This is a genomic window from Serratia sp. ME47 (genome assembly GCF_903970925.1).
GTDB lineage: Bacteria > Pseudomonadota > Gammaproteobacteria > Enterobacterales > Enterobacteriaceae > Serratia > Serratia ureilytica.
Map to the genome: position 1 here is coordinate 114,509 of NZ_CAJCKE010000005.1, position 55,023 is coordinate 169,531.

Sequence of the window (55,023 nt, forward strand, 5' to 3'; positions counted from 1 at the left end):
AGCACCGAACCACTCATCAGCAGCGGTAAGTTACACCAGCCCCATCCCCACCACGCCGGTCAGTGCGCCGCACAGCGCCACCAGCGCCGCCGTCAGGCACAGCGCCCGGGCGGAGAAGGCTTTGTTGAGCATCAGCAGCGAAGGCAGACTGACCGCCGGCAGGGTCATCAGCAGCGCCAGCGCCGGGCCTGCGCCCATGCCCGCCAGCATCATGGTCTGCACGATCGGGATTTCCGCCGCGGTGGGGATAACAAACAGGCAGCCGACGATCGCCAGCGCGATGATCCACAGCAGGCTATTGTCGACGGCGCCGTCGGCGTGCGGGAACAGCCAGACCCGCGCCGCGCCCAGCGCCAGCACCGCCAACACGTAGATCGGGATGGTCGACCAAAACAGCGCCCACAGCGCTTTGCCCCAGCGGGCAAGGAACGGCTGCTCATCGCTCTGCGCCGTCAGCACCAAAGGCTGCGGCGCGGCGGGCTGCGGGTCGTTAGCGGTCACGCGCTGCACCAGCCAGGCGATGCCCAGCACCATCACCACACCTGCCACCAGGCGGATGGCGGCGAACGGCCAGCCGAGCACAAACCCCATGAACACCAGCGTCGCCGGGTTCAATACCGGGTTGGCGAGCCAAAAGGCCAGCGCGGCGCCGCTGGATACCGACTGGCGGCGCATGCCGGCGGCAACCGGTGCGGCGCAGCAGGTGCACATCATGCCCGGCAGCGCGATCAGCGCCCCCAGCACGGTGCCGGAAAAACGCCGGTGGCCAAGCGTGCGCGCCAGCCAGTCGCGCGGGATCAGCACCTGCACCAGCGAACCTAACAGCACCCCGAGCAGCGCCGCCTTCCACACCGCGGTGAAGTAGACCAGCGCGTACTGCCAGGCCGCCAGCCAGGGGCTCGCGGCGCCGTCGGCCAGGATCGATTTGCCGATCGAGTGGCTGTCCGCCGCCACGAAGGCCTTGCCGTAGTAAGGCTGCCATTTGACGTAGTAGAGGCCGACGGCCACCACCAGCAGAAACAGGATCGGTTTCCACAGCGGCCAGGCGCGTGGGGCGTGTTCAGGGGCATTCAGAGATTGCGGCATGGTAGCGGCCAGAGTCAGTCAACAAAGGCGCCAGCATAGCGCGCCGGCGCCGCCCGTGCACGCCTGGGCTGTCCTAAATAGTTCATCTGTTCGCCACCGACGCGTAACGCGATTGTCATCTGCGCCCGTCACCATGATGCCAACGTGAAAACCACAGGGTAGACGCCCGATGAAACGCACCGCTTCCGCCTTCATCGCACCGCCATCGGCATGACGAGGTTTTTATTATGATGGAGTTATCTAGACATCCGACCACTTACCCCACCCGCTATCAGCAGATCGCCGCGCAGCTGGAACAGGAGCTGCGCACGCAATACCGCTGCGGCGACTACCTGCCTTCGGAACAGCAGCTGGCCGAACGTTATCAGGTCAATCGCCACACCCTGCGCCGCGCGGTGGATCAGCTGGTGGAGCGCGGCTGGCTGCAGCGCCGCCACGGCGTCGGCATTCTGGTGCTGATGCGGCCTTATGACTACCCGCTGCACGCCAACACCCGCTTCAGCCAGAACCTGTTCGAGCAGGGCAGCCACCCCACCAGTGAGCGCTTACTCGCTGTCTTGCGCCCGTGCAATGGGCATGTCGCCAGCGCACTCTCGCGTGAAGAAGGCGAAATGGTGATCCACCTGCGCACCCTGCGCCGGGTCAACGGCGTGCCGATGAGCGTGATCGACCATTATCTGCCCGATCTGGAGTGGTGGCCGGCGCTGCAGCAGTTCCACAGCGGTTCGCTGCACCAGTTTATCGAACAGCACCTCCAGCAGCCGCTGACCCGCCGCCAGACGCGCATCAGCGCGCGCCGCGCGCAGGCCAAAGAGAGCCGGCTGCTGGAGATCGCCACCCACGCGCCGCTGCTGTGCGTGCGCACCCTTAACGTCCGCAGCGGCGGCGAAGACGTGGCGGAATACTCCGTCAGCCTGGCCCGTGCCGACATGATTGAACTGACGATGGAGCACTGAATGCACGCCTTAGAGTCGAGACAACGCTGGATGTCAGTGCTGGCGCACAGCCGGCCCGAGCAGCTGCGCAGCCACTGGCAGGCGCTGAACCTCAGCCCGGGTTACCGCAGCATCCGCGCGCCGGAGATCGGCCTGGCCCAGCTGCAGGGGCGCATGGGCGCTACCGGCCGCCGCTTCGTGCTGGGGGACATGACGGTCACCCGCGCGGTGGTGCAGCTGGACAACGGCGGCTACGGCTACAGCTATATCGCCGGGCGCGACAAGGCGCACGCCGAGCTGTGCGCGCTGGCCGATGCGCTGCTGCAACAGCCGGAACACGGCGAACGCCTGCAACAACAGCTGATCGCGCCGCTGGCCGCGCTGCAGCACGAACAGCGCCAGCTGCGCGCCCGGGCGATCGCCGCCAGCCGGGTGGACTTCTTTACGCTGGTGCGAGGGGATTAAGCCATGAGTTTATTGACCGGTTTTGAACAACCGATAGACCAATCGCAGCACGCTTTCCGTTTGATTCTTAAAGCCTTGAGCGAACCGGGCCACCGGGTGACGCTGCCGGCCGGCCCGGCCTGGGCGCCGCTGAACGCCGCCAGCACCGCCGCGCTGCTGACGCTGGCCGATCAGGAAACGCCGCTGCAGCTGTACGCTGCGCTTAAAAGTGAGCAAGTGCTAACAAACATTCGCTTTCACAGCGGCGCGCCGCTGGCCGCCACGGCGCAGGAGGTCTGTTTTGCCCTGTTCGATGAGCAGCTGCAGGCCGCCGATCTGCAGGCGTTGCCGCACGGCACGGAAATCTCGCCGGAATGCGGCGCCACGGTGGTGGTGCAGCTTGCTGAGCTGGAGAACGGCGCCGCGCTGCGCCTGACCGGCCCCGGCATCGAGAGCCAACGCCTGATTGCGCCGCGCCTGCCGCCGGCGCTGCTGGATTATCTGGTCAACCGCCCGCAGCGCTTCCCGCTGGGGCTGGATATTTTGCTGACCTGCGGCGATCGCCTGCTGGCGATCCCGCGGACCACCCGCGTGGAGGTGTGCTGATGTACGTAGCGGTAAAAGGGGGCGAAAAAGCCATTGAGGCCGCCCACCAGCTGCAGGAACAGCTGCGGCGCGGCGACGAGGCGCTGCCGGCGATCGGCGCGGAACAAATCGAACAGCAGCTGGGGCTGGCGGTGGATCGGGTGATGACCGAAGGCGGCATCTACGATCGCGAGCTGGCGGCGCTGGCCATCAAACAGGCCAGCGGCGATCTGGTGGAGGCGATCTTCCTGCTGCGCGCCTATCGCACCACCCTGCCGCGCCTGGCGGTCAGTGAGCCGCTGGCCAGCGAAAACATGCGGCTGGAGCGGCGCATCTCGGCGGTTTACAAGGACTTGCCCGGCGGCCAGGTGCTGGGGCCGACCTATGACTACACCCACCGGCTGCTGGATTTCGCGCTGCTGGCGGAAGGCGAGGCGCCGCGTGCGCCGCAGGCCGACGAACCGCTGCCGGACAACTGCGGCCACGTGTTCGATCTATTGTGCCGCCAGCAGCTGGCGCGGGAGGAACAGGACGACGGCAGCGCGCCGGACGACATCACCCGCAACCCGCCGGTCTACCCCTGCTCGCGCTCGGCGCGCCTGCAGCAGCTGGTGCGCGGCGACGAAGGTTTTCTGCTGGCGCTCGGCTACGCCACCCAGCGCGGCTACGGCCGCAACCACCCGTTCGCCGGCGAGATCCGCACCGGCCACGTTTCGGTGGAGATCGTGCCTGAAGAGCTCGGTTTCGCCATCGATATCGGCGAAATCCTGCTGACCGAGTGCGAAATGGTCAATGGCTTCGTCGATCCCAAGGACCACCCGCCGCACTTCACCCGCGGTTACGGGTTGGTGTTCGGCCGCGCCGAACGCAAGGCGATGGCGATGGCGTTGGTGGACCGCGCATTGCAAAGCCCGGACTACGGCGAAGGCGTCGCCGGCCCGGCGCAGGACGAAGAGTTCGTGCTGGCCCACGCCGACAACGTCGAGGCCGCCGGCTTCGTCTCCCATCTCAAGCTGCCGCACTACGTCGACTTCCAGGCTGAACTGGAGCTGCTCAAGCGGCTGCGGCAGGAATACAGCGAGCGTCAGGAGGCCCGCGATGAGTGAAGTATTGACCGGCTATAACCTCGGTTATCTGGACGAGCAGACCAAGCGCATGATCCGCCGCGCCATCCTGAAGGCGGTGGCGATCCCCGGTTACCAGGTGCCGTTCGGCGGCCGCGAGATGCCGATGCCCTACGGCTGGGGCACCGGCGGCATTCAGCTCACCGCCAGCGTCATCGGCCGCGCCGACGTGCTGAAGGTGATAGACCAAGGGGCCGACGACACCACCAACGCGGTGTCGATCCGCCGCTTCTTCCAGCGCGTCGCCGGGGTGGCCACCACCGAGCGCACGCCGGAGGCCACGCTGATCCAGACCCGTCACCGCATTCCGGAAACCGCGCTGCGCGAAGACCAGATCCTGATCTATCAGGTGCCGATCCCGGAGCCGCTGCGCTTTATCGAACCGCGCGAAACCGAGACCCGCAAGATGCACGCGCTGGAGGAGTACGGCGTGATGCAGGTGAAGCTGTATGAGGACATCGCGCGCTACGGCCATATCGCCACCACCTACGCCTATCCGGTGAAGGTCAACGATCGCTACGTGATGGATCCGTCGCCGATCCCGAAATTCGACAACCCGAAAATGCACATGATGCCGGCGCTGCAGCTGTTCGGCGCCGGGCGCGAGAAACGCATCTACGCCCTGCCGCCGTTCACCAAAGTGGAGAGCCTGGACTTCGACGACCATCCGTTCAGCGTGCAGCAGTGGGACGAACCCTGCGCGCTGTGCGGTTCGCGCCACAGCTATCTCGACGAGCTGGTGCTCGACGATCGGGGCAACCGCATGTTCGTCTGTTCGGACACCGACTACTGCCGGCAGCAGCTGGCGCAATCTTCGCAAGAGGCGCAGCACTGATGACTTCCACCCCTTTGAGCACCACCCCGCTGCTGTCGGTGAACCGGCTCACCCACCTGTACGCCCCCGGCAAGGGCTTCAGCGACGTGTCGTTCGACATCTACCCCGGTGAAGTGCTGGGCATCGTCGGCGAATCCGGCTCCGGCAAAACCACGCTGCTGAAGTCGATCTCGGCGCGGCTGGCGCCGCAGCGCGGGCAGATCCTTTACCGCCCGCAGGCGGACCAGGAACACGACCTGTACGCCATGGCGGAGAGCGATCGCCGCCGCCTGCTGCGCACCGACTGGGGCGTGGTGCACCAGCACCCGCTCGACGGGCTGCGGCCGCAGGTCTCCGCCGGCGGCAACATCGGCGAGCGGCTGATGGCCATCGGCCAGCGCCACTATGGCGACATTCGCCGCCAGGCCGGCCAGTGGCTGGAAGACGTCGAAATCCCGCTGTCGCGCCTCGACGATCTGCCGACCACCTTCTCCGGCGGCATGCAGCAGCGGCTGCAAATCGCCCGCAATCTGGTCACCCACCCCAGGCTGGTGTTTATGGATGAGCCGACCGGCGGGCTGGACGTGTCGGTGCAGGCGCGCCTGCTCGATCTGCTGCGCAACCTGGTGGTGGAGATGCAGCTGGCGGCGGTGATCGTCACTCACGATCTCGGCGTGGCGCGGCTGCTGGCCCACCGCCTGCTGGTGATGAAACAGGGCGAAGTGGTGGAGAGCGGCCTGACCGATCGGGTGCTCGACGATCCGCACCATCCTTACACCCAGCTGCTGGTTTCTTCGGTGCTGTCGTAACCCAAGGCGATAACAGATGACTATGCAAATCCGAGTTGAACATCTCAGTAAAACCTTTGTGCTGCATCAGCAGTACGGCACCCGGCTGCCGGTGCTGCACGACGCCAACCTGACGGTCCACGGCGGCGAATGCGTGGTGCTGCACGGCCACTCCGGCAGCGGCAAGTCCACCCTGCTGCGCTCGCTGTACGCCAACTATCTGCCGGACAGCGGCCATATCTGGATCAACCACCAGGGCGACTGGCTGGACATGGTCAGCGCCGATGCGCGCCAAATTCTGGCGGTGCGCCGCCATACGCTGGGCTGGGTCAGCCAGTTCCTGCGGGTGATCCCTCGCATCAGCGCGCTGGAGGTGGTGATGCAGCCGCTGCTGGAACAGGGCGTCGAGCGCGCCGAATGCCGTGACCGCGCCGAAGCGCTGCTCGCCGCGCTCAACGTGCCGCAGCGCCTGTGGCCGCTGGCGCCGTCCACCTTCTCAGGCGGCGAGCAGCAGCGGGTAAACATCGCGCGCGGCTTTATCGTCGACTACCCGATCCTGTTGCTGGACGAACCGACCGCCTCGCTCGACAGCCGCAACAGCGCGGCGGTGGTGCAGCTTATCGAACGCGCCAAGGCGCGCGGCGCGGCGATCGTCGGCATTTTCCATGATGAAGGCGTCCGCCAACAGGTCGCCGACCGGCTTTATGACATGCAGGCGCCACAGGCGCTGGAGGCCCTCTGATGATCGTCAATAACGTTAAGCTGGTGCTGGATGACCAGGTGGTGCAAGGCTCGCTGGAGATGCAGGACGGCGTGATCCGCAGCTTCGCCGACGGCCCGAGCCGGCTGCCGCAGGCGCTGGACGGCGACGGCGGCTGGCTGCTGCCGGGGCTGATCGAGCTGCATACCGACAACCTGGATAAGTTCTTTACCCCGCGCCCGAACGTCGACTGGCCGGCCCATTCGGCGATGAGCAGCCACGACGCGCTGATGGTGGCCAACGGCATCACCACGGTGCTGGACGCGGTGGCGATCGGCGACGTGCGCGACGGCGGCCACCGGCTGGAAAACCTGCAGAAGATGATCGACGCGGTGATCCACAGCCAGCGCGCCGGGGTGAACCGCGCCGAGCACCGGCTGCACCTGCGCTGCGAGCTGCCGCACGAGAGCACGCTGCCGCTGTTCGAACAGCTGATGGACAAGCCGGGCGTGTCGCTGGTGTCGCTGATGGACCACTCGCCGGGCCAGCGCCAGTTCGCCTCGCGCGAAAAGTACCGCGAATATTATCAGGGCAAATACCACCTCAACGATCAGCAGATGAGCGAGTACGAGGCGCAGCAGGTCGCCCTGTCCGCCCGCTGGGCCGCGCCGAACCGCGAGGCGATCGCCGCCCACTGCCGCGCGCGCCGCATCTCGCTGGCCAGCCATGACGACGCCACCGCCGCGCACGTGGCCGAATCCTGCGCGCTCGGCAGCGCCATTGCCGAGTTCCCCACCACCGAGGCGGCCGCCCGCGCTTCGCACCAGCAGGGCCTGCAGGTGCTGATGGGCGCGCCGAACATCGTGCGCGGCGGCTCCCACTCCGGCAACGTGGCGGCGCACCACCTGGCGGCGCTGGGCGTGCTGGACATTCTCTCTTCCGATTATTACCCGGCCAGCCTGCTGGACGCGGCGTTTCGCCTCGCGGCGGACGAGCGCAACGCCTACGATCTGCCCCAGGCGGTGCGCATGATCACCCGCAACCCGGCGCGGGCGCTGGATCTGCAGGATCGCGGCACCATCGCCGAAGGATTGCGGGCGGATCTGGTGCTGGCGCGGCCGCACGGCGAGCACGTTTACGTGCAGAACGTGTGGCGCCAGGGCCGGCAGGTGTTCTGATGGCGCGGCTCATCTATCTGATGGGGCCTTCCGGCGCAGGCAAGGACAGCCTGCTGGCCGCGCTGCGGGCCGACGCCGACCGCGCGCCGCTGGTGGCGCACCGTTACATCACCCGGCCGGCGGACGCCGGCTGCGAGAATCACATCGCGCTGAGCGAACCCGAATTTCTGCGCCGCCGCGCCAAGGGGCTGTTCGCGCTCGACTGGCAGGCGCACCAGCAGCGCTACGCGTTCGGGATCGAAGTGGATCTTTGGCTGCTGCAGGGGATCGACGTGGCGGTCAACGGTTCGCGCGCCCACCTGCCGCAGGCGCAGCAGCGCTACGGTACGCAGCTGCTGCCGGTATGCCTGCAGGTCAACGCCGCGATCCTGCGCCGGCGCCTGCAAGATCGCGGACGGGAAAGCGCTGAACAGATCGAGCAGCGGCTGGCGCGGGCGGCGGAATATCAGCAGAGTCTGCCCGCCGGCTGCCGGGTGCTGCACAACGACGGCCCACTCGACGATACCCTGGCGGCGCTGTTGGCGCTGCTGCCTACCGCCACCCGACAAGCTCAGGATGCAACGCCATGAACGACTTTGCCCAGCCGAAAATCGGCGACAACGTGACCCTTAACCGCACCCGGCTCGGCCAGTATGTGCATCTGGCCGACGATGCGATCCTGGAAGAGGTGGAGATGGGGGACTACTCCTACACCGCCGGGCACAACCAGATCTTTTACGCCACAATCGGCAAGTTCGTCTCCATCGCCTCCTATGCGCGCATCAATCCCGGCAACCACCCGACCTACCAGCGCATTGCGCAGCACCACTTCACCTATCGCGCTTCCGAATACGGGCTGGGGGAAGACGACGCGGCGTTCTTCGACTGGCGGCGCGAGCACCACGTCACCGTCGGCCACGACGTGTGGATCGGCCATAACGCCATCCTGATGCCGGGCGTCAGCGTCGGCAACGGCGCGGTGATCGGCAGCGCAGCGGTGGTCACCAAGGACGTGGAGCCTTACAGCATCGTCGCCGGCGTGGCGGCCAAGAAGATCGGCATGCGCTTCGACGATGCGCTGATAGAGCGTATCGAACGCAGCCAGTGGTGGCACTGGGATCACGCCACGCTGCAGGCGCGGCTGGCGGATTTTCGCGACATCAACCGCTTTGCGCAGAAGTACCTTTAACGGAGGGGGAGCGATGCAACTGACCTTTCTCGGCACCGGCGGCGCGCAGCAGGTGCCGGTGTTCGGCTGCGACTGCCTGATCTGCCAACGGGCGCGGCGCGAGCCGGCATTTCGGCGGCGCGCGTGCAGCGCCATGCTTAACTATCAGGGGGAAACGACCTTATTGGATGCGGGATTGCCGGCTTTGGAGCGGCGATTTTCGGCGGGGCAAATTCAACGTTTTTTACTGACACATTACCACATGGATCACGTTCAGGGGTTATTTCCTTTGCGTTGGGGGTGCGGAAATTCCATTCCGGTGTATGGCCCACCGGATGAACAGGGCTGCGACGACCTGTTCAAACACCCGGGCATTCTGGCGTTTCAGCCGCCGCTGGCGCCCTTCGCCACCGTCGAACTGGGCGGCATGCGCATCACCCCGCTGCCGCTGCAACACTCCAAACTGACCCACGGCTATCTGATCCAGGCGGCGGGCGCTGCGCTGGCCTACCTGACCGACACCGTCGGCCTGCCGCCGGCCACCGCCGACTATTTGCAGAACGTGGCGCTGGATCTGCTGGTGCTCGATTGCAGCCTGCCGCCTCAGCCGCAGGCGCCGCGCAACCACAACGACCTGACCCGCGCGCAGGAGACGCAGCGGTTGCTGCAGCCCAAACGCACGCTGCTGACGCACATCAGCCATCATCTCGATCTGTGGCTGCTGGACAATGAACTGCCCGCCGGGCTGGAGCTGGCGTTCGACCACCTCAGCGTCAGCCTCGGTAGCAGTGCAGCCGATCCGACTCCAGCATCCTGACCCCTTCGCCCGGCGTGAACGCCTGCTGCAGCAGCGTTTGCGCCACGTCTTTGGCGGCGACGGCGCGCCATTTGCCGGGCAGCAGCCTGAACAACGGCAGCGTGAGGCGCTCCATCAGGCGCGGCGCAGGGCGATCCCCCACCAGCATGGAGGGCCGCACCAGCGTCAGGCGCGGCCAGCGCTGTTCGCGCAGCGCCTGCTCCATCTCGCCTTTGGTGCGGTTATACAGGAAGGTGGAATCCGCGTTGGCGCCCAACGCGCTCACCACCAGACAGTGCTGCGCCCCCAACCGGCGGCCGGTCAGCGCGCTCTCCACCACCAGTTGGTAATCGACGTAGCGGAAGGCATCGGCGCTGCCCGCCGCCTGGCGGGTGGTGCCCAGGCAGCAGAACACCAGATCGACCGGCTGCTGCAGGCCGCTCAGCAGCTCGAACAGCGCATCGCCGACCGGATTGGTCAGCTTGCCGTGCGGCTGCAGGGGCGTGCGCGTCGGCGCCACAATGGCCGTTACCTGCGGATCGCTTTGTAACAACTGCAGCAACTCGCGCCCCACCAGCCCGGTTGCGCCGACTAACAGTGCTCGCGCCATGCGATCTCCCGTTGTAATCAATAGGTCGACTTAAAGTATAGACCGCGCCCAATGCAGCTTCTTGCCGAAGCCGAGGGTGTTGTCGGTCATCTTCACCTCGTGCAGATCCAGCCGCCATACCGAGGCCTTCATCGCCCTGGCGATCGGGAAGCGCTTGCAGTAACGCGCGCGCGCCGCCTCGGCCTCTTCGCCGCTCAGCAGCACCGCCTCGGCGCGGTACTGCACGCCGCGGATCAGCGCGATGCTTTTCGGTTTCGGCGCGATGGTGCCGACCACCCGGCCGTTGTTCAGCATCAGCCCGCCGTGGCGGGTGTGCGGTTCGGTCATCAGCCACAGCGCCATCGTCGCGGCGTCGAACACGTAAAAACAGTTGGCGCACCACATGTCGAGGCCGTCGCCGGCGCACAGCGTCAAGACATGTTGCTTGCCGATGAAATCCGCAATCTGTTGCCGTTGTTCTGGGGTATTCAAGGTTACTCGCCTCCCGGTTCACTCACTTCATCTTACCCTGCGTTGTTGAAGCGAGTCACAAATAACGATAATCACCAAAAATCCCATTCGAATATAAAATCACAATATCTGTATTTTTACTCATTTCAGCATCGAGCGGGTTTATAACATAAAAAAAACAAACCGGATTTATTTGATCGTTAGGCAACCGATTAATTGCGCCATTCTTTTATTCCCATCCTGACGGCACGCAAATTTAGCGCGTCTGCCCGGCGCCGATTAGCAATTTATTTACATGCTCATTTGTCTGCCTGGCCGCAGTTTATGCAACCCACTGCATAATCAATGAATAGTTATTTATAAACACCGGCATTTATGTGATGAAAATCACGATTTTCTGCCCATCTTGCGTTAAAATAGCGCCATCTTTTCACTCAGCAAGGTGGATTAGAAAATGGAAAACAATAACCGAAAAATGGCGCACATCAGGCGCACAACCCATATTATGATGATGGCTCATCGCAGCTGCTTTAGTTTCGCATTCTTCAACTACAGATAACCCTCACCCCCTCGCTCTTACGCCGTTGTTAAGAGTGTCTTTGCGTTTCACTTTATTCTCCGCACTCCGGTGATAATGTCTTTCCCCCGCAAACCGGGAAGGGCGCGCAATACATTTTTAATACCGTAAAAGAGCCTCCAAGAAAAATAAAACCAAGAACACAGTTAATGTCTTAGGGCATCGCTGGGTTCTCGTACACCTTTATTTTCGTGAAGGCGTTAGCGGCAAATGGAATTATTTGCCGACGGCGCGCCTTTGCCTGAAGAATGAGAAAAATGAAAAAATTAAAAATTGCCGCCAACACCCACACCCTCGGCTGCTTTGAAACTGAACGCGACATCGTCGATGTGCACCACAGCGATTTTAATGACGTCGCCGCCATCGTGCTGTCGGTAGACGACGTCGCGCAAGGCATGGTGGCGCGCATCGAAGAGCACGGCCTGAACATTCCGCTGTTCGTCGCCGTCTGCTGCGAAGAAGAGCTGGATAACGCCGTATTGCCGGCGCTGCACGGTGTGTTTGAGCTGTGCGGCAAGAATACCCAGTTCTACGGCAAACAGCTGGAGGCCGCCGCCGCCAAGTATGAGAGCGAGCTGCTGCCGCCGTTCTTCAATACGCTGACGCAGTACGTGGAAATGGGCAACGCCACCTTCGCCTGCCCCGGCCACCAGGGCGGCGAGTTCTTCCGCAAACATCCGGCGGGCCGCCAGTTCTTCGACTTCTACGGCGAAACGCTTTTCCGCTCCGACATGTGCAACGCCGACGTCAAACTGGGCGATCTGTTGATCCACGAAGGCGCGCCTTGCGCGGCGCAGCAGCACGCCGCCAAGGTGTTCAACGCCGACAAGACCTACTTCGTGCTCAACGGCACCTCGGCCTCGAACAAGGTGGCGACCAACGCCCTGCTGACGCGCGGCGATCTGGTGCTGTTTGACCGCAACAACCATAAATCCAACCACCACGGCGCATTGATCCAGGCCGGCGCCACGCCGGTTTATCTGGAAACCGCGCGCAACCCGTTCGGCTTTATCGGCGGCATCGACGCGCACTGCTTCGACGAGCGCTACCTGCGCCAGCAGATCCGTGAAGTGGCGCCGGAACGCGCCAACGAAGCCCGCCCGTTCCGCCTCGCGATCATCCAGCTCGGCACCTACGACGGCACTATCTACAACGCCCGTCAGGTGGTCGACAAGATTGGCCACCTGTGCGATTACATCCTGTTCGACTCCGCTTGGGTGGGCTATGAGCAGTTCATTCCGATGATGAAAGACTGCTCGCCGCTGCTACTGGAGCTGAACGAGAACGATCCCGGCATCATCGTCACCCAGTCGGTGCACAAACAGCAGGCCGGCTTCTCGCAAACCTCGCAGATCCACAAAAAAGACAAGCATATCAAGGGGCAGAGCCGCTACTGCAACCACAAGCGCTTCAACAACGCCTTTATGCTGCACGCCTCCACCAGCCCGTTCTATCCGCTGTTCGCCGCGCTGGACGTCAACGCCAAGATGCACGAGGGCAAGAGCGGCCAGCGCCTGTGGCAAGAATGTGTGCGCGTGGGCATCGAAGCGCGCAAAATGCTGCTGGATACCTGCACGATGATCAAACCGTTCGTGCCGGATCAGATCGACGGCAAGCCGTGGCAAGCCTATGACACCGCGGCGATGGCCAACGATCTGCGCTTCTTCAACTTCGTGCCCGGCGAAAAATGGCACGCTTTTGAGGGCTATGCCGAATCGCAGTACTTCGTCGATCCGTGCAAACTGCTGCTCACCACGCCGGGCATCGATACCGCGACCGGCAGCTACAGCGAGTTCGGCATCCCGGCGACCATTCTGGCCAACTACCTGCGCGAAAACGGCATCGTGCCGGAAAAATGCGATCTCAACTCGATCCTGTTCCTGCTGACGCCGGCGGAAGACATCGCCAAGATGCAACACCTGGTGGCCCTGATCGCCCGCTTCGAGAAGCACATCGAGCAAAACTCCCTGCTCAGCGAGGTGCTGCCTGCGGTCTATAAAAACCACCAGCAGCGCTACAAAAACTACACCATCCGCCAGCTGTGCCAGGAAATGCACGACCTTTACGTCAGCTATGACGTTAAAGAACTGCAAAAAGAGATGTTCCGCAAAAGTTATTTCCCGCGCGTAGTGATGAATCCGCAGGACGCCAATACCGAGTTTGTACGCGGCAACGTGGAATTGGTCTCGCTGGCCAAGGCCGAGGGGCGCATCGCCGCCGAAGGCGCCCTGCCTTATCCTCCTGGCGTGCTGTGCGTCGTGCCCGGTGAAATTTGGGGCGGCGCCGCGCAGCGTTATTTCCTGGCATTGGAAGAAGGCATCAACTTATTGCCGGGATTCGCGCCAGAATTGCAGGGCGTTTATATCCAACAGGATGAGGACGGCTGGAACCGCGCTTACGGCTACGTCATGAAAAATTAATCACCTTACGGGGCGGCGATTATTCTCGCCGCCCGGATCGCATCCTAAAAGAGAAAATGATCATGAGTAAGTCCAACAATAAAATGGGGGTCGTGCAATTAACGATCCTGACCGCCGTGAATATGATGGGTTCCGGCATAATTATGCTGCCGACCAAGCTGGCCGAAGTGGGCACGATTTCGATCGTTTCCTGGCTGGTGACCGCCGTCGGCTCGATGGCGCTGGCCTACGCGTTCGCCAAATGCGGCATGTTCAGCCGTAAATCCGGCGGCATGGGCGGCTACGCCGAATACGCCTTCGGTAAATCAGGCAACTTCATGGCGAACTACACCTACGGCGTTTCGCTGCTGATCGCCAATATCGCCATCGCCATTTCCGCCGTCGGTTACGGCACCGAGCTGTTCGACACCACGCTCAGCCCGCTCGGTATCTGTATCGCCACCATCGGCGTGCTGTGGCTGGCGACCGTCGCTAACTTCGGCGGCGCGCGCATCACCGGCAAAATCAGCGGCATCACCGTCTGGGGCGTGATCATTCCGGTGGTGGGCATCTCGGTCATCGGCTGGTACTGGTTCAGCGGCAGCGCCTACGTCGCCGCCTGGAACCCGCATCAGGTGCCGACCTTCGAAGCCATTGGCGCCTCGATCTCAATGACCCTGTGGGCGTTCCTGGGGCTGGAATCCGCTTGCGCCAACACCGACGTGGTGGAAAATCCGGAGCGCAACGTGCCGATCGCCGTACTGGGCGGCACACTCAGCGCGGCGGTGATCTATATCGTTTCGACCAACGTGATCGCCGGCATCGTGCCGAACATGGATCTGGCCAACTCCACCGCCCCGTTCGGGCTGGCGTTCTCCCACATGTTCAATCCGACGGTCGGCAAGATCATCATGGCGTTGATGGTGATGTCCTGCGTCGGCTCGCTGCTCGGCTGGCAGTTCACCATCGCCCAGGTATTCAAATCCTCCGCCGACAGTGGCTTCTTCCCGAAAATCTTCTCCAAGCTGAGCAAGGCCGACGCGCCGGTTAAAGGCATGCTGACCATCGTCGTCATCCAGAGCGGTTTGTCTCTGATGACCATCAGCCCGTCGCTGAACAAGCAGTTCAACGTGCTGGTGAACCTGGCGGTGGTGACCAACATCATCCCTTACATCCTGTCGATGGCGGCGCTGGTCATTATTCAGAAAGTGGCGAAGGTGCCGGACAACAAGGCGCGCATCGCCAATATCATCGCCGGCATCGGCGCGCTGTACAGCTTCTATGCGCTTTACAGCTCCGGTGAGGAAGCGATGATGTGGGGCGCCATCGCCACCTTCCTCGGCTGGACGCTGTACGGCATCGTCTCGCCGCGCTTCGAGCTGGCGGGAAAAAAGGGGTAAAGCGGTAAGGCTCCGGCGGCCGGGGATGGGATTGTGACGGCGAACATGCCATCATACGCCGACCCTGGCCACCGAAACGGCGTACGATGACCGACACTACCCCCACTCCCTGGCACCTCTACATGCTGCGTTTACCGAGCGGCATGCTGTATACCGGCATCACCACCGACGTGGCGCGCCGCCTGGCGCAACATCAGGCCGGCAAAGGCGCCAAGGCGCTGCGCGGTAAAGGGGAGCTGACGCTGGCGTTTCACTGCCAGGTGGGGGATCGCTCAACGGCGCTGAAGCTGGAATACCGCGTCAAACAGCTGAGCAAAATACAAAAAGAGCGGCTGGTGAATCACCCGCCGCTGTCGTTGGCGTATCTATTGCCGGTCGTTAAAAGCGATTAAACGGCGCCGAAAAAACCACTTCGCCGCTGACGCCATTCAGGGCGTCTTGCGCCAGCGAATACACCTGAAACGCGCTTTCCGTGTCCGGCCAGCGACAATTCAGGCCATAGGCGGCGGCCGGTTTGAAACCGAAGCGGCCGTAATAGGCCGGATCGCCCAGCACCACCACCGCGGCGTAGCTGAATTCGTTCAGCGAATCCAACCCCTCGTACACCAGCTTTTCAGCCAGCCCCTGACGGCGCAGGCTTTCATCTACCGCCAGCGGCGCCAGCGCCACCCATTGGCGATCTTCGCCGGCCACATCCACCGGGCTGAACGCGGCATAACCCACTACGCCGCCTTCGTCGTCAGTGGCGACCACGCCCAGCGTCAGCAGGCCGTCTTCGCGCAGCTGCTGCACCAGGTCGGCTTCATCGTCGCGGCCAAAGGCGCGGCGCAGCAAGGCATCGATACCCGCCGCGTCTACCGGTATCTCTACGCGGATCAGCATGATGCCGCCACACGGGAAGCCGACGCCGTGCCCTCCTGCAGCCCTGCTTCGACAAAATCAGCCAACTGCAACAGCCCCATACGCAGCGGCGCAGGCATGCTTTCCAGCTCAATGGCGTCCATCAAATTTTTCACATACAGGCCCAATTCGGTATCCCCTTCAATCTGCAGCCGACGCTGAAAGAACAGCGTATCCGGATCTTGCTTACGCGCCGCGATCAGGATCAGATCGTTGGCGTCGCCGCTGAAGCTGACGTCCGCTTCGGCGTGCTGGCTGACCACCAGTTTGTCGTTTTCTACCGTCATAAACCATTGTAGCGCCAGATCGCGAACTTCGATCTTTAACCAGCGCGATTCGAGAAATTCCAGATCGCCATCCGCCAACGCCTGGCGGAACTGCCAGCTCAGCACCTGTTGCAGCAGTTGGCGCTGCAGAGCGAACGGCGTGAATTTCAGCGGGATGCGCAGCAGCGACGGCCCCTGGCGCACAAGACGTGCTCGTAGTTGTTCCAACACGGTCATCCACTCCTTTTAATACGGACTACCGCTATTTTGCCACACTGACGCGCGGCTTCAGCGGTCTATATCAACAAATAGTGCATTTCACCGCCATGTTTATCAATACGCCATAAGCTGCCTCAAATCAAAACCCGTGCGCGCCCCTTTGCCTAAAATGGCCTCCCCGATTCGTGTTTGCCGGCGGAACACCGTCGTCGGCAACCTTTAAAGACAGCGTGCGCCCGGCCGGGCGTACGGCTAAGCCAGGATAAATCTATGGAGCTGCTTTGTCCCGCCGGCAACCTGCCGGCCCTGAAGGCCGCGGTGGATAACGGCGCCGATGCCGTTTACATCGGGCTGAAAGACGATACCAACGCGCGCCACTTCGCCGGCCTCAACTTCACCGAGAAAAAGCTGCAGGAAGCGGTCGATTACGTGCATCGCCACGGCCGCAAACTGCATATCGCCATCAACACCTTCGCCCATCCCGACGGCTACGCCCGCTGGCAGCGTGCGGTGGATATGGCCGCCCAACTGGGCGCCGACGCGTTGATTCTGGCGGATCTGGCGATGCTGGAATACGCCGCCCAGCGCTACCCGCAGCTGGAGCGCCACGTTTCGGTGCAGGCTTCCGCCACCAATGAGGAGGCGATCCGTTTCTACCAACGCAACTTCGAGGTCGGCCGGGTGGTGCTGCCGCGGGTGCTGTCGATGCACCAGGTGAAACAGCTGGCGCGTACCAGCCCGGTGCCGCTGGAAGTGTTCGCTTTCGGCAGCCTATGCATCATGGCCGAGGGGCGCTGCTACCTCTCCTCCTACCTGACCGGCGAGTCGCCGAACACCGTCGGCGCCTGTTCGCCGGCGCGATTCGTGCGCTGGCAGCAAACCGCACAGGGCATGGAGTCGCGCCTGAACGACGTGCTGATCGACCGCTATCAGGACCACGAAAACGCCGGTTACCCGACGCTGTGCAAGGGCCGCTATCTGGTGGACGACGTGCGCTACCACGCGCTGGAAGAGCCCACCAGCCTCAATACCCTGGAGCTGCTGCCGGAGCTGCTGGCCGCCAACATCGCTTCGGTGAAGATCGAAGGCCGCCAGCGCAGCCCGGCTTACGTCAGCCAGGTGGCGCGCGTCTGGCGCCAGGCGATCGACCGTTGCCAGGCCGATCCAGCCGCCTATCGCGCCGACGCCGCCTGGATGGAGACGCTGGGCGCGATGTCCGAAGGCACCCAAACCACGTTGGGCGCCTATCACCGCAAATGGCAGTAGCCGGAGGAAACATGAAATACGCACTCGGGCCGGTACTCTACTACTGGCCGAAAAACGACATCGCAACGTTCTATCAACAGGCGGCGGACAGCAGCGCCGACATCATTTACCTCGGCGAGAGCGTCTGCACCAAGCGGCGCGAGATGAAGGTCGGTGACTGGCTGGCGCTGGCGCGCGAAATCGCCCGCAGCGGTAAACAGGTGGTGATCTCCACGCTGGCGCTGCTGCAGGCGCCGTCCGAACTGAATGAGCTGAAACGCTATGTGGAAAACGGCGAGTTCCTGTTTGAAGCCAACGATCTGGGCGCGGTGAACATGGCGGCGGAGCGCGGCCTGCCGTTCGTCACCGGCCATGCGCTGAACTGCTACAACGCCTATACCCTGCGCCTGCTGCGCCGCCAGGGCATGATCCGCTGGTGCATGCCGGTCGAGCTGTCGCGCGACTGGCTGGCCAATCTGCTGACGCAGTGCGATGAGCTGGGCTTCCGCCACGACTTCGAGGTGGAGGTGCTGAGCTACGGCCACCTGCCGCTGGCCTATTCGGCGCGCTGCTTCACCGCCCGCTCGGAAAACCGCGGCAAGGACGAGTGCGAAACCTGCTGCATCAAGTACCCGCAGGGCCGCATGATGCGTTCGCAGGAACAACAGCAGGTGTTCGTACTCAACGGCATCCAGACAATGAGCGGTTACTGCTATAACCTCGGCAACGAGCTGCCGAACATGCAGGGGCTGGTGGACATCGTGCGGCTGTCGCCGCAGGGCGCCGAGACGCTGGCGCAGATCGATGCCTTCCGCGCCAACGAGCGCGGCGAGCAGCCGCTGGCCTTGACCGACCACGCCGACTGCAACGGCTACTGGCGCCGCGTGGCCGGGTTGGCGTTGGTGGGGTGATGGAGGCCGGCGCCGGGCTTTCCCTCGCCTGAGGGGCCTTTCAACGCCATTATTCGGCTGGCCGCCCGCGAGGAGAATGCGCCCGAAACCACACATCGGGCGCATTCAGCCAGAACAACGGCAGGCGATTACCCTTTCAACGCAATTCGCTTTAATGACTGCCACAGGCGTTCTTTATCGCCAACTTTCAGGTGGGTTTGTTCCAGGGATTTCATAAAAACAAACCTGTCATTAAAGCGCTCGCCTTTCTTCAATTTATTGCTGACGCTGGTCAAAATCTGGGTATTCAGCCGGCTGATTTTCGCTCTCACACTGTCCAGCGATTCAGGCTGCCAGCCGTTTTCCGGCGCCGAAAGCCAGTCTGCCCGGTAGCGATACTGAATCGCTTTGGCCGCATCCATTTGCGCCTGTATAAAAGGAGCCACCGACTTGCCATCCAATCCCAATGCTTCCGCCTCGCGGACTGAGTTGGCCAATACGTTGGCCTCCTGAGGCAAATCCTCAATGGCCAGATGGTTGTTTGCCTTATACCCGGCAACGTCTTTCATGTAAGACAATCGCTGGTTAATCAATGAGGCGGTCTCGTCGGTTTGAATAGGCTTTGCCACCGCCGTGATAGAGAAAAATAATCCAGCCAAAAGCAGCAACCCTCTCGTCACTTTAAAATCCATTTAACCTCTCCTGTCACAGCCCTGTTGGCAGTGGTTTTTGGCTCGCAACGAAATTCGCTATGCGTGCATAATCTTTTGCCACCGCCGGATGTTTGCGCCCGGGAAGAAACTCGAAGCTGCAGCGCTCGCCGTCTTTCACTAACTGCGACGCCAGATTCCTGACCTTCAACCTTGGGTTATCCCCTATGCGCTGGAAGATCTCTTTCTCAAGATCGGTACTGTCCGGCTCCGCCCGCTCCTCGCGGCTGCCTAAGAGCAGCGATAACCAATCAATGCTTGCGGCAAGCTTAACGTCGCCTTCGGGCAGCACTGCGCCATTCGCCCACCAGAGCGCGGGACTGGCGGCAACATAGCGCTGAAAAGCCGTTTGATGATGAAACGCCACGTATAAGGTGAAATGCCCGCCAAACGAATGCCCCGCCAGCGTTTGCATTTGCTTATTGACCTTAAAACGACATTCGACCCACGGTTTGACGACATCCTGAATAAATCGATAAAATTGCTCCGCTCCGCCCCCGTCTTTAAAGCGCTCGCTGCCATCGCTCACAGTATAGTCGAATGTGCGAGCCGCCTTAATATCGACCCCCTCCTGATAACCGATTCCAATATAAAGCACAGGGGATACATCATCACCGTGATAACCCGCCTTAATTAGGGTCTCAAAGTGTCTGTTGGCATCTAAAAAATACAACGGATTTAATTCGTTGCACCCAACATGCCGTTTATCGCATGCCAGGAAGACCTTATATTTTTGTCCATGATATTCAAACAGAACCGTTTGAACGCTTAACTTACCCGTCATACATCATGCTCCTTCATATTTATTACATAACGGCACCTATCTGAAACATCCCGTTTACAGACCAATCTCATGACTATGAGCGAGCAATCCATTTAATTACCCTACAATTAATGATTTCCGCACGCTAAGATCGTAAATCCCGAGGAGTTCATCACACACATCAACAATTAAGAAAATCTAATCATTTTGAGCGAAATAGAAATATAACAATTAAAATTGGATAAGCAATGTTCTATCCCGGCAAATATCACTTTTGGCTAAATAGTCGAAGGGTTATTTTTTAGGGATGATAAGGTTGAAAGAATTAGGAATAGCCTTATCAAAAAGAGAACATAACACTGCAACACAAACAGGCGTGATTGAAGGCGTGCGTGATTGTCGGCGGGCCAGACCGAATTTCAAGAAGGGGTTGCTGCGTGCCGTTAGCGAGGAGAGTTTATGCGCGGCCGAAACCCGATTGCCGGGTTGTGGTCGCTTTGCGTTATCCCCGCCGGCCGCGGGAATAACGCAATAACCCATTGGATTAATTATCTTTTGACGTCACCGGGAAAGGCATCAATGCCTCCCCTTACGCCCGCCGCTTCCTGAACATCCCGCGCAGCGCCACGCTGTTGCGCAAGAAGGCCACGCCGAAGCCCAGCAGGGTGTAGACCACGCCGAGTATCAGCATCATCACCACGTCGCCCCACACTTCATTCAGCGACAGCCCCATCTGGTTGACGCCGGCGATCGCCTTGGTGCCCCAGGTGGAGGGAATGCTGTACGAGATGGCGCGCACCCAGGCCGGCATCGACTGCAGCGGCCAGATGGTGCCGGACAGGTAGAAGACCGGCGTCGTGATGAACGCCAGCGTCAGGTAGATCATCTCGACGCTGCGCAGGCACTCGGTCACCAGCTTGCCCAGCCCCAATACCGCCAGCAGGAACGGGAAGGTCAGCAGCAGCAGTTCGGCGATGTTCGCCGTCTGCCTATAGCCCAATACCCACGGCCACAGCACGAACAGCACGATCGACAGGAACAGCCAGATCGGCAGCAGCGCCGTCAGCCCGCCGAGGTGCGCCGCCAGCGGCGCTTTGCCGCCGGGCATGCTCTTCATGGCGATATTGACGCGGATACAGGCGATCAGCAACGAGTGCTGCAACAGCATCACCAACAGCCCGGGGAAGATGATCGCCGCAAAGCTGATGCCGGGGTTGAACACGTCCAGCGTTTGTCCCAGTATCGGCGTCAGCAGTATCTGCGCCTGCCGTTCGCTGAAGCCGCTGCGCAGCAGCAGCCCGTTGTTGTACTCCGTCAGCAGTTGCTGATAGGCCGCCACCACGTCTTGTTGGATCTGGCCGTTAGCCAGGCGGTTGGTGGCGTCGCCGTAGACCGGCACCACGATGTTCTGCCCGCTGAGGATCTTCTTCTCCAGATCCACCGGCATGATGATCACCGCAAACAGCTTGCGCCAGCTGAGATCGCGCTGCGCCTGTTCCAGGCTGTCGTAGGTTTCAATCGCTATCTTGGACGTGGCGTCCAGCTGGCGGATCAGCTGCCGGCTGGCGGTGCTGTGATCCTGATCGACCACCCCCACCGGCAGATCCCAGACCGTGCGGTTGGCGTACACCAGGCTCATGATGCACAGCGACAGGATCAGCATCAGCCACACCGGCCGCTCCAGCATGCCGAGCAGCACCTTAACGAAGGTTTGCCAATAGAGCTTCATCCGGCGTCCCCCTCTTTTGCCAGCCTGGCCGGCAGGCGATTGCGCACCAGCAGCGCGGCCACCAGCGGATAGACCGCCAGCAGCGCGCACACGCTGAAAATGGCGCTGGCGTGCACCTGCCGCAGGAACACGTCAAACATCGCGTACAGCGCGTGGGTCAGCGGTTCGATGTTGGAAATGATGTGCGCCGGCAGCGGCATCGACAGCTCAGGCACCGCCATGCCGGAGAAGGTCATCGCGATACTGACCAAAATACCGATCAGGCTGTACGCGGTGATGGTACTGCCGGTAAAGGTGTACAGCAGCAGGCCGATGCTCTGCGCCGCCATCACGTAGAACAGGCCGATCATCAGCATAAACAGAGGATTGCCGCTGACGCGGGCGTCAAAGATGCCCACCAGCGCCGCGATCTCGACCATCAGCAGGGTGGTGAAACACAGCGTGTACGGCGCCAGCTTGCCGAGTAGCGCCAGGCTGAACGGCTTGGCCTGCAGCAGCGACTTGCTGCGCGCCAGCACGTAGATCATGCAGGTCACCGCGAACAGCTGCAGCAGATGGATGGTGGCGGCGAACTGCTGGTAATAGATATAGCTGCCGCTGGCGTTGAACAGGCTGCCGTAGGAGAGCGTCACGTCCGCCAACGGCGGCAGCGTTTTGCCCATCTCGGTGGCGATGATGCTGCGGGTGCTGGCGTTGATTTCGTTCATCAGGCCGCCAAAGTCCTGGGTGGAGTACAGCCCGGCGCCGTAGAACAACGCATTGTAGTACATCACCACGCTCGGCTGTTTGCCCGACAGCGCGTTGGCCTCAAGATCCGGCGGGATATACAGCAACGCGTAATCTTGCGCGCTGCGCAGGCGGCTCAGCGACTCCGGCAACCCGCCGCCGTAAGCCTCGACGTGGGCGTGCGAACCGGCGTCCAGCCGACGCGTCAGCGATTTGGACAGCGGGCTGTGATCGCTGTCCACCACCGAGACCGGCAGATCGAGCAGCGTGCCTTCGGAGAAGTTGCTGCTGATCAGCGCAAACAGGATCAGCGGAAAGATCCAGCTCAACCAGTGCACCACCGGGCTGCGAAAAGCGACGCGACACTCTTTGTCGAACGCGTGACTGAAGCAGCGCCAGCCGGCCCTTACTCTTTCCATTGCCATAAGGTGCTCATCCCCGGACGCAGGCCGTCCACCGGCTGTGACGGATACAGGCGCACTTCGAAGGTTTTCAGGTCGAAGTCGCCGGTGGCGCGGGTGGCGCGTTTGGTGGCGTAATCCCCCAGCGGCGCAATGTAGCGCACCTCGGTGTCGATCATTTTGTCCTTCAGCGCCGGCACCCGCAGCTTGACCTTGTCGCCTTTGCGCACGTGGGCCAGGATGTCTTCACGCAGGTTAAACACGAAGTAGGCGTCCGGCACCCGGATCAACGTCACCAGCGGGCTGCCGGCGTTCAGCAATTCGCCCACTTCGGCCGGGATCGGCCCCACTTCGCCGTCTACCGGCGCTTTCACCTGCAGATCGTCGCTCTGCGCCTGGATCTGCAGCAGGTTCTCTTCCGCCGCCCGCAGCGCCGCCGCATATTGCTGCCGCTGCTCGACGCGGTCGCCGTTGATGCCTTCATCCAGATTGGCCTTGGCGGCCTGCACCTGTTGGAAGGCGGTGTCGCGCGACCGGCGCGAAGCGTCCAGCTCGGACTTCGAGATATAGCCCTTGCCGGCCACGCTCAGGTTCCGGTTGTAGTCGTTTTGCGCATTGCGATACTGCGCCTCGGCCTGCGCCAGGTTGGCGCGCAGGTTGCGGATGCTCTCTTCACGGGTGCCGTGCAGCGACAGCTCGAGCTGCGCCTTGGCCTCGTCGCGCGTCGCCTGTGCGGAACGCAGTTGCGCCATCAGTTCGGGGCTATCGAGTTGAATGATCAGCTGGCCGCTTTTCACGTCGTCGCCGCGTTCGATCAGGCGTTCAACGACCCGGCCTTTCGCTTTGGATGCGACGATCACTTCGGGGGCATCCACTTCACCCTGCAGCAACAGATCCTGATTGTGCGCGCGGAACAGGATCGCCAATGCGATCGCCGCCAACATCAGCAACAGGGTAAACAGCGTCTTTTTTTTCATTATGTCAGCTCCCGGAACGGTAAGCGGCGGGCGGGGATAATTATTTCCATGTCTCAAATTGCTCCAAAAAACACCATTGCACTCATGAGGATATCACAAGCACATATCTCCTCTTTTATAACTATAAATTGGATTATGCTTTTAACACTAAAAAGCATCTTTTTTTCGGCCTTTTAGTATGCAGACTCCTGCAATCGCCCTTTAAGCGATCCACTCTCTGATGGACGATGTCATGACTGAACACACTGCCGTACCGCTTTCGGTACTGGATTTATCGCCAATCCCGCAAGGGGCCAAGGCGCGCGACGCTTTCCACTGTTCGCTGGATTTGGCGCAGCACGCCGAACGCTGGGGCTACCAGCGCTACTGGCTGGCCGAGCACCACAACATGACCGGCATCGGCAGCGCCGCCACCTCGGTGCTGCTGGGCTATCTGGCCGCCGGCACCCAGAGCATTCGCCTCGGCTCCGGCGGCGTGATGCTGCCGAACCATGCGCCGCTGGTGATCGCCGAACAATTCGGCACGCTGGAGTCGCTCTACCCGGGGCGCATCGATTTGGGGTTGGGCCGCGCGCCCGGCACCGATCAGCGCACCATGATGGCGCTGCGCCGCCACCTGTCCGGCGACGTGGATACCTTCCCGCGCGACGTGCAGGAACTGCAAAACTACTTCTGCGATGCGCAGCCCGGGCAACCGGTGCAGGCGGTGCCGGGCCAGGGGCTGCACGTGCCGCTCTGGCTGCTCGGTTCCAGCCTCTACAGCGCGCAGCTGGCGGCGCAGCTCGGCCTGCCGTTCGCCTTCGCTTCGCACTTCGCCCCGGATATGCTGTTCCAGGCGCTGCAGCTGTACCGCGAGAACTTCAAACCGTCCAAACAGCTGGCGCAGCCGCACGCCATGGTGTGCGTCAACGTGATCGCCGCCGACAGCGACCGCGATGCGCGCTTCCTGTTCAGCTCGATGCAGCAGCAGTTCATCAATCTGCGTCGCGGTTCGCCCGGCCCGCTGCCGCCGCCGGTGGATAACATTCACGCGTTGTGGACCGCCGGCGAGCAATACGGCGTCGAGCAGGCGCTGCGGATGTCGATCGTCGGCGATGAAAAAACGGTGCGCCACGGGCTGCAAACGCTGCTGCGTGAAACCGATGCCGACGAGATCATGGTAAACGGCCAGATTTTCGATCATCAGGCGCGGCTGCGTTCGTTCGAGATCGTCGCCGGCGTGAAGGGCGACATCGTGAAGGGCTAAAAAGCGAAGAGGCGGTGGGATCCCCACCGCCTTGGCGTTAACGCTGGATCAGGTAGCGAATGGTCGGCCCGTCCTGCTGGATATCCAGCACCTTGTAGCCGTGGTTGCGCGCATCGAGTGGGATGTTGTTGATCGACTGCGGGCAATCGCTGATCACCTCCAGGATCTCCCCCGGCTTCAGCTGCGGCATCGCCTCCAGCGTCGCCACCGCCGGGTATGGGCAAGGCTCGCCCAGCATGTCCAGCCGGTAGTCCGGCACTATCGTCGTTGCTTTCATGGCATGCTCCTCAAATTCACCACCTGCGCCTCAGGCCGGGCGCGGAAAAAGCGTTTCTCCCACCACAGCATGGCGGCGAAGGCCAGCGCCAGCAGCAGGTAAGTCACCAGCAGGCCGCCGATCGGGCCGAAGGTATCGAGCAGGTTGATCTTGTCGTAGTCGGTTGCCAGCGCCGGCGCCAAGTCATCCCAGTAATAGGCCAGCAGCGTAGCGCCGATGATGTTGCCCAACCCCACCCACCAGTAGTGCACCTGCCCTTCCACGGCGCGGTACATCCAACCGGTCTCGCAGCCGCCGGCCAGCACGATGCCGAAGCCGAACAGCAAACCGCCCAGCACCGCATTCGGGCCGGCCCACATGATCTTCGGCGCCACGCCGAGCTGCACGTAGCTGAAGATGCCGATGGCGCTCACCGCCATGCCGATGATGATGGCTTTCGCCATGTGAGTGCGGCCGGTGATCCACAGATCGCGGAACGCCGAAGTGAAGCAGATCTGCGCGCGCTCGATCAGCAGGCCAAAGCCGATGCCGAACAGCATGGCGATGCCGAGCTTCGGCGCATCGAACAGTGTCCACAGCGACCAGGCCACCGCCAGGCCGAAGACGGCCATGCCCAGCCGGAAGCGGCGGCGCGCCTGCTCAGGCTTCTGCGTCAGCGGCGCGGCGGCCTTCACCTTTTGCAATTTGACCGGGATGCGGAACATCGGCAGCAGCGTGAATTTGGCGCCGAAGTAAGAACCGGCGGCGGTCGCCAGCGCGAAAAACCAGGCATGCAACGAGAACTGAGGAATGCCGGTGAAGAATGCCGCCAGGTTGCACCCCATCGCCAGGCGCGCGCCGAAACCGGCGATGATGCCGCCCAGCAGCGCCTGGACGATGCGAATGCGATGCTGCGGTTGACGCAGCTTGATGTTGTTGGCCCACAACGCGGCGGCGATGCAGCCGGCGAACATGCCGATGATCATGCGCCCGTCGATGCGCTCCAGCGGCGTGCCCTGCAAACCGATCACCTTGAAATAGCCCCACTGCTCAGGGTGCAGACCGAACCACTGCAGCACATGGCCGCCCCAGCGCGTGAATTCGCCGGTCACCGCCCAGAAGGTGCCGGTCATGCCGAAGTAGTAGGTAGAGAGGATCCCGGCGGCGATCACCGCCGGCAGCGGCGCCCAAAAGCGCACCAGGTATTGAGATTTGAACTGCTGCCAACTCATGGCATCTCCCGTGCATATCATCCGTAAGAAAAAACCTTATGAATGATACGCCATTCAGGGGCGTTTGACGGCAATTTTCAGGCATAAAAAAACCAGCCCACAGGCTGGTTTTTCAGAGCGCTCACCGCGAACGGTGAATCGGCGATTACGCGTCGCCGAAACGACGACGTGGTGCCGCCGGGGCGCCGTCATCACGGCGTGGCGCCGGCTTGCCGTCACGGTTGTAGTTACCGCCACGACGCTCGCCGCCGTTACCGCCTTCACGACGTTCGCCGAAGGAACGACGTGGGCCGCCTTCGCGACGTTCGCCGTTGAACGGACGACCGTTGCCGCGACGCTCGCCACCGTTGCCACCGTCACGACGCTCGCGACGTTCGAACGGCTGTGCATCGCCCAGCAGCTGCATGTTCATCGGCTTGTTCAGGATGCGAGTGCGAGTGAAGTGATTCAGGATCTCGCCCGGCATGCCTTTTGGCAGCTCGATGGTGGAGTGGGAAGCGAACAGCTTGATGTTGCCGATGTAACGGCTGCTGATGTCGCCTTCGTTAGCGATAGCGCCAACGATATGACGGACTTCTACGCCATCGTCACGGCCCACTTCGATGCGGTACAGCTGCATTTCGCCAACGTCACGACGTTCGCGACGCGGACGATCGCCGTCACGGCTGTCGCGGCTGTCACGACGGTCGCCGCGGCGATCGTCACGGTCGTTGAACTCACGACGCTGACGCGGCTTGAAGACCGGATCCGGTGGCAGGATCAGCGGACGCTCGCCCTGAGCCATTTTCAGCAGCGCTGCGGCCAGGGTTTCCATATCCAGCTCTTCTTCCGGCTGCAGTTTGGTCAGCAGCGCGCGGTACAGATCCAGATCGCTGCTTTCCAGCTGCTGCTGAACTTTCGCGGCGAACTTGGCCAGACGACGCTCGCCCAGCAGTTCTGCGTTCGGCAGCTCCACTTCCGGGATGGTCAGCTTCATGGTGCGTTCGATGTTGCGCAGCAGGCGGCGTTCGCGGTTTTCCACGAACAGCAGCGCGCGGCCGGCGCGGCCCGCACGACCGGTACGGCCGATACGGTGAACGTAAGACTCGGAGTCCATCGGGATGTCATAGTTGACAACCAGGCTGATGCGCTCAACGTCCAGACCACGGGCCGCAACGTCGGTGGCGATCAGGATATCCAGACGACCGTCTTTCAGGCGCTCCAGGGTCTGCTCACGCAGCGCCTGGTTCATGTCGCCGTTCAGCGCGGCGCTGCTGTAACCGCTGCGCTCCAGCGCTTCGGCCACTTCCAGGGTCGCGTTCTTGGTACGAACGAAGATGATCGCCGCGTCAAAGTCTTCGGCTTCCAGGAAACGCACCAGCGCTTCGTTTTTACGCATGCCGTAAACCGACCAGTAGCTCTGGCTGATGTCCGGACGGGTGGTGACGCTGGACTGGATGCGCACTTCCTGCGGCTCTTTCATGAAGCGGCGGGTGATGCGACGGATCGCTTCCGGCATGGTGGCGGAGAACAGCGCGGTCTGATGTTCAGCCGGGATCTCAGCCATGATGGTTTCTACGTCTTCGATAAAGCCCATGCGCAGCATTTCGTCGGCTTCATCCAGCACCAGACCGCTCAGGTTGGAGAGGTTCAGGGTGCCGCGCTTCAGGTGGTCCAGCAGGCGGCCTGGGGTACCCACAACGATTTGCGGGCCCTGGCGCAGAGCGCGCAGCTGCACGTCGTAACGCTGGCCGCCGTACAGGGCTACCACGTTAACGCCGTTCATGTGTTTGGAGAAATCGGTCATCGCTTCGGCAACCTGAACCGCCAGTTCGCGGGTCGGTGCCAGCACCAGGATCTGAGGTGCTTTCAGGTCTGCCTGCAGGTTGTGCAGCAGCGGCAGCGAGAACGCTGCAGTTTTACCACTACCGGTCTGTGCCATGCCCAGCACGTCGCGGCCGTTCAACAGGTGAGGAATACACTCAGCCTGGATCGGAGATGGTTTTTCATAGCCCAGATCGTTCAGGGCGGAAATGATTGGAGCAGACAGCCCCAGATCAGCAAAAGAGGTTTCAAACTCAGTCGTCATGTACACGTGCCTCATTAATAATGGCAGCCAGTCTACATAACTCGTCGAGAAAATTTTCAGTCATTTTCATTGAAAAGTGTGAACCGGCTCAAATTAGATTATAAAACGAACAAAAAAGCCCTCGCCCGTTAAGGCGATAACTTTGGTTAAAAACCAATGTTCATCAGGCTGATAGGTGTTCGTCAGCTATTGCTGGTCCGATTCCGATAGGTCGTCTTGCTCTTGGCCCAAAAGCGCCAATTCCAACAATGCATAGCGGTGCTCAACGAAGTTGTGAACGTTGTTAGACACCGTCAGTTTGAACAGCGCCGAAGCGGTGTCCTTGTCCCCCAGACTCAGGTAGTGTTTACCCAAATAGAAGTCAGTTTCACTGAGATGCTCAGCGAGCGAAGTGTTATCCGTTGCATCTGCCTTGAGGCGTTCCATCAGCGTTTTTTCGCTGATCTTGCCCAGGTAGAATTCGACAATATTCCATCCCCATTGCCCTCTGTCCGCTTTGTCATAGCGCTGCTGAAGCGCTACCTCGGCCTTCTTGGGATCGATTTCTCGCTCCACCAGATACAGCCATAACGAACGGAAGGGATCGTTTGGGTCGTCTTGATAAAACGCCTGCAGATCATCCTGCGCCAACGGGAAGCGGCCGCCATAATACAGTGCGATGCCCCGGTTTAAACGCGCGTAATTGTAAGTTGGATCAAGCTCTAGTACAGAATCAAACGCTTCATAGGCAGCATCAAAATTGCCTGCCTGCGTTAAGTAAATGCCCAGGTAGTTGAAAACTTCCGGCATGTCGGGACGTATCGCCAGCGCCTGCGAGAAATCATTGCGCGCTAATGCACGTAACCCGAGGCTATCATACAGCACACCGCGCTCATATAAAAGCTGTGCGCGTTCGTCATCCGTCAGTGCCCGGCTGGCAAGAATTTGTTCCATGCGCGCCAGGATCACTTCCTGCTGCAACGTAGGCTGCAACGGGATTGCCAAAACTTCGTCTTTACGCCAATCATGGTTGCTGCATCCTGCCAGCATGAGTGCTGTCGCAACGTAACACCAGCGCAAGAAAGGCTTCATTTCCCACTCCCGAAGACAAACATTGGATGAACGTCCTGTCCTCCGTTTGCTAAAACGCGGGCATCCTACCCGCGCGATACGAACAGCTCCCAACCCCGTGGCGGGGAGCTGTAAAACTATCTATACAGTTATTCTGCTTCAGGCGCAGGTGAACCTGCTTCCGGCGCCATCGCTTCTTTGATGCTCAGACGCACGCGGCCCTGACGGTCAACTTCCAGTACCTTAACCGGCACTTCCTGACCCATCTGCAGATAGTCGGTCACTTTCTCAACGCGCTTGTCGGCGATCTGAGAAATGTGCACCAGGCCTTCTTTACCACCGCCGATAGCGACGAATGCGCCGAAATCAACGATACGGGTCACTTTACCCTGGTAGATACGGCCCACTTCGATCTCTGCCGTGATCTCTTCGATGCGACGGATAGCGAATTTCGCTTTCTCACCGTCGGTCGCAGCGATTTTAACTGTACCATCATCTTCAATTTCGATGGTAGTGCCAGTCTCTTCGGTCAGCGCGCGGATAACGGAACCGCCCTTACCGATCACGTCTTTGATTTTATCCGGGTTGATGCGGATAGTATGAATACGCGGTGCGAATTCGGAGATATCGCCGCGCGGGGTGCTGATAGCCTGTTCCATTACGCCCAGGATGTGCAGACGCGCGCCCTTGGCCTGGTTCAGAGCCACCTGCATGATTTCGCGGGTGATGCCTTCGATTTTGATGTCCATCTGCAGCGCGGTGATACCGTCGCGGCTACCGGCCACTTTGAAGTCCATGTCGCCCAGGTGATCTTCGTCACCCAGAATGTCGGACAGAACCACATAGTTGTCGGCTTCTTTCACCAGGCCCATCGCGATACCCGCAACGGCAGCCTTGATTGGCACACCGGCGTCCATCAGCGCCAGAGACGCGCCGCACACGGAAGCCATGGAAGAAGAACCGTTGGATTCGGTGATTTCAGACACCACGCGAACCGTGTACGGGAAATCTTCCGGTTTAGGCATCATAGCCAATACGCCGCGTTTCGCCAGGCGACCGTGACCGATTTCACGACGCTTAGGAGAACCGACCATGCCGGTTTCGCCTACGGAGTACGGAGGGAAGTTGTAGTGGAACAGGAAGCTGTCGGTCTTCTCGCCCATCAGCTCGTCCAGGTTCTGTGCGTCGCGCGCGGTGCCCAGGGTCGCGGTAACCAGCGCCTGAGTTTCGCCACGGGTGAACAGCGCGGAACCGTGGGTGCGCGGCAGTACGCCGGTGCGCACGTCCAGGCCACGGATCATGTCTTTTTCACGGCCGTCGATACGCGGCTCGCCACGCAGTACGCGGCTGCGCACCACGTTCTTCTCGACGGTGCCCAGGATGTCCTGGATTTCGCCGGCGTCCAGCGTCTCGTCCTGCGCCAGCAGGGTTTCAACCACGCTGTCTTTGATCGCGTCAACCTGGGCGTAACGCTCTTGTTTTTCGGTAATGTGGTAAGCGTCGCCCAGGCGAGCTTCGGCCAGTTCAGCCACGCGCGCGTGCAGCGCTTCGTTGACCGCAGGCGCCTGCCAATCCCACTTCGGCTTGCCGGCTTCGGCAACCAGCGCGTTGATGTTTTCGATAACCACTTGCTGCTGGTCGTGACCGAACACCACGGCGCCCAGCATCTGATCTTCGCTCAGCACGTCAGCTTCGGATTCCACCATCAGCACCGCGCCGGCGGTACCGGCAACCACCAGATCCAGACGGCTTTCTTTCAGCTCGTCGGTCGTCGGGTTCAGTACGTACTGATCGTTGATGTAACCTACGCGCGCGGCGCCGATTGGGCCGTTGAACGGAATACCGGACAGGCTCAGGGCGGCAGAGGCACCGATCATCGCAACGATGTCCGGGTTCACCTGCGGGTTAACGGAAACCACGGTCGCGATCACCTGAACTTCGTTCAGGAAGCTGTCCGGGAACAGTGGACGGATCGGGCGGTCGATCAGACGGGAAGTCAGGGTCTCGCCTTCGCTCGGACGGCCTTCGCGACGGAAGAAGCTGCCCGGGATACGGCCGGCGGCGTAGGTACGCTCTTGGTAGTTAACGGTCAGCGGGAAGAAGCTCTGGCCCGGCTTGGCTTTTTTCTGGCCAACGACGGTAACGAATACGGCGGTGTCATCCATGCTCACCATAACGGCGGCGGTGGCCTGACGCGCCATCATACCGGTTTCGATGGTGACGGTATGCTGGCCATACTGGAATTTGCGAATGATCGGTGTCAGCAAAATTATATCCTTGATTAACGGCGCGCAATCGCATTGACGACTCGACACGCCTGTGACTCGATTTGCCTTCTCACTACATCCTCGCGACTAATGACAATCCTTATCTCAGGCGGGAGATAAAGCCTCTCATTAGCCGCGCGAACCTCTGTAACGGAAGAACCTGTTTGGAAACATCAGTAATACATTAACCTGATTTGCTTATGCTTCCTAGAAGAAAGGGGCCAAAATAGGCCCCTTTCCACTGAAACTTGCTAGATTAGCGACGCAGACCCAGACGCTCGATCAGGCTGGTGTAACGTGCTACATCTTTACGCTTCAGGTAGTCCAGCAGCTTACGACGCTGAGAAACCATACGCAGCAGACCACGACGGCTGTGGTGATCTTTTTTGTGCTCGGAGAAGTGGCCTTGCAGATGGTTGATCTGCGCAGTCAGCAGGGCAACCTGAACTTCGGTAGAACCGCTGTCGTTAGTACCACGACCGAAATCAGCTACGATTTGAGCTTTAGCTTCAACACTTAGAGACATTGTAATACTCCAGATTATAGATAATAAAAACAGGCGCCGATCTCTAATTCAGCAACCCAATGCATAAGCTGCGCCATTCTACTCTTAGCGCAGTGCGATCGCAAGGCGACGCAGTGCCCCGCCGTCAGTCGAAATGCTCAACCACCAGGCGGCGCGGCGCCACGCGACCATCCTCGGCGATGTCGCCAACGCCGATGAATTTTCGCTCTTCACCCTCGGTGATGCGCACCAGGCCGGATGCCGGCGCGCCGGCCACTTGCACCGGTTGCCCCTGCTTGACGTAACCCGCCACCACCGGCAGCAAATTCACTTCCGGATAGTTCTCAACCGGGCTGTCCATCGGCATCAGCAGCGGATCGAGCAGCTCGCCGGGCGCGATCGCTTGTTCCTGCGCCTGCGCCACCAAGGCGTTCAGCTGTTCCAGCGTCACCATGCGCGCGATGGGATAAGTCGCCACCTGCAGGCGGCGCAGATAGATCACGTGCGCGCCGCAGCCCAGCAGCTCGCCGAGATCGTCGGTAATGGTGCGGATGTAGGTGCCTTTTGAGCAGTGAATCTCCAGCTCGAGTTCATCCCCTTCCCAGCGGATAAACTGCAGCTCGTACACCGTAATGCTGCGCGCTTCGCGCGGCACTTCGATGCCCTGGCGCGCATACTCGTAGAGTTTCTTGCCCTGGTATTTCAGAGCCGAATACATCGACGGCACCTGCTGGATGTCGCCGCGGAAGGTGTCCAGCGCCGCGTCGAGCTGTGCCTGGGTGAAGTTCACCGGGCGTTCCTGCACGATCTGCCCGTCGGCGTCGGAGGTATCGGTACGCTGCCCCAGCTTGGCGATCACCCGATAGCGCTTGTCGGAATCGAGCAGGTATTGCGAAAACTTGGTCGCTTCGCCCAGGCAGATAGGCAGCATGCCGGTCGCCAACGGATCGAGCGCGCCGGTATGGCCCGCTCGGTTGGCGTTGTACAGACGTTTTACTTTTTGCAGCGCATCGTTGGACGACAACCCCTGCGGCTTGTCCAGCAACAGCACGCCGTGGATGTCACGGCCGCGGCGACGAGGGCGACTCATTAATCCTCCTTGTCATCGCCTGAGGCGGAACGGCGCTCTGCGTCGTTCTTCACCACGTTGGTCACCAGGTTGGACATGCGCATGCCTTCCACCAGGGAGTTGTCGTAAGCGAAGGTCAGCTCCGGCACCACGCGCAGGCGCATCGCTTTGCCCAGCAGGGTGCGGATATAGCCGGAAGCGTCCTGCAACGCTTTGATGCCGTTGGTGACCAGATCCGGATCGTGGTTCTCGGTCAGCACGTTCAGGAAGGTGACGTAAACCTTGGCATACGCCAGGTCGCGGGACACTTCCACGCCGGAAACGGTCGCCATGCCGACGCGCGGATCTTTCACTTCACGCTGCAGAATGATCGCAATCTCTTTCTGCATCTCTTGCGCCACGCGTTGACCGCGGCTGAATTCTTTTGCCATTTTGGATTCTCCAGACAAATCGGGGGGCACAAAGGCCCCCCGTAAACAGATATAAGCAGATGTGCAATCGTTAAGCGATGGTGCGTTGGATCTCAATGATTTCGAACACTTCGATCATGTCGCCGACGCGCACGTCGTTATAGTTCTTAACGCCGATACCACATTCCATGCCGTTACGGACTTCGTTAACGTCATCTTTGAAGCGACGCAGGGATTCCAGCTCGCCTTCATAGATAACCACGTTGTCGCGCAGTACGCGGATTGGGTTGTGACGCTTGATGGTCCCTTCGGTAACCATACAGCCGGCGATAGCGCCGAACTTAGGCGATTTGAACACGTCGCGCACTTCGGCCAGGCCGATGATCTGCTGCTTGTATTCCGGCGCCAGCATACCGCTCATCGCCTGCTTCACTTCGTCGATCAGGTTATAGATCACGGAGTAGTAACGCAGATCCAGGCTTTCCGCTTCGATCACGCGGCGCGCAGAAGCGTCGGCACGCACGTTGAAGCCCAGGATGATGGCGTTGGAAGCCGCAGCCAGCGTCGCGTCGGTTTCGGTGATCCCACCTACGCCGGAGCCGACAATCTTCACCTTCACTTCGTCGGTGGAGAGTTTCAGCAGCGAGTCGCTGATCGCTTCGCAAGAACCCTGTACGTCGGATTTCAGTACGATGTTCAGCTCGGACACTTCGCCGTCGGTCATGTTGGCGAACATGTTTTCCAGCTTGGACTTCTGCTGACGCGCCAGTTTGACTTCGCGGAACTTGCCCTGACGGTACAGCGCCACTTCACGCGCTTTCTTCTCGTCACGCACCACGGTCGCTTCGTCACCCGCTGCAGGCACGCTGGACAGACCCAGGATTTCCACAGGGATAGACGGACCGGCGGAGGTCACTTCACGACCCAGCTCGTCACGCATCGCACGCACGCGGCCGTATTCGAAGCCGCACAGGACGATGTCGCCCTTGTTCAGCGTACCTTCCTGAACCAGCACGGTAGCAACCGGGCCACGGCCTTTATCCAGGAAGGACTCGATCACTACGCCGCTCGCCATGCCGCTGCGAACCGCTTTCAGCTCCAGAACTTCGGCCTGCAGCAGGATGGCCTGCAGCAGCTCGTCGATACCGGTACCGGCTTTCGCGGACACGTGAACGAACTGCGCTTCGCCGCCCCACTCTTCCGGCATAACGCCGTACTGAGACAGTTCCTGCTTAACGCGGTCCGGATCGGCTTCCGGTTTGTCGATTTTGTTCACCGCAACCACCAATGGCACCTGCGCCGCTTTCGCGTGCTGGATAGCTTCGATGGTTTGTGGCATCACGCCGTCGTCGGCCGCCACCACCAGAACCACGATGTCAGTCGCCTGAGCACCGCGAGCACGCATCGAGGTAAACGCGGCGTGGCCCGGGGTGTCCAGGAAGGTGATCATGCCGTTCTCGGTTTCTACGTGGTAGGCACCGATGTGCTGGGTAATGCCGCCGGCTTCGCCCGCCGCCACTTTGGTGGAGCGGATGTAGTCCAGCAGAGAGGTTTTACCGTGGTCAACGTGGCCCATGATGGTCACGACCGGCGCGCGCGGCTCGGCCGCAGCGCCCGTATCACGGTCGCTCATCAGCGCTTCTTCCAGCTCGTTTTCACGACGCAGGATAACTTTGTGGCCCATCTCTTCGGCAACCAGCTGTGCGGTTTCCTGGTCGATAACCTGGTTAATGGTGGCCATGGCGCCCAGTTTCATCATCACTTTGATGACCTGAGAACCTTTGACCGCCATCTTGTTGGCCAGCTCGGCCACGGTGATGGTTTCACCGATCACCACGTCACGGTTAACCACCTGCGCCGGCTTGTTGAAGCCCTGCTGCAGAGCGCTAGGCTTGCGTTTGCCGCCTTTGCCGCCACGGGTAACGGCACGCGCTTCTTCACGATCCGCTTTGGATTCGGACAGCTTGTTGCCTTTCTTCTGCTTGGTGGCTTTGCCGCCGCGGGTGCGGCTGCGACGATCGCCTTCAACTTTGGCGTCGTTTTCATCTTCAGCGGCACGGGCGTGCTGAGAGGTGGTCACGTGATAGTCGGCGCTTTCAACCGCAGCGCTAGCCGCGTCGGCCTGGGCCCACTTCTCGCCGTTCTCTTCGGCCATGCGACGGGCTTCTTCCGCCACGCGCTTGGCTTCCTCTTCAACCTTGCGGCGCACTTCCTCTTCCGCTTTACGTTTCAGTTCAGCGGCTTCGGCTTCACGGCGTGCTTTTTCCGCCTGAGCTGGCTTGGTCATTTCGTCGGTATGTTGATTGGTCACTTTTTCTTTTTCCGCTGAATTACGCTTAGCAATCTCCGCGGCCTCACGTTTGGCTTGCTCTTCGGCTGCGCGCTTCGCTTCCGCTTCGCGTTTTGCGAGCTCTTCCGCTTCGCGCCGTGCCTGCTCTTCCGCTTCACGCTGTGCCTGCTCTGCCGCTTCAGCCAACTGGGCTTCCTGCGTATCGCGATTTACATAAGTGCGTTTCTTGCGGACCTCAATTTGCACCGATTTACTTTTACCGCCGGTGCTCGGGATATTCAAGGTGCTGCGCGTTTTGCGCTGCAAAGTGAGTTTACCCGGCGCGCTGCCGTGTTCACGGTTCAGGTGCGCCAGTAATGTTTCTTTTTCTTGCTGGGTAACAGAGTCCGACTCGGACTTGTTGATCCCTGCATCAGCAAACTGCTGTACCAGGCGATCAACCGGAGTCTGAATCTCTGCTGCCAGCGATTTTACGGTTACATCTGTCGTCATGCTGTTCCTTCCTGCTACAGTTATTACGCGTTGTCGCCAAACCAACAGATATTGCGTGCAGCCATGATCAGCTCGCCGGCTTGCTCATCGCTAAGCCCTTCAATATCAGCCAGATCGTCAACACCCTGCTCGGCAAGATCTTCCAGCGTACAAACCCCACGCGCGGCCAGTTTAAAGGCCATGCTGCGCTCAAGACCCGGCAGGTTGAGCAAATCGTCGGCCGGTTTGTTGTCGCCCAGGCTTTCTTCTTGTGCCAGGGCCAGCGTGGTCAATGCAGCTTTGGCGCGTTCGCGCAATGCTTCAACCGTATCTTCATCCAGACCGTCGATTTCCAACAGCTCTTTGATCGGCACGTAGGCCAGCTCTTCCAGCGTGGAGAAGCCTTCTTCAACCAGTACGGTTGCGAAATCTTCGTCGATATCAAGATACTTGGTGAAGGTATCAATAGCGGCATGAGCCTCGGCCTGGTGCTTGGCCTGCAGGTCGTCCGCCGTCATCACGTTCAGTTCCCAACGATCGTCGCCGCGGTGTTGTTTCAGCAGTTGGGAAGCCAAACGCACGTTTTGGCCGTTACGGCCGATCGCCTGCGCCAGGTTGCTGGCTTCAACGGCGATATCCATGGTGCAGTTATCTTCGTCTACCACGATCGACGCGACGTCGGCCGGCGCCATGGCGTTGATGACGAATTGCGCAGGATTATCATCCCACAGGATGATATCGATGCGTTCGCCGCCGAGCTCGCTCGACACGGCCTGAACGCGCGCACCGCGCATACCTACGCAGGCGCCGACCGGATCGATGCGCTTGTCGTTGGTTTTCACTGCAATTTTCGCACGGGAGCCTGGATCGCGGGCTGCCGCTTTAATCTCGATCACTTCTTCGCCGATTTCCGGCACTTCGATGCGGAACAGCTCTTTCAGCATTTCCGGGCTGGAACGGCTGACGAACAGCTGCGCGCCGCGAGCTTCGGGACGTACGGCATACAATACGCCGCGAATGCGGTCGCCCGGACGGAAGTTTTCGCGCGGCAGCATGTCTTCACGGCCAATGACCGCTTCGGCGTTGTTGCCCAGATCAAGCGCGATGCTGTCACGGTTCACTTTCTTCACCACGCCGGTGACGATCTCACCTTCGTGTTCACGGAAAGCGTCGACCACCATCGCGCGCTCGGCCTCGCGCACTTTCTGCACGATAACCTGCTTGGCGGTTTGGGTGGTGATGCGGTCGAAGGTCACGGATTCGATCTGATCTTCGACGTATCCGCCGAGCTCGATGCTCGGATCTTCAAACTGAGCGGCTTCCAGCGTGATTTCACGCGTCGGCTGAGTCACTTCGTCTACGGCGACCCAACGGCGGAAGGTATCGAAATCGCCGGTTCTGCGGTCAATGCTGACGCGCACGTCGATTTCCTGCTCGTATTTTTTCTTGGTTGCGGTGGCTAATGCAGTTTCCAGCGCTTCGAAAATCTTCTCGCGCGGAAGGGATTTTTCATTGGAAACTGCTTCAACAACAGCCAGAATCTCTTTGTTCATCCTAGTTGCCTCTTCCAAACTTTAAAAGTGGGGTACCAGGTTCGCTTTCTGGATGTTGCTCAGCGCGAACACTTCATCTTTCCCTTCCACAGTAACCGTGATCATCTCGCCTTCGACAGACTTGATAATACCCTGCCACTTGCGACGGTTCTGTACCGCCATGCGCAGGACCAGGCTGACTTCTTCACCGAGGTAACGCGTATAGTGTTCTGCGGTGAACATCGGGCGATCAAGGCCAGGAGAGGAGACTTCCAAGTTGTAAGCGACCGTGATTGGATCTTCGACGTCCAATACAGCGCTGACCTGGTGGCTGACATCAGCGCAATCATCAACATTGATGCCGTTATCACTATCAATATAGATGCGGAGCGTCGATTGGCGCGCACGAATGAATTCGATGCCTACAAGCTCAAAGCCCAACGCTTCTACCGGTGCCGAAAGCATCTCTGTTAACTTTTGCTCTAATGTGGACAAGCCCACCCCCAAGACATAAAAAAAGGGCTAAATAGCCCAGTGATTCTGTTGCCAAATAACAAAAAACCCCGAAAAATCGGGGCTTTATGCAACTGGACCCTGTTTGCCGCTAGGCGGCCTCGGTACAACTTTCGAGCAAGTGTCATTTTCAAATGTTGATCGAGAAAAGCGGGTTTCAATCGAAAAGTGTATTTGAAAATAAACACTTAAAGGAAAGTGGTTGCGGGGGCCGGATTTGAACCGACGACCTTCGGGTTATGAGCCCGACGAGCTACCAGGCTGCTCCACCCCGCGTCCGAAAACGTGGCAAATACTACGCCGATAATCGCAAAATTGCAAGTTATCTCTGGGATTTGGTACCGAGGATGGGACTCGAACCCACAAGCCCGTTAGGGCACTACCACCTCAAGGTAGCGTGTCTACCAATTCCACCACCTCGGTACTGATTCTTACTGCTAACGGCCGTTGTTCTTTCGAGTTCACAACCACCGTTTTCAAACTTTGTTACGGCTTACTGCGGGATATCGCTGCTCGGCTTGGCTGGTGCCGCCGGCGCGGTCGTCTGCTCAGTTTTCACTGGCTGACCCAGGTTTTCCCACTCGCTGCCTTTCTTGCTCTGGTTGCTGCTGAGGTTGCCCAGAATCAGGCTGATGACGAAGAACAGCGTCGCCAGCACAGCAGTCATGCGGGTCATAAAGTTACCGGAACCACTCGAACCGAACAATGTGCCTGATGCACCTGCTCCGAAAGAGGCTCCCATATCAGCGCCTTTACCTTGCTGCAACATAATCAGAGCAACCAGCCCGATTGAGATCAGCAGGAAAATTACCAGAAGAGCTTCGTACATAGTAGTACCCGTATCCTTGCGGCCTTACCGCATGCCAAATGCTTCACACTCATCAAGCAGGCGTTTTTATAAACTGCCTACTGAAGCGGGTGTGAATACTAACCAAAGCCGCCAACCCGCGCAAGGGCAATTTGCAGCCGCCGGCGCGTTTGCGGAAAAAAACGCCAACAATCGCCTGTTCGGGCTCAGCGATGCCAAGCCCGGCGGCTAACTGTCTGTTTTAACCTGCGGATTTCACCGCGTCGGCGATGCGATGCGCCAGCGCGGTCACCTGCTGCTCGTCTTCGCCTTCCACCATCACGCGGATCAGCGGCTCGGTGCCCGATTTGCGCAGCAGCACCCGGCCGCGGCCGGCCAGCTCGGCCTCCACCTGCTCGGTGACTTTGCGCACCGCGTCGGACTCCAGCGGGTTGTGCTCGCCGGCGAAGCGCACGTTGACCAGGATCTGCGGCAGCAGCTTCATGCCGCTGCACAGGTCATGCAGGCTCATGTGATTGCGCACCATGGCGGTCAGCACCTGCAGCCCGGCCACGATGCCGTCGCCGGTGGTGGTTTTGTCCAGCAGGATCACATGGCCGGAGTTTTCCGCGCCGATGCGCCAGCCCAACTCCTGCAGCTTCTCCAGCACGTAGCGGTCGCCCACTTTGGCGCGAGCGAACGGAATGCCCAGCTGTTTCAGCGCCAGCTCCAACCCCATATTGCTCATCAGGGTGCCGACCGCGCCGCCGCGCAGCTGGCCCTGACGCAGGCCTTCACGGGCGATGATGTACAGGATCTGGTCGCCGTCCACCTTGTTGCCCAGGTGATCCACCATCATCACGCGGTCGCCGTCGCCGTCGAACGCCAGGCCGACGTGCGCTTTTTCCTTCAGTACGCGCTCTTGCAGCTGACGCACATCGGTAGCGCCGCATTTTTCGTTGATGTTCATCCCGTCCGGCTCAACGCCGATGGCGATCACCGTGGCGCCCAACTCGCGCAGCACGCTCGGCGCGATGTGGTAAGTCGCGCCGTTGGCGCAGTCAACCACGATTTTCAGCCCCTTCAGGCTCAGCTCGCTCGGGAAGGTGCCTTTGCAGAATTCGATATAGCGGCCGGCGGCGTCGATGATGCGGCTGGCTTTACCCAGCTCGGCGGACTCCACGCAGGTCAGCGGTTTTTCCATCTCGGCTTCGATCGCCTCTTCGACGTTGTCCGGCAATTTGGCGCCGTCGATCGAGAAGAACTTGATGCCGTTGTCATAGAACGGGTTGTGCGAAGCGGAGATGACAATGCCCGCTTCCGCGCGGAAGGTGCGCGTCAGGTAGGCCACCGCCGGCGTGGGCATCGGCCCGGTGAAGGAGGCGGACAATCCGGCGGCCGCCAGGCCGGCTTCCAGAGCGGACTCCAGCATATATCCGGAGATGCGCGTATCCTTACCGATGATGATCTTGCGGGAACCGTGACGCGCCAGCACTTTACCGGCCGCCCAGCCCAGCTTCAGCACGAAGTCAGGCGTGATGGGGCTGTCCCCGACCTTGCCACGGATGCCGTCGGTGCCAAAATATTTGCGCTCGCTCATGTCTCTACTGTCCCTTAGCTGAAAGTGTTGCCTCGACGACACGCATCGCCTCGACGGTTTCTTTAACGTCATGCACTCTGACAATCTGCGCACCCTGCATCGCCGCGATCACCGCGCAGGCCACGCTGCCGATAACCCGTTGATCCGGCGGCACGTTCAGCAGTTGTCCAATCATCGATTTGCGCGACATGCCGACCAACAGCGGCAAACCGAAACGATGAAATTCCGACAACCGGGCCAGAAGCTGATAGTTGTGCGACAAATTTTTACCGAAACCGAAGCCTGGGTCGAGCAGCAATTTCTGATTTGTTATCCCCGCCTCGTTACAGCGCCGGATATGGTGCTCGAAAAACGTCTGAACGTCGGCGATCAGATCGTTGTAGTGCGGCGCCTGCTGCATGGTGCGCGGCTGCCCCTGCATGTGCATCAGGCAGACCGGCAAACCGCTTTCCGCCGCCGCCGCCAGAGCGCCCGGCTCCTGCAGCGAACGGATGTCGTTGATCAAGTGTGCGCCGGCGTGCGCCGATTCGCGGATCACACCCGCTTTCGAGGTATCGACCGAGATAAAGACTTCAAAGCGCTGCGCCAGCGCTTCCACCACCGGCACGACCCGTTCAAGCTCCTCCTCTTCGCTCACTTCCGCCGCCCCCGGCCTTGTCGATTCGCCGCCGATATCAATCATCGTGGCGCCGGCCGAAATCAGCGCATGCGCATGCACCAGCGCCTGGTTCAGGGTGTTGTGGCGGCCGCCGTCGGAAAACGAATCCGGCGTCACGTTGAGGATGCCCATCACCTGAGGATGGGAGAGATTGAGCGTCATGTCGCGCACGGTTAACTGCATGGTTGGTCCACCTTACTGTTGCCTGGTTCACTGCCCGCCGGGCAAAAAAAACCCCGGCATGCCGGGGTTTGATGTTATTACACAGCCGCTGTTACTTGTCGAGCTGTTCGGACATGGTGTTGCCCGGCGTTGGGGTGCGCGGCTCATCTACCGGCGTCGGGGCTTTCGGGGTGCCACCGTTGTCGGAGCTGTTGCCTTTGTTCGCATCGTCCCAGCCCGCCGGCGGACGCACGTCTTTGCGGTTCATCAGATCGTCGATCTGCGGCGCATCGATGGTTTCATACTTCATCAACGCATCCTTCATCGAGTGCAGGATGTCCATGTTTTCCATCAGCAGCGAGCGAGCACGCGTGTAGTTGCGTTCGATCAGCGACTTCACTTCCTGGTCGATGATACGCGCGGTTTCATCCGACATGTGCTTCGCCTTGGCCACGGAACGGCCCAGGAACACTTCGCCCTCTTCTTCCGCATACAGCAGCGGCCCCAGCTTCTCGGAGAAGCCCCATTGGGTCACCATGTTGCGAGCGATGGAGGTCGCCACTTTGATGTCGTTCGACGCACCGGTAGAGACTTTTTCCGGCCCGTAGATGATCTCTTCCGCCAGACGACCGCCGTACAGGGTGGAGATTTGGCTCTCCAGCTTCTGACGGCTGGCGCTGATCGCATCCCCTTCCGGCAGGAAGAAGGTCACGCCAAGCGCACGGCCACGAGGAATAATGGTCACTTTGTGCACCGGATCGTGTTCAGGAACCAGGCGGCCGATGATGGCGTGGCCCGCTTCGTGATACGCGGTCGACTCTTTCTGCGCTTCAGTCATCACCATGGAGCGACGTTCCGCACCCATCATGATCTTGTCTTTGGCTTTCTCGAACTCCACCATCGACACCACGCGCTTGTTGCCGCGGGCGGCGAACAGCGCCGCTTCGTTGACCAGGTTGGCCAGGTCGGCACCGGAGAAGCCCGGCGTACCGCGCGCAATGACGGAGGCGTCGATGTCGGCCGCCAACGGCACGCGGCGCATGTGCACCTTCAGGATCTGCTCACGGCCGCGCACATCCGGCAGCCCGACCACGACCTGACGGTCGAAACGGCCCGGGCGCAGCAGCGCGGGGTCAAGCACGTCCGGACGGTTGGTCGCCGCGATGACGATGATGCCCTCGTTGCCTTCGAAACCGTCCATCTCAACCAGCATCTGGTTCAGGGTCTGCTCACGCTCATCGTGACCGCCACCCAGGCCGGCGCCACGCTGGCGACCGACGGCGTCGATTTCATCAATGAAGATGATGCACGGCGCGGCTTTCTTCGCTTGTTCGAACATGTCGCGCACGCGGGATGCACCCACGCCGACGAACATTTCGACGAAGTCGGAACCGGAAATGGTGAAGAACGGTACCTTCGCTTCGCCGGCGATCGCTTTCGCCAACAGCGTTTTACCGGTCCCCGGCGGGCCAACCATCAGCACGCCTTTCGGGATCTTGCCGCCCAGCTTCTGGAAACGGCTCGGTTCGCGCAGGTATTCCACCAGTTCGCTCACCTCTTCTTTCGCTTCGTCACACCCGGCGACATCGGCGAAAGTGGTCTTGATCTGGTCTTCCGTCAGCATGCGGGCCTTGCTCTTGCCGAAGGACATCGCGCCCTTGCCGCCGCCGCCCTGCATTTGCCGCATAAAGAAGATCCAGACCCCGATCAGCAACAGCATCGGGAACCAAGAGATAAAGATAGAAGCCAGCAGGCTCGGCTCTTCAGGCGGCTCGCCGACAACTTTCACATTCTTCGTTAACAACGTATCCAGCAACTTAGGATCGTTGACAGGGATGTAGGTCGTGTATTTGTTACTGTCTTTCTTGGTAACGTTAATTTCACGTCCGTTGATTCGCGCTTCGCGAACCTGGTCCTGGGTCAGTTCGGACATGAAGGTAGAGTAATCCACCCTACGGCCATTCGACTCGCTGGGCCCAAAGCTCTGGAATACAGACATCAACACTACCGCGATGACTAACCAGAGAATTAGGTTTTTCGCCATGTCACTCAAGGGATTAACCTCATCTTACAACTGTGTTAACAAACAGCGTTAGGGTACTACAGTTTGCGCCCTGTCGCTACAATGTACACTTCGCGCGAACGGGCGCGGGAAGCGTCTGGCTTACGAATCTTAACCTTCGTAAACAGGGAGCGAATTTCCCGTAGGTACTCGTCAAAGCCATCTCCCTGGAACACCTTCACCAGGAAACTTCCGCCTGGTGCGAGGACATCACGACACATATCCAGCGCCAACTCCACCAGATACATCGACCTTGGAATATCGACCGCCGGGGTGCCACTCATATTCGGGGCCATATCGGACATGACCACCTGAACCTTACTCTCGCCTACTCGTTCCAACAGTGCCTTCAGCACCAGTTCATCACGAAAATCGCCCTGAAGGAAATCGACGCCAACGATAGGATCCATTGGCAAAATATCACAGGCGATGATGCGCCCGGTACCGCCGATTTGGGTGACCACATACTGCGACCAGCCGCCCGGTGCGGCGCCCAAGTCAACCACGGTCATGCCCGGTTTGAACAGTTTGTCGCTCTGCTGTATTTCATCAAGTTTAAACCAGGCACGGGAACGCAGTCCCTTTTTCTGCGCCTGCTGTACATATTTATCGCTAAAGTGTTCTTGTAACCAGCGACTGGAGCTAGCCGAACGCTTTTTATTAGCCATCTCGTTTTCCAACTATCATAAAAAGAGTCTTATGTCAGGGTCGCTGCTCACGTAGACTCACACCGGTGAAGACCGATTTGGTGATATACATGAGATGGCGGTAGAATGTACCGTTTTCAATCCCAACTTAAGCAAAAAAGACAATGAATCTGAATAATAAACAAAAACAGCACCTGAAAGGCCTGGCGCATCCGTTAAAACCGGTGGTGATGCTGGGCAATAACGGTCTTACCGAAGGGGTGCTGGCTGAAATTGAACAGGCTCTGGAGCATCATGAGCTGATCAAGGTAAAAATCGCCGCTGAAGATCGCGAAACCAAGACCCTGATCGCCGACGCTATCGTGCGTGAAACGGGCGCCTGCAATGTGCAAGTTATCGGCAGTACGCTTATTCTTTACCGCCCGTCGAAAGAGCGCAAGATCAGTCTACCGCGTTAATAACCATCAGGTTAACGAAAAGGTGCCATGCGCCTGACCAAGATAAAAGGCCGCTTGCGGCCTTTTTCCTATCTTTACAAAACGTTGGCGCATTAATGACCAACGGTCCCGATCAGAGATACTCGACCTTCAGGATCTCGTATTCCACGTCGCCGCCTGGGGTTTTGATCACCACCACATCGTCTTGCTCTTTGCCGATCAGGCCGCGCGCCATCGGCGAGTTTACCGAAATCAGATTTTTCTTGAAATCGGCCTCATCGTCGCCAACGATGCGGTAAGTCACTTCTTCTTCGCTGTCCAGATTCATCACCGATACGGTGGCGCCGAAGATCACCCGACCGGTGTTCGGCATCTTGGTGATGTCGATCACCTGAGCATTGGACAGCTTGGCTTCGATTTCCTGAATGCGGCCTTCACAGAAACCCTGCTGTTCGCGGGCGGCATGGTACTCGGCATTTTCTTTCAGGTCGCCGTGTTCACGCGCTTCAGCGATATCCGCAATGATTTTCGGGCGGCGCACGCTTTTCAGATATTCGAGCTCTTCGCGCAGTTTTTCAGCGCCAAACAAGGTCATCGGAATTTGGTTCATCGTATAAATACCTCTAAATCTTTCCTGTTCAAATAACCGTCATCCTGACGTATTCGTATGAAAACACGGTTGGCATACCGCCCCCCGCCTCCAGGCGACAAACAAAAGAAACCTGACTCGGAACGGAGCCCAAGCCAAGATCGGTTTTGCATTTTGATACGCATTTTAGCCTAGAGTTCCTTGAGGGTCATCGTTTACTTTTTCCCTGATTGCACCGTAGTATGACGGCACGTTATCCAGCTGTTATCCCGAGATTATGCGTTTTTCACGAATTGTCAGTGCATTGGCTTGCGCATTTGTTCTGAATGCGAATGCGGCCCCGGTTGAAGAGTACACACAATATCTGCCTGATGGGGCCAACCTTGCCCTGGTCGTTCAGAAGATCGGCGCCGGCTCGCCGACGATCGATTACCACTCTCAGCAAATGGCGCTGCCGGCCAGTACCCAAAAAGTGCTGACGGCGCTGGCGGCATTGCTGCAACTCGGGCCCGATTACCGTTTCACCACCACGCTGGAGAGCCAGGGCGATATCCGCGACGGCGTGCTGCGCGGCAACCTGATCGCTCGCTTCAGCGGCGATCCGACCTTCAAACGCCAGAGCCTGCGCAATATGGTGGCCGTCCTGAAAAAGCAAGGCGTGCGCCAAATCAGCGGCGATGTGCTGGTCGATACCTCGGTCTTCGCCAGCCATGACAAAGCGCCCGGTTGGCCGTGGAACGATCTGACGCAGTGCTTCAGCGCGCCGCCGGCCGCCGCCATCGTCGATCGCAACTGTTTCTCGGTCTCGCTGTACAGCGCGCCGAATCCGGGCGACATGGCGTTTATCCGCGTCGCCTCCTATTATCCGGTTAATATGTTTAGCCAGGTGCGCACCCTGGCGCGCGGCTCGGCAGACGCGCAGTACTGCGAGCTGGACGTGGTGCCGGGCGAGCTGAACCGCTTTACCCTGACCGGCTGCCTGACGCAGCGCAGCGAGCCGTTGCCGCTGGCCTTCGCCATCCAGGACGGCGCCAGCTATGCGGGCGCCATCTTGAAAGACGAGCTGACGCAGGCCGGCATCCAGATCGACGGGCATTTGAAACGCCAGACGCGTCCCGGCATTACCGGCACGGTGATCGCGCAAACCCAGTCGGCACCGCTGCACGATCTGTTGAAGATCATGCTGAAAAAGTCGGACAACATGATTGCCGATACCGTCTTCCGCACCATCGGCCATGAGCGCTTCGGCGTGCCGGGCACCTGGCGAGCGGGCTCCGATGCGGTGCGCCAGGTGCTGCGCCAAAAGGCCGGCATCGATCTGGGCAATACCATCATCGCCGACGGTTCCGGCCTGTCGCGCCACAACCTGCTGGCCCCGGCGACCATGATGCAGGCGCTGCAGTACATCGCGCAGCACGACAACGAGCTGAACTTTATCTCGATGCTGCCGCTGTCCGGCTATGACGGCACCCTGCGCTACCGCGGCGGCCTGCATGAAGCCGGCGTCGACGGCAAGGTATCGGCCAAGACCGGCGCGCTGCAGGGCGTCTACAACCTGGCGGGCTTCATCACGACCGCCAGCGGCCAGCGCATGGCCTTCGTGCAGTATCTCTCCGGCTACGCCGTGCCGCCGGAAGATCAGAAACAGCGCCGCGCGCCGCTGGTGCGCTTCGAAAGCCGCCTGTATCGGGATATTTACCAAAACAACTGAGGGTCGTCATGAAGCTGCTGGTCGTTGAAGATGATGAACTGCTGCAACAGGGGCTGGCGTTGGCGCTGACCGGCGAGGGTTACGTCTGCGACTGCGCCGCCACGGCGGCGGAGGCCAACAGCCTGCTCATCACCAGCCAATACAGCATGGTGATCCTGGATCTCGGCCTGCCGGATATGGACGGCACGGCGCTGCTGCGGCAGTGGCGCCGCCAGCAGATCGATCTGCCGGTGCTGATCCTGACCGCCCGCGACGCCCTGGAAGATCGCGTCGACGGGCTGGACGCCGGCGCCGACGACTACCTGGTCAAACCCTTCGCACTGGTTGAGCTGCAGGCGCGCGTGCGCGCCCTCCTGCGGCGCTACCAGGGCCACAGCGACAATCTGATGCAGGTGGATGACCTGCAGTTGAACCTCTCCAGCCAGCAGGTCTACCTGCAGCAACAGCCGGTGGAGGTCACGCCAAAAGAGTTCGCCATTCTGTCGCGCCTGATCATGCGTGCCGGGCAGACGGTCAACCGTGAGCTCCTGCAACAAGATCTCTACACCTGGCAAGACGATCTGGGCTCCAACACGCTGGAAGTGCACATCCACAACCTGCGTCGCAAACTGGGCAAGGATCGCATCCGCACCGTGCGCGGCATCGGCTACCGCCTGGAACCTTCCTCATGATCAGCATGCGCCGCCGCCTGCTGCTGATGTTGGCGCTGATCCTGTTGGTCACGCAGCTCATCAGCGCCTTCTGGCTGTGGCACGAAAGCCAGGAACAGATCAGCTTCCTGGTGGACGAAACCCTGTCCGCCAAAGTGCGCAGCGAGCGCGTCGATACCGAGATCGCCGAAGCCATCGCCTCGCTGTTGGCGCCTTCGCTGATCATGATGATCGTGACCCTGCTGGCGTCTTTCTGGGCCATCAGCTGGATCACCCGCCCGCTCAACCAATTGCAGCAGCGGCTGGAAAAGCGCTCTGCCGATAACCTGACGCCGCTGCCGATCACCAGCGACAGCCAGGAAATGGTGGCGGTCACCAATGCGCTCAATCAGCTGTTCTCACGGCTGGACAACACCATTCAGCAGGAACGCCTGTTCACCGCCGACGCCGCCCACGAGCTGCGCACGCCGCTGGCCGGCATCCGCCTGCATCTGGAACTGATGGAAAAACAGGGCGTCCAGGGCAGCCAGGCGCTGATCGCCCGCATCGATCAACTGATGTACACCGTCGAGCAACTGCTGATGCTGTCGCGCGCCGGGCAAGACTTTGCCAGCGGCCATTACCAGCATTTCGATTGGGTAGCCGATGTGATCCAGCCGCTGCGTGAAGAGCTCGACGAAATGACCGCCCAACGCGGGCAAACGCTGGCCTGGCAATTGCCGGCCGCCGCCGCGGTGAACGGCGATCCGGTGCTGCTGCGGCTGCTGCTGCGTAACCTGGTCGAAAACGCCCACCGATACGGCCCGGAAGGCGGCGCGATACAGGTGCGGTTAACGCCGCAGGACCGCGGTTATCTGCTGCAGGTCATCGACGATGGCCCGGGGATCAAGGAAGAGATGGTCGGGGAGCTGACGCAGGCGTTTCGCCGCATGGATCAGCGCTACGGCGGCAGCGGACTGGGCTTGAATATCGTGATCCGCATCGTACAGCTGCACCAGGGGCGCTTGACGCTGGAAAACCGCCGCGATGCGCGCGGCCTGAATGCCCAGTGTTGGCTGCCGGAAAAGGCGCTCAAATAATAAGGGCCCAGCGTTGCTGAGCCCTTTATCATCGAATTACTTCTGGTAAATGATTTCGACACCTTCGTCGTCGTCTTCGTCCCAGTCGTCATCCCAGTCGTCATCCGCCTCCGATTCCATCTCCGCCAGCTGTTCGCGGTGATAGTCGTCCCACATGAATTCGACTTTTTCCGGCGCGCTTTCTTCGATCGCCATCGCTTTCGGCTGGGTATTGATGAAGTTCATCACGTCCCAGCACAGCGCGTTGACGCCTTCGCGGTTGGCGGCGGAGATCATGTAGTACTTTCCTTCCCAGCCCATGCCTTCCACAATCGCCTTGGCGCGTTCGGCGGCTTCTTCCTCACCAATCACATCAATTTTGTTGAACACCAGCCAGCGTGGCTTCTGTGCCAGATTTTCGCTGTATTGGTTCAACTCGTTGATGATGACTTTGGCGTTTTCCACCGGATCGGATTCGTCGATCGGCGCAATGTCCACCAGGTGCAGCAGCACGCGGCAACGCTCCAGGTGTTTCAGGAAGCGAATGCCCAGGCCCGCGCCTTCGGAGGCGCCCTCGATCAGCCCCGGAATGTCGGCGACCACAAAGCTCTGCTCGTGGTCCATGCGCACCACGCCCAGGCTTGGCACCAGCGTGGTAAACGGATAATCGGCCACCTTCGGCTTGGCGGCGGACACCGCGCGGATGAAGGTCGATTTGCCGGCGTTCGGCAGCCCCAGCATGCCCACATCGGCCAGCAGCAACAGCTCCAGCAACAGATCGCGCGCTTCGCCGGCGGTGCCCAGCGTCTTCTGACGCGGCGCACGGTTGACCGACGATTTGAAACGGGTGTTGCCCAGACCGTGCCAGCCGCCTTTGGCGACCATCAGTTTCTGCTCGTGACGGGTCATGTCGCCGAGGATCTCGCCGGTGCCCTGATCCTTCACGCGCGTGCCGACCGGCACCTTGATGATGACGTCTTTACCGCGTTTACCGGTACAGTCGCGGCTCTGGCCATTCTGACCGCGCTCGGCGCGGAAAGACTTCTCAAAGCGGTAGTCGATCAGGGTATTGAGGTTCTCGTCCGCCAGCAGGTAGACGTCACCGCCGTCGCCGCCGTCGCCGCCGTCAGGCCCACCGTTAGGGATATATTTTTCGCGGCGGAAGCTGACGCATCCGTTGCCGCCATCGCCTGCAACGACCAGAATCGCTGCTTCATCTACAAACTTCATTTACCGTCTCCGTAAATCATTCACCGGGCTGCTTCAAAGGAGCAACCTGGGGGGGTTCTGCCCGTCGCGGCCACCACCGGTGACCAATTGCGGAAAACATAGCGCCCGCCACGACCACAAACGCGCCAACATAGCCGACGAGATTTAACGTCGGCGCGGCGAACGCCTGGGGCCAGGCCAGCGCCAATAAATCAGAAAACAGCAGGGTAAACAGCGGGGTCAGCGTCACCAACGCACTCACCTGCGCCGCCTGCCAGCGCGCCATCGCTTCCGCCAGCGCGCCATAGCCGATCAACGTGTTGGCGCCGCAAAACAGCAGGCACGCCAATTGCCAGCCGCTAAGCTGGAAAATCACCTCAGGTTTGGCCAGAGGGAACAACGCTATCGCACATAAAGTGTACAACATAACCAGGATCTGCGGCGAAGCCAGCCGTCGCAGCAATACCTTCTGCGCCACGCCGTAGCTCACCCAGACCATCGCCGCACACACGCCCAGCATGACGCCCAGCGTGTAGTCCGTCAGCCGGGTAAAGATCTCTATCAGACTGACGTTGAAAAACAACATCAGTCCACAAATCAGCATCAAGGCGCCAATGACCTGGGTGATGCGCATGCGCTCTTTTAAAATCAGCACGCTGGCGAACATCATGCCCACCGGCGACAGCTGGCCAATCACCTGCGACGCCGTCGGGCTCAGGTATTGCAGCGAGGAACTGAAGAACACAAAGTTGCCCAACAGCCCCGCCGTGGCGATCGCCAACAGCAGCAGCCAACGCGGTTGACGGAACATCTTCAGCGGCGGCAGCTTGCCGCGCACCGCGAGGATCACGCCCAAACCGATGGCGGCCATGGTAAAGCGATACCAAACGACGGTAAACGGCTCCATCACCGCCAACACTTCTTTCATCGCGATCGGCAACGCGCCCCAGCAAACCGCCGTGGTTAACGCCAGGGAAATACCCACGCCGACCTGCTGCTTCGTATCCATATTACCTTCGCCAACGCTGACGGGGCTGCCCGCAGGCAACCCATAAATGTAAAAAGCCCCGCAACGAATTGCGGGGCTTACATCTATTTCGTAAGGCTCGAAAAATTATTCAGCTTCGATGCTGATGAATTTACGATTGCTCGGGCCTTTAACTTCGAATTTGACTTTACCGTCTTTCAAAGCAAACAGAGTGTGGTCTTTGCCGCAACCCACGTTGGTACCAGCGTGGAATTTGGTGCCGCGCTGACGAACGATGATGCTGCCTGCCAGTACTGCTTCGCCGCCAAAGCGTTTTACGCCCAGACGTTTAGCTTCTGAATCGCGACCGTTACGAGTCGAGCCGCCAGCCTTTTTGTGTGCCATTAATCCGCTCTCCTAACTTAAGCGCTGATGCCGGTGATTTTAACGTCAGTGAACCACTGACGGTGGCCCTGCTGCTTACGGTGGTGTTTACGACGACGAAACTTAACAATTTTAATTTTCTCGCCACGACCGTGAGCAACGACTTCAGCTTTGATCTTGCCGCCATCGACGAAAGGAACGCCGATTTTGATATCTTCGCCATTAGCGATCATCAGAATCTGGTCAAACTCAACCGCTTCACCAGTTGCGATGTCCAGCTTTTCCAAGCGAACGGTCTGACCTTCGCTTACTCGGTGTTGTTTACCACCACTTTGGAAAACCGCGTACATATAAAACTCCGCTTTCCGCGTGCCCGACTGTGTTAGTTCAGAGCGCGCTATAAATATTCACAATAGGGCGCGAATTCTACGCAAAAAAGCGGCGCATGACAAGAGCAGAATAAGACCAGATGTACAAAAAAGAAGAAAAAAAACACAGTTTCTTTCGTGGCGTTTATCTGAACCGTTTTTCAAGTACAATCATAGGGACAGTTACCGCCATGTACCGATGTGAGCAGCGATCTCAACGCGGTGAAGAGAAACACAGCTGAAAAAAACACAATGAACCTAGAGCAAATTACCGAGTTAACCGCGCAAGATATGGCGGCCGTGAACGCAACAATTCTCGAACAGCTGAATTCCGATGTCACGCTCATCAATCAGCTTGGCTATTACATTATCAGCGGTGGCGGTAAACGCATCCGGCCGATGATCGCCGTCCTGGCGGCGCGAGCGTTGGGCTATGAAGGCAACAAGCACGTCACCGTCGCCGCCCTGATCGAATTCATCCATACCGCCACGCTGCTGCATGACGACGTCGTCGACGAATCGGACATGCGCCGCGGCAAAGCCACCGCCAACGCCGCGTTCGGCAACGCCGCCAGCGTGCTGGTCGGCGACTTTATCTATACCCGCGCCTTCCAGATGATGACCAGCCTGGAATCGCTGCGCGTGCTGGCGCTGATGTCGGAGGCGGTCAACGTCATCGCCGAAGGCGAAGTGCTGCAGTTGATGAACGTGCACGATCCTGACATCAGCGAAGAAAGCTATATGCGGGTGATCTACAGCAAAACCGCCCGTCTGTTTGAGGCGGCGGCGCAATCGTCGGCGATCCTGTCCGGCGCCAACGCCGAGCAAGAGAAGGCGCTGCAAGATTATGGCCGCTACCTCGGCACCGCTTTCCAGCTGATCGACGATCTGCTCGACTACAGCGCCGACGGCAGCACCCTGGGCAAAAACACCGGTGACGATCTGAATGAAGGGAAACCGACCCTGCCGCTGCTGCACGCGATGCACAACGGCGACGACGCACAGCGTGAGATGATCCGCGGCGCGATTGAGCAAGGCAACGGTCGTCATCTGCTGGAGCCGGTATTGCAGGCGATGCAACAATGCGGTTCGCTGGAATACACTCGCCAACGCGCCGAGGAAGAAGCCGACAAGGCGATCGCCGCGCTGCAGGTCTTGCCGGCCTCGGAGCACCGCACGGCGCTGGAAGGCCTGGCGCATCTGGCAGTGCAACGCGACTTTTAAGAAACAAAAGTTTCTTAACGTTCTTATCAGGCCCGCTGATGCGGGCCTGTCTAGGTATTATTCTCTTCGTCAATGCGCGCCAGCAGGCCGCCTATCCCTTCCCGCATCAGGAAAGCCACCATTTTCTCGCGCTCGCTCTCCGTCAAATGGTAGTAATACTCGATCCATACCGCTAACGGATCCTGGCGTTCTACGTCATACGCCGCCCCATCTTCTTTCAGCATCAGCAGGTTGCGCGCGCCAGGCGGCAGGCTGTCGATATGATACTCCAACGCTTTTCCCTGCACGCCTTTACGCCTGCGGCTTATCCAGCCTTCGCGCCGGGCCATCAGATTGATTCCCTGTGGTGAGGAAGGTAATCCTGCGATGCCTGTCAGTTCCTTGGCGGCAAACCACTCGTTTTTCATAGCCATCATCTCTGGGCAATAGTGGGCAAAGTCATTTTTGGAAATTACTTGGGTATTTTTTAGGAAATTTAATGGTATTCTTGTTTCCGAATAAGCGTTTCACGTTGTTCAAACGCCTAACCCTGATCCGTTAGTTATACCACTAACGCAACTTTGGCTAATCAGAAAAGGAATGTAAACATGAATTCAAGGAACCCAGATTGGCATCCGGCAGATATCATCGCGGCGTTACGCAAACAGGGCACCACGCTGGCGGCGGTGTCGCGCAAGGCCGGATTAAGCTCATCAACGCTGGCCAACGCGCTGTCGCGTCCCTGGCCGAAGGGGGAATGGCTGATCGCCGAAGCAATCGGCATCCACCCATCGGAGATCTGGCCAAGCCGCTATTATGATCCGCACAGCGATTGCCTGCTGGATCGAAAAGCCCGCATCAAATCGTGAACGCGGGGCAAAAAAAAACCGCCGGAACAGCGTCCGGCGGCGTTTATCGGCTGACTATCGGCGACGATCAGTTATTGATGAACTTCTCGCCCAGTTCGATATCTTTGTGCAGCACGTCCAGCATCTCATTCAGCGCTTTCTGTTCGAAGGCGCTCAGCGTGCCGATATCCTTGCGTTCTTCAACGCCGTTTTTACCCAGCACCAGCGGCTGCGCGAAGAAGCGAGCGTATTTGCCGTCGCCTTCAACGTAAGCGCATTCCACAACGCCTTTCTCGCCCTGCAGTGCGCGCACCAGAGACAGACCGAAACGCGCGGCCGCCTGGCCCATGGACAACGTAGCAGACCCGCCACCGGCTTTGGCTTCCACCACTTCGGTGCCGGCGTTCTGAATGCGTTTGGTCAGATCCGCCACTTCCTGATCGGTGAAGCTCACGCCAGGGATCTGCGACAGCAGAGGCAGGATAGTCACGCCAGAGTGGCCGCCGATGACCGGCACGTTCAGCTCTTCCGGCTGCTTGCCTTTCAGCTCGGCCACGAAGGTGTTGGAACGGATGATATCCAGCGAAGTCACGCCGAACAGTTTGTTCTTGTCGTAAACGCCGGCTTTTTTCAACACTTCCGCCGCGATGGCGACCGTGGTGTTAACCGGGTTGGTGATGATGCCGATGCAGGCTTTCGGGCAGGTTTTCGCCACTTGCTCAATCAGGTTACGCACGATGCCGGCGTTAACGTTGAACAGGTCAGAGCGATCCATGCCTGGCTTACGGGCCACGCCGGCGGAAATCAGCACCACGTCCGCACCCTGCAGAGCCGGGGTCGCGTCTTCGCCGCTGAAGCCTTTGATTTTAACTGCGGTTGGGATGTGGCTTAAGTCGACGGCAACGCCTGGGGTAA

General features: G+C 59.9%; 58 protein-coding genes and 2 tRNA genes (1 of these 60 running past the window's edge). 24 read left to right on the forward strand and 36 right to left on the reverse strand.

What is annotated here, in order from left to right:
- Positions 1-30: 30 nt before the first annotated feature.
- Positions 31-1,086 carry a permease gene (locus H7A77_RS07710; RefSeq protein WP_108680100.1) on the reverse strand — a complete coding sequence of 352 codons (1,056 nt, stop codon included), beginning with the start codon at positions 1,084-1,086 and terminating at the stop codon, positions 31-33.
- Between the two features lie 227 nt (positions 1,087-1,313).
- Here H7A77_RS07710 and phnF point away from each other — a divergent pair, with 227 nt between their 5' ends.
- Genes phnF through phnP form a run of 11 tightly spaced genes read left to right on the forward strand, consistent with a single transcriptional unit; the run spans position 1,314 to position 9,618 of the window.
- On the forward strand, positions 1,314-2,042 hold the full coding sequence (phnF, locus tag H7A77_RS07715; RefSeq protein WP_047025109.1) for a phosphonate metabolism transcriptional regulator PhnF: 729 nt from the start codon (positions 1,314-1,316) through the stop codon (positions 2,040-2,042).
- Positions 2,043-2,486 (forward strand): phosphonate C-P lyase system protein PhnG, encoded by a 444-nt coding sequence (gene phnG, locus H7A77_RS07720; RefSeq protein ID WP_016929298.1) that lies wholly within the window; start codon positions 2,043-2,045, stop codon positions 2,484-2,486.
- Positions 2,487-2,489: 3 nt separating this feature from the next.
- Positions 2,490-3,071, forward strand: coding sequence for a phosphonate C-P lyase system protein PhnH (gene phnH, locus H7A77_RS07725; protein WP_182074021.1), 582 nt, complete (start codon positions 2,490-2,492; stop codon positions 3,069-3,071).
- Positions 3,071-4,156 carry a carbon-phosphorus lyase complex subunit PhnI gene (locus H7A77_RS07730; RefSeq protein WP_047572955.1) on the forward strand — a complete coding sequence of 362 codons (1,086 nt, stop codon included), beginning with the start codon at positions 3,071-3,073 and terminating at the stop codon, positions 4,154-4,156. The genes phnH and H7A77_RS07730 overlap by 1 nt, the downstream gene beginning before the upstream one ends.
- Complete coding sequence (locus H7A77_RS07735) at positions 4,149-5,009, forward strand: alpha-D-ribose 1-methylphosphonate 5-phosphate C-P-lyase PhnJ (RefSeq protein ID WP_089192493.1); 861 nt, start codon at positions 4,149-4,151, stop codon at positions 5,007-5,009. The genes H7A77_RS07730 and H7A77_RS07735 overlap by 8 nt, the downstream gene beginning before the upstream one ends.
- On the forward strand, positions 5,009-5,797 hold the full coding sequence (gene phnK / locus H7A77_RS07740) for a phosphonate C-P lyase system protein PhnK (RefSeq protein WP_015376435.1): 789 nt from the start codon (positions 5,009-5,011) through the stop codon (positions 5,795-5,797). The genes H7A77_RS07735 and phnK overlap by 1 nt, the downstream gene beginning before the upstream one ends.
- Positions 5,798-5,813: 16 nt before the next feature.
- The gene (phnL, locus tag H7A77_RS07745) at positions 5,814-6,518 is read left to right on the forward strand and encodes a phosphonate C-P lyase system protein PhnL (protein WP_033652772.1); all 705 of its coding nucleotides are present in this window, start codon (positions 5,814-5,816) and stop codon (positions 6,516-6,518) included.
- The gene (gene phnM / locus H7A77_RS07750; protein ID WP_108680096.1) at positions 6,518-7,654 is read left to right on the forward strand and encodes an alpha-D-ribose 1-methylphosphonate 5-triphosphate diphosphatase; all 1,137 of its coding nucleotides are present in this window, start codon (positions 6,518-6,520) and stop codon (positions 7,652-7,654) included. Before phnL ends, phnM begins: the two co-directional genes overlap by 1 nt.
- Positions 7,654-8,223 (forward strand): ribose 1,5-bisphosphokinase, encoded by a 570-nt coding sequence (phnN, locus tag H7A77_RS07755; RefSeq protein ID WP_108680095.1) that lies wholly within the window; start codon positions 7,654-7,656, stop codon positions 8,221-8,223. Before phnM ends, phnN begins: the two co-directional genes overlap by 1 nt.
- Positions 8,220-8,822: a DapH/DapD/GlmU-related protein gene (locus tag H7A77_RS07760; RefSeq protein WP_015376431.1), complete on the forward strand. Its 603-nt coding sequence runs from the start codon at positions 8,220-8,222 to the stop codon at positions 8,820-8,822. The genes phnN and H7A77_RS07760 overlap by 4 nt, the downstream gene beginning before the upstream one ends.
- Positions 8,823-8,835: 13 nt before the next feature.
- Positions 8,836-9,618, forward strand: coding sequence for a phosphonate metabolism protein PhnP (gene phnP, locus H7A77_RS07765; protein ID WP_047025106.1), 783 nt, complete (start codon positions 8,836-8,838; stop codon positions 9,616-9,618).
- Here phnP and H7A77_RS07770 read toward each other — a convergent pair.
- Both H7A77_RS07770 and H7A77_RS07775 read right to left on the reverse strand, forming a co-directional pair.
- Positions 9,575-10,207, reverse strand: coding sequence for an NAD(P)H-binding protein (locus H7A77_RS07770; RefSeq protein WP_182074022.1), 633 nt, complete (start codon positions 10,205-10,207; stop codon positions 9,575-9,577). The two genes, phnP and H7A77_RS07770, sit on opposite strands and share 44 nt — an antisense overlap.
- 30 nt (positions 10,208-10,237) lie before the next feature.
- Positions 10,238-10,678, reverse strand: a complete 441-nt coding sequence (locus H7A77_RS07775) for a YhbP family protein (protein ID WP_015376428.1) — start codon at positions 10,676-10,678, stop codon at positions 10,238-10,240.
- A gap of 433 nt (positions 10,679-11,111) precedes the next feature.
- Between H7A77_RS07775 and speFL the strand changes: the two genes are divergently transcribed.
- The 4 genes from speFL (at position 11,112) to H7A77_RS07795 (ending at position 15,425) form a co-directional block, all read left to right on the forward strand.
- The gene (speFL, locus tag H7A77_RS07780; protein ID WP_004933443.1) at positions 11,112-11,216 is read left to right on the forward strand and encodes a leader peptide SpeFL; all 105 of its coding nucleotides are present in this window, start codon (positions 11,112-11,114) and stop codon (positions 11,214-11,216) included.
- Positions 11,217-11,491: 275 nt separating this feature from the next.
- A complete protein-coding gene (gene speF / locus H7A77_RS07785; protein ID WP_164106804.1) occupies positions 11,492-13,654 on the forward strand; it encodes an ornithine decarboxylase SpeF in 2,163 nt (720 codons plus the stop codon).
- Between the two features lie 62 nt (positions 13,655-13,716).
- Complete coding sequence (potE, locus tag H7A77_RS07790; RefSeq protein ID WP_033648789.1) at positions 13,717-15,033, forward strand: putrescine-ornithine antiporter; 1,317 nt, start codon at positions 13,717-13,719, stop codon at positions 15,031-15,033.
- An 86-nt stretch (positions 15,034-15,119) separates the two neighbouring features.
- Positions 15,120-15,425 (forward strand): GIY-YIG nuclease family protein, encoded by a 306-nt coding sequence (locus H7A77_RS07795; RefSeq protein ID WP_025305084.1) that lies wholly within the window; start codon positions 15,120-15,122, stop codon positions 15,423-15,425.
- Here the strand turns inward: H7A77_RS07795 and H7A77_RS07800 are convergent.
- Positions 15,412-15,915: a GNAT family N-acetyltransferase gene (locus H7A77_RS07800; RefSeq protein WP_042783541.1), complete on the reverse strand. Its 504-nt coding sequence runs from the start codon at positions 15,913-15,915 to the stop codon at positions 15,412-15,414. The genes H7A77_RS07795 and H7A77_RS07800 overlap by 14 nt on opposite strands.
- Complete coding sequence (locus H7A77_RS07805; protein WP_169539846.1) at positions 15,909-16,436, reverse strand: SCP2 domain-containing protein; 528 nt, start codon at positions 16,434-16,436, stop codon at positions 15,909-15,911. Before H7A77_RS07805 ends, H7A77_RS07800 begins: the two co-directional genes overlap by 7 nt.
- Positions 16,437-16,688: 252 nt before the next feature.
- Here H7A77_RS07805 and H7A77_RS07810 point away from each other — a divergent pair, with 252 nt between their 5' ends.
- Both H7A77_RS07810 and H7A77_RS07815 read left to right on the forward strand, forming a co-directional pair.
- On the forward strand, positions 16,689-17,684 hold the full coding sequence (locus H7A77_RS07810) for a peptidase U32 family protein (protein ID WP_033641666.1): 996 nt from the start codon (positions 16,689-16,691) through the stop codon (positions 17,682-17,684).
- A gap of 11 nt (positions 17,685-17,695) precedes the next feature.
- Positions 17,696-18,574, forward strand: a complete 879-nt coding sequence (locus H7A77_RS07815) for a U32 family peptidase (RefSeq protein ID WP_182074023.1) — start codon at positions 17,696-17,698, stop codon at positions 18,572-18,574.
- Between the two features lie 128 nt (positions 18,575-18,702).
- On the opposite strand, the gene H7A77_RS07820 is transcribed toward H7A77_RS07815, so the two are convergent.
- The 5 genes from H7A77_RS07820 to H7A77_RS07840 form a co-directional block, all read right to left on the reverse strand.
- Entirely contained in the window at positions 18,703-19,245 is a 543-nt protein-coding gene (locus tag H7A77_RS07820) for a chorismate mutase (RefSeq protein WP_033641664.1), read from the reverse strand.
- Between the two features lie 13 nt (positions 19,246-19,258).
- Complete coding sequence (locus H7A77_RS07825; RefSeq protein WP_047025094.1) at positions 19,259-20,047, reverse strand: alpha/beta hydrolase; 789 nt, start codon at positions 20,045-20,047, stop codon at positions 19,259-19,261.
- Positions 20,048-20,615: 568 nt separating this feature from the next.
- Positions 20,616-21,755 (reverse strand): ABC transporter permease, encoded by a 1,140-nt coding sequence (locus H7A77_RS07830; RefSeq protein ID WP_016929316.1) that lies wholly within the window; start codon positions 21,753-21,755, stop codon positions 20,616-20,618.
- Entirely contained in the window at positions 21,752-22,906 is a 1,155-nt protein-coding gene (locus H7A77_RS07835) for an ABC transporter permease (RefSeq protein ID WP_182074024.1), read from the reverse strand. Before H7A77_RS07835 ends, H7A77_RS07830 begins: the two co-directional genes overlap by 4 nt.
- Positions 22,888-23,859, reverse strand: coding sequence for an HlyD family secretion protein (locus H7A77_RS07840; RefSeq protein WP_033638900.1), 972 nt, complete (start codon positions 23,857-23,859; stop codon positions 22,888-22,890). Before H7A77_RS07840 ends, H7A77_RS07835 begins: the two co-directional genes overlap by 19 nt.
- Positions 23,860-24,091: 232 nt before the next feature.
- Between H7A77_RS07840 and H7A77_RS07845 the strand changes: the two genes are divergently transcribed.
- The gene (locus H7A77_RS07845) at positions 24,092-25,105 is read left to right on the forward strand and encodes an LLM class flavin-dependent oxidoreductase (RefSeq protein ID WP_033633542.1); all 1,014 of its coding nucleotides are present in this window, start codon (positions 24,092-24,094) and stop codon (positions 25,103-25,105) included.
- A 37-nt stretch (positions 25,106-25,142) separates the two neighbouring features.
- Here the strand turns inward: H7A77_RS07845 and yedF are convergent, their stop codons facing one another.
- The 19 genes from yedF to rlmE all read right to left on the reverse strand — a co-directional run bounded on the left by yedF (position 25,143) and on the right by rlmE (position 44,705).
- Positions 25,143-25,382 carry a sulfurtransferase-like selenium metabolism protein YedF gene (gene yedF / locus H7A77_RS07850; protein WP_033641662.1) on the reverse strand — a complete coding sequence of 80 codons (240 nt, stop codon included), beginning with the start codon at positions 25,380-25,382 and terminating at the stop codon, positions 25,143-25,145.
- Entirely contained in the window at positions 25,379-26,593 is a 1,215-nt protein-coding gene (gene yedE, locus H7A77_RS07855; RefSeq protein ID WP_016929320.1) for a selenium metabolism membrane protein YedE/FdhT, read from the reverse strand. Before yedE ends, yedF begins: the two co-directional genes overlap by 4 nt.
- 145 nt (positions 26,594-26,738) lie before the next feature.
- On the reverse strand, positions 26,739-28,661 hold the full coding sequence (locus H7A77_RS07860; RefSeq protein WP_033641661.1) for a DEAD/DEAH family ATP-dependent RNA helicase: 1,923 nt from the start codon (positions 28,659-28,661) through the stop codon (positions 26,739-26,741).
- A complete protein-coding gene (gene yrbN, locus H7A77_RS25725) occupies positions 28,651-28,731 on the reverse strand; it encodes a protein YrbN (RefSeq protein ID WP_099032700.1) in 81 nt (26 codons plus the stop codon). Before yrbN ends, H7A77_RS07860 begins: the two co-directional genes overlap by 11 nt.
- 116 nt (positions 28,732-28,847) lie before the next feature.
- Complete coding sequence (nlpI, locus tag H7A77_RS07870; RefSeq protein WP_004933495.1) at positions 28,848-29,732, reverse strand: lipoprotein NlpI; 885 nt, start codon at positions 29,730-29,732, stop codon at positions 28,848-28,850.
- 128 nt (positions 29,733-29,860) lie between these two features.
- A complete protein-coding gene (gene pnp / locus H7A77_RS07875) occupies positions 29,861-31,978 on the reverse strand; it encodes a polyribonucleotide nucleotidyltransferase (protein WP_016929321.1) in 2,118 nt (705 codons plus the stop codon).
- Positions 31,979-32,234: 256 nt separating this feature from the next.
- The gene (gene rpsO, locus H7A77_RS07880; protein ID WP_004933502.1) at positions 32,235-32,504 is read right to left on the reverse strand and encodes a 30S ribosomal protein S15; all 270 of its coding nucleotides are present in this window, start codon (positions 32,502-32,504) and stop codon (positions 32,235-32,237) included.
- Positions 32,505-32,628: 124 nt separating this feature from the next.
- Positions 32,629-33,573 (reverse strand): tRNA pseudouridine(55) synthase TruB, encoded by a 945-nt coding sequence (gene truB / locus H7A77_RS07885; protein WP_033641660.1) that lies wholly within the window; start codon positions 33,571-33,573, stop codon positions 32,629-32,631.
- Positions 33,573-33,983 (reverse strand): 30S ribosome-binding factor RbfA, encoded by a 411-nt coding sequence (gene rbfA / locus H7A77_RS07890; protein ID WP_004933508.1) that lies wholly within the window; start codon positions 33,981-33,983, stop codon positions 33,573-33,575. Before rbfA ends, truB begins: the two co-directional genes overlap by 1 nt.
- 70 nt (positions 33,984-34,053) lie before the next feature.
- The gene (infB, locus tag H7A77_RS07895) at positions 34,054-36,744 is read right to left on the reverse strand and encodes a translation initiation factor IF-2 (protein WP_019453339.1); all 2,691 of its coding nucleotides are present in this window, start codon (positions 36,742-36,744) and stop codon (positions 34,054-34,056) included.
- Between the two features lie 23 nt (positions 36,745-36,767).
- A complete protein-coding gene (gene nusA / locus H7A77_RS07900; RefSeq protein ID WP_004933514.1) occupies positions 36,768-38,276 on the reverse strand; it encodes a transcription termination factor NusA in 1,509 nt (502 codons plus the stop codon).
- Positions 38,277-38,297: 21 nt separating this feature from the next.
- The gene (rimP, locus tag H7A77_RS07905) at positions 38,298-38,750 is read right to left on the reverse strand and encodes a ribosome maturation factor RimP (RefSeq protein WP_033644179.1); all 453 of its coding nucleotides are present in this window, start codon (positions 38,748-38,750) and stop codon (positions 38,298-38,300) included.
- 217 nt (positions 38,751-38,967) lie between these two features.
- Positions 38,968-39,044 (reverse strand) — tRNA-Met (locus H7A77_RS07910).
- A gap of 60 nt (positions 39,045-39,104) precedes the next feature.
- A tRNA-Leu gene (locus H7A77_RS07915) sits at positions 39,105-39,191 on the reverse strand.
- A 70-nt stretch (positions 39,192-39,261) separates the two neighbouring features.
- The gene (gene secG, locus H7A77_RS07920) at positions 39,262-39,597 is read right to left on the reverse strand and encodes a preprotein translocase subunit SecG (RefSeq protein WP_004933519.1); all 336 of its coding nucleotides are present in this window, start codon (positions 39,595-39,597) and stop codon (positions 39,262-39,264) included.
- Between the two features lie 220 nt (positions 39,598-39,817).
- A complete protein-coding gene (gene glmM / locus H7A77_RS07925; protein ID WP_033651476.1) occupies positions 39,818-41,155 on the reverse strand; it encodes a phosphoglucosamine mutase in 1,338 nt (445 codons plus the stop codon).
- A gap of 4 nt (positions 41,156-41,159) precedes the next feature.
- On the reverse strand, positions 41,160-41,996 hold the full coding sequence (gene folP / locus H7A77_RS07930; protein ID WP_033641657.1) for a dihydropteroate synthase: 837 nt from the start codon (positions 41,994-41,996) through the stop codon (positions 41,160-41,162).
- Positions 41,997-42,087: 91 nt separating this feature from the next.
- Positions 42,088-44,019 carry an ATP-dependent zinc metalloprotease FtsH gene (gene ftsH / locus H7A77_RS07935; protein ID WP_004933529.1) on the reverse strand — a complete coding sequence of 644 codons (1,932 nt, stop codon included), beginning with the start codon at positions 44,017-44,019 and terminating at the stop codon, positions 42,088-42,090.
- 56 nt (positions 44,020-44,075) lie between these two features.
- On the reverse strand, positions 44,076-44,705 hold the full coding sequence (rlmE, locus tag H7A77_RS07940) for a 23S rRNA (uridine(2552)-2'-O)-methyltransferase RlmE (RefSeq protein ID WP_004933533.1): 630 nt from the start codon (positions 44,703-44,705) through the stop codon (positions 44,076-44,078).
- 143 nt (positions 44,706-44,848) lie between these two features.
- Between rlmE and yhbY the strand changes: the two genes are divergently transcribed.
- The gene (gene yhbY, locus H7A77_RS07945) at positions 44,849-45,142 is read left to right on the forward strand and encodes a ribosome assembly RNA-binding protein YhbY (RefSeq protein WP_004933536.1); all 294 of its coding nucleotides are present in this window, start codon (positions 44,849-44,851) and stop codon (positions 45,140-45,142) included.
- A 112-nt stretch (positions 45,143-45,254) separates the two neighbouring features.
- On the opposite strand, the gene greA is transcribed toward yhbY, so the two are convergent.
- A complete protein-coding gene (gene greA, locus H7A77_RS07950; RefSeq protein WP_004933539.1) occupies positions 45,255-45,731 on the reverse strand; it encodes a transcription elongation factor GreA in 477 nt (158 codons plus the stop codon).
- A gap of 256 nt (positions 45,732-45,987) precedes the next feature.
- On the opposite strand from greA, the gene dacB reads away from it, so the two are divergent.
- From dacB to pmrB, 3 genes are read left to right on the forward strand one after another with little or no spacing between them, the layout of a single operon-like run.
- Positions 45,988-47,421, forward strand: a complete 1,434-nt coding sequence (gene dacB, locus H7A77_RS07955) for a serine-type D-Ala-D-Ala carboxypeptidase (RefSeq protein WP_025159591.1) — start codon at positions 45,988-45,990, stop codon at positions 47,419-47,421.
- A gap of 8 nt (positions 47,422-47,429) precedes the next feature.
- Positions 47,430-48,092, forward strand: a complete 663-nt coding sequence (pmrA, locus tag H7A77_RS07960) for a two-component system response regulator PmrA (protein WP_182074025.1) — start codon at positions 47,430-47,432, stop codon at positions 48,090-48,092.
- On the forward strand, positions 48,089-49,150 hold the full coding sequence (gene pmrB / locus H7A77_RS07965; protein ID WP_182074026.1) for a two-component system sensor histidine kinase PmrB: 1,062 nt from the start codon (positions 48,089-48,091) through the stop codon (positions 49,148-49,150). The genes pmrA and pmrB overlap by 4 nt, the downstream gene beginning before the upstream one ends.
- Positions 49,151-49,186: 36 nt before the next feature.
- Here the strand turns inward: pmrB and cgtA are convergent, their stop codons facing one another.
- The 4 genes from cgtA to rplU form a co-directional block, all read right to left on the reverse strand.
- Entirely contained in the window at positions 49,187-50,359 is a 1,173-nt protein-coding gene (gene cgtA / locus H7A77_RS07970) for an Obg family GTPase CgtA (RefSeq protein WP_033641651.1), read from the reverse strand.
- Positions 50,360-50,375: 16 nt separating this feature from the next.
- Complete coding sequence (locus H7A77_RS07975; protein ID WP_033651479.1) at positions 50,376-51,347, reverse strand: DMT family transporter; 972 nt, start codon at positions 51,345-51,347, stop codon at positions 50,376-50,378.
- 105 nt (positions 51,348-51,452) lie between these two features.
- On the reverse strand, positions 51,453-51,710 hold the full coding sequence (rpmA, locus tag H7A77_RS07980) for a 50S ribosomal protein L27 (protein ID WP_004933559.1): 258 nt from the start codon (positions 51,708-51,710) through the stop codon (positions 51,453-51,455).
- Between the two features lie 17 nt (positions 51,711-51,727).
- The gene (gene rplU, locus H7A77_RS07985; RefSeq protein WP_004933561.1) at positions 51,728-52,039 is read right to left on the reverse strand and encodes a 50S ribosomal protein L21; all 312 of its coding nucleotides are present in this window, start codon (positions 52,037-52,039) and stop codon (positions 51,728-51,730) included.
- Between the two features lie 270 nt (positions 52,040-52,309).
- Between rplU and ispB the strand changes: the two genes are divergently transcribed.
- Entirely contained in the window at positions 52,310-53,281 is a 972-nt protein-coding gene (gene ispB, locus H7A77_RS07990; protein WP_033641648.1) for an octaprenyl diphosphate synthase, read from the forward strand.
- 50 nt (positions 53,282-53,331) lie between these two features.
- Here the strand turns inward: ispB and H7A77_RS07995 are convergent, their stop codons facing one another.
- Complete coding sequence (locus H7A77_RS07995) at positions 53,332-53,688, reverse strand: DNA-binding protein (protein WP_033651481.1); 357 nt, start codon at positions 53,686-53,688, stop codon at positions 53,332-53,334.
- A 180-nt stretch (positions 53,689-53,868) separates the two neighbouring features.
- Between H7A77_RS07995 and H7A77_RS08000 the strand changes: the two genes are divergently transcribed.
- Positions 53,869-54,129: a helix-turn-helix transcriptional regulator gene (locus tag H7A77_RS08000; RefSeq protein WP_004933567.1), complete on the forward strand. Its 261-nt coding sequence runs from the start codon at positions 53,869-53,871 to the stop codon at positions 54,127-54,129.
- 67 nt (positions 54,130-54,196) lie between these two features.
- Here H7A77_RS08000 and mdh read toward each other — a convergent pair whose 3' ends face one another.
- Positions 54,197-55,023 carry the 3' portion of a malate dehydrogenase gene (gene mdh / locus H7A77_RS08005; protein WP_033636811.1) on the reverse strand. It continues 112 nt past the right edge of the window, so only the last 827 of its 939 coding nucleotides appear in the window; its start codon lies beyond the right edge, outside the window; its stop codon occupies positions 54,197-54,199.

Excerpts from the sequence above, each read along its gene's own strand:
- H7A77_RS07710 (WP_108680100.1), bottom strand. The coding sequence starts at position 1,086 with ATGCCGCAATCTCTGAATGCCCCTGAACACGCCCCACGCGCCTGGCCG.
- phnF (WP_047025109.1), top strand. The coding sequence starts at position 1,314 with ATGATGGAGTTATCTAGACATCCGACCACTTACCCCACCCGCTATCAG.
- phnG (WP_016929298.1), top strand. The coding sequence starts at position 2,043 with ATGCACGCCTTAGAGTCGAGACAACGCTGGATGTCAGTGCTGGCGCAC.
- phnH (WP_182074021.1), top strand. The coding sequence starts at position 2,490 with ATGAGTTTATTGACCGGTTTTGAACAACCGATAGACCAATCGCAGCAC.
- H7A77_RS07730 (WP_047572955.1), top strand. The coding sequence starts at position 3,071 with ATGTACGTAGCGGTAAAAGGGGGCGAAAAAGCCATTGAGGCCGCCCAC.
- H7A77_RS07735 (WP_089192493.1), top strand. The coding sequence starts at position 4,149 with ATGAGTGAAGTATTGACCGGCTATAACCTCGGTTATCTGGACGAGCAG.
- phnK (WP_015376435.1), top strand. The coding sequence starts at position 5,009 with ATGACTTCCACCCCTTTGAGCACCACCCCGCTGCTGTCGGTGAACCGG.
- phnL (WP_033652772.1), top strand. The coding sequence starts at position 5,814 with ATGACTATGCAAATCCGAGTTGAACATCTCAGTAAAACCTTTGTGCTG.
- phnM (WP_108680096.1), top strand. The coding sequence starts at position 6,518 with ATGATCGTCAATAACGTTAAGCTGGTGCTGGATGACCAGGTGGTGCAA.
- phnN (WP_108680095.1), top strand. The coding sequence starts at position 7,654 with ATGGCGCGGCTCATCTATCTGATGGGGCCTTCCGGCGCAGGCAAGGAC.
- H7A77_RS07760 (WP_015376431.1), top strand. The coding sequence starts at position 8,220 with ATGAACGACTTTGCCCAGCCGAAAATCGGCGACAACGTGACCCTTAAC.
- phnP (WP_047025106.1), top strand. The coding sequence starts at position 8,836 with ATGCAACTGACCTTTCTCGGCACCGGCGGCGCGCAGCAGGTGCCGGTG.
- H7A77_RS07770 (WP_182074022.1), bottom strand. The coding sequence starts at position 10,207 with ATGGCGCGAGCACTGTTAGTCGGCGCAACCGGGCTGGTGGGGCGCGAG.
- speFL (WP_004933443.1), top strand. The coding sequence starts at position 11,112 with ATGGAAAACAATAACCGAAAAATGGCGCACATCAGGCGCACAACCCAT.
- speF (WP_164106804.1), top strand. The coding sequence starts at position 11,492 with ATGAAAAAATTAAAAATTGCCGCCAACACCCACACCCTCGGCTGCTTT.
- potE (WP_033648789.1), top strand. The coding sequence starts at position 13,717 with ATGAGTAAGTCCAACAATAAAATGGGGGTCGTGCAATTAACGATCCTG.
- H7A77_RS07795 (WP_025305084.1), top strand. The coding sequence starts at position 15,120 with ATGACCGACACTACCCCCACTCCCTGGCACCTCTACATGCTGCGTTTA.
- H7A77_RS07800 (WP_042783541.1), bottom strand. The coding sequence starts at position 15,915 with ATGCTGATCCGCGTAGAGATACCGGTAGACGCGGCGGGTATCGATGCC.
- H7A77_RS07805 (WP_169539846.1), bottom strand. The coding sequence starts at position 16,436 with ATGACCGTGTTGGAACAACTACGAGCACGTCTTGTGCGCCAGGGGCCG.
- H7A77_RS07810 (WP_033641666.1), top strand. The coding sequence starts at position 16,689 with ATGGAGCTGCTTTGTCCCGCCGGCAACCTGCCGGCCCTGAAGGCCGCG.
- H7A77_RS07815 (WP_182074023.1), top strand. The coding sequence starts at position 17,696 with ATGAAATACGCACTCGGGCCGGTACTCTACTACTGGCCGAAAAACGAC.
- H7A77_RS07820 (WP_033641664.1), bottom strand. The coding sequence starts at position 19,245 with ATGGATTTTAAAGTGACGAGAGGGTTGCTGCTTTTGGCTGGATTATTT.
- H7A77_RS07825 (WP_047025094.1), bottom strand. The coding sequence starts at position 20,047 with ATGACGGGTAAGTTAAGCGTTCAAACGGTTCTGTTTGAATATCATGGA.
- H7A77_RS07830 (WP_016929316.1), bottom strand. The coding sequence starts at position 21,755 with ATGAAGCTCTATTGGCAAACCTTCGTTAAGGTGCTGCTCGGCATGCTG.
- H7A77_RS07835 (WP_182074024.1), bottom strand. The coding sequence starts at position 22,906 with ATGGCAATGGAAAGAGTAAGGGCCGGCTGGCGCTGCTTCAGTCACGCG.
- H7A77_RS07840 (WP_033638900.1), bottom strand. The coding sequence starts at position 23,859 with ATGAAAAAAAAGACGCTGTTTACCCTGTTGCTGATGTTGGCGGCGATC.
- H7A77_RS07845 (WP_033633542.1), top strand. The coding sequence starts at position 24,092 with ATGACTGAACACACTGCCGTACCGCTTTCGGTACTGGATTTATCGCCA.
- yedF (WP_033641662.1), bottom strand. The coding sequence starts at position 25,382 with ATGAAAGCAACGACGATAGTGCCGGACTACCGGCTGGACATGCTGGGC.
- yedE (WP_016929320.1), bottom strand. The coding sequence starts at position 26,593 with ATGAGTTGGCAGCAGTTCAAATCTCAATACCTGGTGCGCTTTTGGGCG.
- H7A77_RS07860 (WP_033641661.1), bottom strand. The coding sequence starts at position 28,661 with ATGACGACTGAGTTTGAAACCTCTTTTGCTGATCTGGGGCTGTCTGCT.
- yrbN (WP_099032700.1), bottom strand. The coding sequence starts at position 28,731 with ATGAAAATGACTGAAAATTTTCTCGACGAGTTATGTAGACTGGCTGCC.
- nlpI (WP_004933495.1), bottom strand. The coding sequence starts at position 29,732 with ATGAAGCCTTTCTTGCGCTGGTGTTACGTTGCGACAGCACTCATGCTG.
- rpsO (WP_004933502.1), bottom strand. The coding sequence starts at position 32,504 with ATGTCTCTAAGTGTTGAAGCTAAAGCTCAAATCGTAGCTGATTTCGGT.
- truB (WP_033641660.1), bottom strand. The coding sequence starts at position 33,573 with ATGAGTCGCCCTCGTCGCCGCGGCCGTGACATCCACGGCGTGCTGTTG.
- rbfA (WP_004933508.1), bottom strand. The coding sequence starts at position 33,983 with ATGGCAAAAGAATTCAGCCGCGGTCAACGCGTGGCGCAAGAGATGCAG.
- infB (WP_019453339.1), bottom strand. The coding sequence starts at position 36,744 with ATGACGACAGATGTAACCGTAAAATCGCTGGCAGCAGAGATTCAGACT.
- nusA (WP_004933514.1), bottom strand. The coding sequence starts at position 38,276 with ATGAACAAAGAGATTCTGGCTGTTGTTGAAGCAGTTTCCAATGAAAAA.
- secG (WP_004933519.1), bottom strand. The coding sequence starts at position 39,597 with ATGTACGAAGCTCTTCTGGTAATTTTCCTGCTGATCTCAATCGGGCTG.
- glmM (WP_033651476.1), bottom strand. The coding sequence starts at position 41,155 with ATGAGCGAGCGCAAATATTTTGGCACCGACGGCATCCGTGGCAAGGTC.
- folP (WP_033641657.1), bottom strand. The coding sequence starts at position 41,996 with ATGCAGTTAACCGTGCGCGACATGACGCTCAATCTCTCCCATCCTCAG.
- ftsH (WP_004933529.1), bottom strand. The coding sequence starts at position 44,019 with ATGGCGAAAAACCTAATTCTCTGGTTAGTCATCGCGGTAGTGTTGATG.
- rlmE (WP_004933533.1), bottom strand. The coding sequence starts at position 44,705 with ATGGCTAATAAAAAGCGTTCGGCTAGCTCCAGTCGCTGGTTACAAGAA.
- yhbY (WP_004933536.1), top strand. The coding sequence starts at position 44,849 with ATGAATCTGAATAATAAACAAAAACAGCACCTGAAAGGCCTGGCGCAT.
- greA (WP_004933539.1), bottom strand. The coding sequence starts at position 45,731 with ATGAACCAAATTCCGATGACCTTGTTTGGCGCTGAAAAACTGCGCGAA.
- dacB (WP_025159591.1), top strand. The coding sequence starts at position 45,988 with ATGCGTTTTTCACGAATTGTCAGTGCATTGGCTTGCGCATTTGTTCTG.
- pmrA (WP_182074025.1), top strand. The coding sequence starts at position 47,430 with ATGAAGCTGCTGGTCGTTGAAGATGATGAACTGCTGCAACAGGGGCTG.
- pmrB (WP_182074026.1), top strand. The coding sequence starts at position 48,089 with ATGATCAGCATGCGCCGCCGCCTGCTGCTGATGTTGGCGCTGATCCTG.
- cgtA (WP_033641651.1), bottom strand. The coding sequence starts at position 50,359 with ATGAAGTTTGTAGATGAAGCAGCGATTCTGGTCGTTGCAGGCGATGGC.
- H7A77_RS07975 (WP_033651479.1), bottom strand. The coding sequence starts at position 51,347 with ATGGATACGAAGCAGCAGGTCGGCGTGGGTATTTCCCTGGCGTTAACC.
- rpmA (WP_004933559.1), bottom strand. The coding sequence starts at position 51,710 with ATGGCACACAAAAAGGCTGGCGGCTCGACTCGTAACGGTCGCGATTCA.
- rplU (WP_004933561.1), bottom strand. The coding sequence starts at position 52,039 with ATGTACGCGGTTTTCCAAAGTGGTGGTAAACAACACCGAGTAAGCGAA.
- ispB (WP_033641648.1), top strand. The coding sequence starts at position 52,310 with ATGAACCTAGAGCAAATTACCGAGTTAACCGCGCAAGATATGGCGGCC.
- H7A77_RS07995 (WP_033651481.1), bottom strand. The coding sequence starts at position 53,688 with ATGAAAAACGAGTGGTTTGCCGCCAAGGAACTGACAGGCATCGCAGGA.
- H7A77_RS08000 (WP_004933567.1), top strand. The coding sequence starts at position 53,869 with ATGAATTCAAGGAACCCAGATTGGCATCCGGCAGATATCATCGCGGCG.